The sequence below is a fragment of the Streptomyces sp. PTY087I2 genome, from assembly GCF_001687325.1.
GTDB lineage: Bacteria > Actinomycetota > Actinomycetes > Streptomycetales > Streptomycetaceae > Streptomyces.
Genome location: NZ_LZRD01000014.1, coordinates 57672 through 115342, shown reverse-complemented (window position 1 = coordinate 115342; position 57671 = coordinate 57672). Strand labels below are relative to the sequence as shown.

Below are 57671 nucleotides of genomic sequence, written 5' to 3'. Positions count from 1 at the left end.
GTACGGGGCCACATCCAGTCCCTCCGGCAGCGCGGCCAGCACTCCGGTCAACAGCTCGCCGCGCCCCGCGCCCACATCGACCAGCGCGACCGTTCCGGTGTCCAGCTCCCGGGCGATTCCGGTCAACAGCCGGGCCACCGCCGTCGCGAAGAGCGGCGAGGCGTGCACCGACGTACGGAAGTGGCCCGCAGGCCCCTCCGGGCTCCGCGCCGGGCTGCGATAAAAGCCCTCATCCCCGTACAGAGCGGCCTGAGCCGCCTCCCGCCAACCGCGCCACTCGTCCGTCACGTAGGCAAGTCTCCACCTTGGGGAGTACGGTCCCAGGACCCGGATCGACCCTCCGGTTGACCCGGGCACCGATCCCCTGTCCCTACGCTTAGTCACGTGCAGCGCCTCTACGACTTCATCCGCAGACACCCGACGGGCGTCGACGTCTTCTGGGCCGTCGTCCTCCTCGGGCTCTCCGGCATGTCGCTGTTCTCGGGCATGTACGACACCGGGCGCGAGGAGATCGTCGCGGTCCCGGTCGTGCTGGGGCTCTCCACCGTCGTGGCGCTGCGCCGCAAGGCCCCCGAGAAGATGCTGCTGCTCGCCATCCTGGTGGGCGTCGTGCAGCTGGTGTTCGGTGTCCGGCCGGGCATCGGGAACTTCGCGATGCTGGTGATCACCTACACGGTGGCCACGGTCGGCGAGCGCTGGGCGTCCCGGCTCGCCCTGGTGTGCAGCCTGAGCGCGGCGGCCCTGTCCCAGCTGCGGTGGGAGGCCGAGCCCGGGGGCTCCGTGCCCCAGGTGATCTTCGTGACGGTCATCATGACCGTGCCGTTCGTGCTGGCCTGGGTGCTGGGGGACTCGCTGCGGACCCGGCGCGCCTATTTCGACCAGCTGGAGGAGCGTGCCGCCCGGCTGGAGCGGGAACGCGAGGCGCAGTCCAAGGTCGCCGTCGCCGCCGAGCGGGCCCGGATCGCCCGGGAGCTGCACGACGTCGTCGCGCACAACGTGTCCGTGATGGTCGTCCAGGCCGACGGCGCCGCCTATGTCATGGACACCGCCCCCGACCAGGCCAAGCAGGCCCTGGAGACCATCTCCGGCACCGGCCGCCAGGCGCTCGCGGAGATGCGGCGGCTGCTCGGGGTGCTGCGGACGGGTGACGCCCCGGAGAGCGGGGAGTACGTCCCCCAGCCCGACGTCGAACAGATCGAGGACCTGGTCGCGCAGGTGCGGCAGACCGGCCTGGAGGTCGACTTCAAGGTCGAGGGTACCCCGCGTCCGCTGCCCAGCGGCGTGGAGCTGACCGCGTACCGCGTGGTGCAGGAGGCCCTGACGAACACCCGCAAGCACGGCGGCCCCGACGCCGGGGCCAGCGTCCGGCTGGTCTACTTCGACGACGGCCTCGGGCTGCTGATCGAGGACGACGGCCGGGGCGCGGCGCACGAGCTGTACGAGGACGGCGGCGCGGACGGCGCGGGGCACGGGATGATCGGGATGCGGGAGCGGGTCGGCATGGTCGGCGGCACCCTGGACGCGGGGCCCCGGCCCGGCGGCGGATTCCGGATCAGCGCGCTGCTGCCGCTGAAGCCCCCGGGCTGACGGACTCCCTCGACCACGCCCGCCCGATCGATTCGGACGCGCCCGACCGACCCGACCACGCCCGACCGATGCGACCCCGACCGACCCGACCCCGACCGACTGACCGATCCAGGACAGGACACGTTCCCATGACCATGGCGATCCGCGTGATGCTCGTCGACGACCAGGTGCTGCTGCGGACCGGCTTCCGGATGGTGCTCGCCGCCCAGCCGGACATGGAGGTCGTCGCCGAGGCCGGGGACGGGGCGGAGGCGATCGAGATGCTGCGGTCCACCGCCGTGGACGTGGTCCTGATGGACGTCCGCATGCCCCGGCTGGACGGCGTCGAGGCGACCCGCCGCATCTGCGCGCAGCAGGACCCGCCGAAGGTGCTCATCCTGACCACCTTCGACCTCGACGAGTACGCGTTCTCCGGGCTGAAGGCGGGAGCCAGCGGCTTCATGCTCAAGGACGTGCCGCCCGCCGAGCTGCTCGCCGCGATCCGTTCGGTGCACAGCGGCGACGCGGTCGTCGCCCCGTCCACCACCCGCCGGCTGCTCGACCGCTTCTCGCCGATGCTGCCCAGCGGCGAGAAGGAACCGAAGAACAAGCACATCGGCAAGCTCACCGAACGCGAACGCGAAGTCATGCTCCTGGTCGCCCAGGGCCTCTCCAACGGCGAGATCGCGGCCCGCCTGGTGCTCTCCGAGGCCACGGTCAAGACGCACGTCGGCCGCATCCTCACCAAGCTGAACCTCCGCGACCGGGTCCAGGTCGTCGTCCTCGCCTACGAGACGGGCCTGGTCCGGGCCGGCGGCGGCGCGGGCTGAGGCTCAGCGCAGGACGCCCTCCAGGAAGTCGCTGCCGAGCCGGGCGACAACCGTCAGGTCCAGCTGGTGCAGGACGTAGCGGCCCCGGCGGCGCGTGGTGACCAGGCCCGCCTTCTTGAGCACCGAGAGGTGGCGGGAGACCTCGGGCGCGGTGATGCTGTGCGACTCGGCGAGTTCACCGGTGGTGTACGGGGAGCGGGCCAGGTTGCGGCACAGCCGCATCCGCATGGGGTGGGCCAGGGCCTCCATCCGGCGCTGGAGCTGCTCCACGGAGGCGGGCGACGGCAGGTCGGGCAGATGGACCGGGTAGTGGATCACCGGGCGCCAGTGGTGGGCGTGCAGCACGGTCAGGTGCGGCCAGCCGAAGCTGGTGGGGACGAGGGTGAGCCCGAGGCCGACCTCCGGGGCGACGGCGGTGGTCCGGCCCTCGGTCAGCTTGTCGACGGTGATCCGGCCCGCGTCCTCGTCCAGCGTCACGGCGGCGGACACCGCCCCGATCGCGTCGGCGAGCCCCTTGCGGCGCAGCAGCTCCGTCTTGTGCCGGGCGTCGGCGACCAGCTGGACGGAGACCCGCCGCCAGGTGTCGGCGAAGAACGCCTGGTCGCAGTCCTCCAGGAGCCGCCTGATCCATCCGCGTACGGAGACGGGGTCGGCCAGCAGCCGCTTGGTGAACTCCACCTGGCGCGGGCCGCGCGCCGCCGCCATGTCCAGGACCCGGGCCCGCATCCCCGGGTCCGCCAGCGGTGACGGGGCGTCGGCCCCGTACATGCTGGAGCAGGTGAACTCGGTGGCCGCGGTGACGAACCGTTCGTCGTCGAGCCGGTCCAGGATGTCCAGGTCCTCCGCGAGGGTCGCCCCGGTCCTGCCGTCGCCGCCGCGGATGCCGGAGAACGGCAGGAAGATGTCGGCGAAGGTGTTCCGCCAGAGGAACTCCGCCTCCAGCAGCCGGTCCGCGAGATCGGGCTCCAGGCCCGCCGCGGTCGCGGTGGTCCAGCCGTGCAGCCCCGGATGGTGACCGGGCTCGGAGAGCGCATGCAGGGCGAGCCCCAGCTCGGCGAGGGGAGAAGTCGCGAAGACGACGTGGTCGGCGGGCAGTCCCGCGATGTCTATGTGCACGCTCACCCCTCCATAGTGGGGGTACGGTCCCGGGCCCGACGTTTCGATTGACGGGGCCCGTCAATCGACGCGCGGGCTCGCGGCGAGCTGCGCAGGCTGAAGTCATGGACGCCATCCAGCAGCACCTGCTCGACACGTACCGCGCGGCCCAGCGGTCGGAGCCCGCGCCGCCGCCCCCGGGCCGCCACGACCGCGCGGTCCTGAGAGCCCTGTACCGCCACTGGCTCACACACCCACCGACACCCCGCCCCGTCACTTCCAGCCCACCCGGCCCACCCAGCCCGTCCGGCGTTTGAGGACGGAACCGTGAAGCCGGGGGTCCCGCACTGGACAAGACCCCGGCATCTCCAGCCCGCCCGGCGCTTGAGGAAGGACCCGAGCTCACCCAGCCCGTCCGGCGCTTGAGGACGGAACCGTGGAGCCGGGGGTCCCGCACCGGACAGGCACCCGCATCTCCAGCCCGTCCGGCGCTTGAGGACGGAACCCCGAGGCCCGGGGCCCCGCACCGAACAGGCCCCCCGCCCGGGCAGCCCGAAGGCTCCGCCCCTACGCGAGCCCCCGCACCAACCCCACAAACCCCGCCACCGCACCCCGCACATCCCCCGCCGACCACTCCAGCCCCGCACCCCCCACCGTCACCTCCGTGAACGAGACCCCCGGCGGCAGCCCCGCCCCGCCCGTCCCCGCGAACCAGCGCCGGAACAGGGCCACCCCCGTCTCCTCCGCCTGCCGCACCGACGCCTCGTCCAGCACCTCCGTCCCGTACGGCAGCCAGACCTGGAACTGGTGCGTGTGCGGCGGCTCCGGATGCACCCGGAACCACGGCACCCCCGCCGCCGCGAACCCCTCCGCCAGCGCCCCCGCCACCACCTTCGCGTGGGCCACGTACGACGGCAGCCGCGGCAGCTCCCGCTCCAGGCCGATCAGCGCGGACAGCGCCGCCGGGAACTGCTGGAAGAGCTGGCCCCCGTACCGGTGACGCCACACCCGCGCCTCCTCCACCAGCGTCGAGGGCCCCGCCAGCACCGCCCCGGACAGCCCGTCCAGGGACTTGTAGAACGACACGTACACGCTGTCCGCGAGACCCGCGATCTCCGACAGCTCCCGCCCGAAGTGCGGGCCGCACTCCCACAGCCGCGCCCCGTCGAAGTGGACGACCGCGTCCCGCTCCCGGGCCGCCTCCACCACCGCCGTCAGCTCCGCCCAGGACGGCAGGACGAACCCCGCGTCCCGCAACGGCAGCTCCAGCATCAGCGTGCCGAACGGCTCCGGGAACTCCCGGATCTCCTCCGCGTCCGGCAGCCGGGGCGCCGACGTCGGATGCACCGTGCGCAGCCCGCTCACCACCCCCAGCGCCCCGCCCTCGTGCACCTCCGGGTGGGACAGCGGGTGCAGCGCCACCGTCGCGTTGCCCGTACGCCCCGCCCAGCACCGCAGCGCCACCTGCTGGGCCATCGTCCCGGTCGGGAAGAACGCCGCCGCCTCCATCCCCAGCACCTCGGCCGTCCGCCGCTCCAGATCGGCGACGACCCCGCCCCCGTACACATCGGTGCAGTCGGCCGGATCGTGTACGGACGGGGCGTCGGCGGCCAGCGCCGCCAGCCGTTCGCCCAGCGTGCCGTCCGCGCCCACCCGGGCCAGCACCCGTCGCGCGCCCCGCCACGCCATCAGCCTGCGCCGCCGCTGCTCCTGCTCATTCATGGTCGCCATGGGACGATCATCACCCGGACCTCCGGCGGCGCGCCCGCGCAATTCCGTCCCGCCCGGAAAGTTATCCACAGGCTGTGGGCAGGGGCAGGGCTTCCCCGAAACGCTGGCGTAGCATGCAGAGAAGTCGTCCGGTACCCCCCGCGGACTGGAACGGAAGGCCATCGCCGCGTGAACGCATCAGTTTCGAAGGAATCCCTCGACGCGAGGGACCGCCCCGCCCGTCTCACGGTCGGCGTCGTCGGCGCGGGCCGGGTCGGACCCGCCCTCGCCGCGTCGCTCCGGCTCGCCGGGCACCGCCCGGTCGCCGTCTCCGGCGTCTCCGACGCCTCCCGCCGCCGCGCCGCGACCCTCCTCCCCGATGTGCCCCTGGTGGAGCCCGCCGAGGTGCTGGCCCGCGCCGAGCTGGTGCTCCTGACCGTCCCCGACGACGTGCTGCCCACGCTGGTCGAGGGCCTCGCCGAGACCGGCGCCGTACGGCCGGGCCAGCTGCTCGTCCACACCTCCGGGCGGTACGGGGCGAAGGTGCTGGACCCCGCGCTGCGGGCCGGGGCGCTGCCACTCGCGCTGCACCCGGCGATGACGTTCACCGGCACCGCCGTCGACGTCCAGCGGCTCGCGGGCTGCTCCTTCGGCGTCACCGCCCCCGAGGAGCTGCGGCTCGCGGCCGAGGCCCTGGTCATCGAGATGGGCGGCGAACCCGAGTGGATCGCCGAGGACGCGCGCCCGCTCTACCACGCGGCCCTCGCCCTCGGGGCGAACCACCTGGTCACCCTGGTCGCCCAGTCGATGGAGCTGCTGACCAAGGCCGGGGTCGCCGCCCCCGACCGGATGCTCGGCCCGCTGCTCGGCGCCGCCCTGGACAACGCCCTGCGCTCCGGCGACGCCGCGCTGACCGGCCCGGTCGCCCGCGGGGACGCGGGCACGGTCGCCGCCCACATCGGCGAGCTGCGCACCTACGCCCCGCAGGCGGTCGCCGGATATGTCGCGATGGCCCGCGCCACGGCCGACCGGGCGCTCGCCCACGGCCTGCTCAAGGCCGAGCTGGCCGAGGACCTCCTCGTCGTCCTGGCCGACCAGGAGCGCCGCCCCGGCGGCCCCGGACCGGGGGAGACCCGATGACGCGCACCCTGCGCACCACCCTCCTGCGCACCGCCGCCGAGCTGGACGCGCTGCCCCGCCCCGCCGGCGCCGAGCGGGCCGTCGTCATGACGATGGGCGCCCTGCACGACGGCCACGCCACCTTGATCCGCGCGGCCCGGGAGGCGGCCGGACCGGACGGCCAGGTCGTGGTCACCGTCTTCGTGAACCCGCTCCAGTTCGGCGAGGCCGCCGACCTGGACCGCTACCCGCGCACCCTGGACGCCGACCTGGAGACCGCCGCCGCCGCGGGCGCCGACGCGGTCTTCGCCCCCGGCGTCGAGGAGGTCTACCCGGGCGGCGAGCCCCAGGTCCGGATCACCGCGGGCCCCATGGGCGAGCGCCTCGAAGGCGCGTCCCGCCCCGGCCACTTCGACGGGATGCTCACCGTCGTCGCCAAGCTCCTCCATCTCACCCGCCCCGACGAGGCGTTCTACGGGCAGAAGGACGCCCAGCAGCTCGCCCTCATCCGCCGTATGGTCCGGGACCTGAATTTCGGCGTCCGGATCGCCGGCGTCCCCACCGTCCGGGACGCGGACGGCCTCGCGCTCTCCAGCCGCAACCGCTTCCTCTCCCCGCCGGAGCGGCACACCGCCCTCGCCCTGCCCCGCGCCCTGTTCGCGGCCCAGGACCGGCTCGCCGCCCAGCAGGCCCTGCACGAGCGGGCCAAGGCCACCGCGCCCGGCGGCGACCGGGCCGCCGGGCTCAACAAGCTCGGCGAGGCCCGGGCCGCCGCCGACGCCCAGGCCGTGGCGCTGGCCCGGCCGAACGGGGCGCCCGCCGCCGTCCGCGCCGCCGCCCGGACGATCCTGGACGAGGCCGCCGCCCGGGACCGGGTCCCGCTCGTCCTGGACTACCTGGCCCTGGTGGACCCGGCGGACTTCACCGAGATCCCGGACGACCGCGAGAGCGGGGAGGCGATCCTCGCCGTCGCGGCCCGGGTCGGGAACACCCGCCTCATCGACAACATCCCCCTCACCTTCGGAGCCCTGACGTGACCGGAATACGGCTGACCGCCCCCGCCCCCGGCTGGGCCATCGACGCGGACGTCGTGGTGGTCGGCTCCGGCGTCGCCGGGCTCACCGCCGCCCTGCGCTGCGCCGCCGCCGGCCTGGACACCGTCGTCGTCACCAAGGCCCGGCTCGACGACGGCTCGACCCGCTGGGCCCAGGGCGGCATCGCCGCGGCGCTCGGCGAGGGCGACACCCCCGAGCAGCACCTCGACGACACCCTCGTCGCGGGCGCGGGCCTCTGCGACGAGGAGGCCGTGCGCACCCTGGTCACCGAGGGCCCCGACGCCGTACGCCGGCTGATCACCACCGGCGCCCACTTCGACACCACCGACAGCGGCGACATCGCGCTCACCCGCGAGGGCGGCCACCACCGCCGCCGCATCGCCCACGCGGGCGGCGACGCGACCGGCGCGGAGATCTCCCGCGCCCTGGTCGAGGCGGTCCGTGAAGCCGCCCTGCACACCATCGAGAACGCGCTCGTCCTGGACCTGCTCACGGACGCCGAAGGCCGTACGGCAGGGGTCTCGCTGCACGTCATGGGCGAGGGGCAGCACGACGGCGTCGGCGCGGTCCGGGCCCCCTCGGTCGTCCTCGCCACCGGCGGCATGGGCCAGGTCTTCTCCGCCACCACCAACCCCTCCGTCTCCACCGGCGACGGCGTCGCGCTCGCGCTGCGGGCCGGGGCGGAGGTCTCCGACCTGGAGTTCGTCCAGTTCCACCCGACCGTCCTCTTCCTCGGCGCGGACTCCGAGGGCCAGCAGCCGCTGGTCTCCGAAGCCGTACGGGGCGAGGGCGCGCATCTCGTCGACGCCGACGGTGTCCGCTTCATGCTCGGACAGCACGAGCTGGCCGAGCTGGCCCCGCGCGACATCGTCGCCAAGGGCATCACCCGCCGGATGCACGAGAAGGGCGCCGAGCACATGTATCTGGACGCCCGGCACTTCGGGGCGGCCATGTGGGAGCAGCGCTTCCCCACCATCCTGGCCGCCTGCCGGTCCCACGGCATCGACCCGGTGACCGAGCCGATCCCGGTCGCCCCGGCCGCGCACTACGCCTCCGGCGGCGTCCGCACCGACCTGCGGGGCCGTACGACGGTCCCCGGCCTGTACGCCTGCGGCGAGGTCGCCTGCACCGGAGTGCACGGGGCCAACCGGCTCGCGTCCAACTCCCTGCTGGAGGGCCTGGTCTTCGCCGAGCGCATCGCCGCCGACATCGCCGAGGTCCGCCCGCCCCGCACCGAACCGGCCGAGGCCCCCCGCGCCGCGGACGACCTCGCCCCGCTGCTGGCCCCCGAGGCCCGTACGGCGATCCAGCGCACGATGACCCGGGGCGCCGGAGTCCTGCGCTCCGCCGGCTCCCTGGCCGCCGCGGCCGAGGAGCTGGAGGCCCTGCACCGGGAGGCCGCCGCCGACGCGGAGGCGGACGGCGCCAAGGCGGTCGTCCCCGGGGTCGACGCCTGGGAGGTCACCAATCTGCTTCTGGTCTCCCGGGTCCTGGTCGCCGCCGCCCGGGACCGCGAGGAGACCCGCGGCTGCCACTGGCGCGAGGACCGGCCCGACCGCGACGACGCCCACGGCCGCCGCCACCTGGTCGTCCGCATCGCGCCCGACCGCACTCCGGTCGTCCACCGCACGGAGACCGCCGCATTCCCGCCCGTACGCCCGTCGGATTGAGCAGACTGCTGGAAGCACCCGCTCCGCCGCACCCGCGGAGCAGCACCGACAGCACCCGCAACAACACACGCACCACCGGCACCACCCGAAGCACCAGCCGTACCCGCACCACCCGCCACGCCCCCGAGGAGCCGACACCGTGAGCACGCCCGAAGAGAATCCGCGCCCCACTCCCGTGGACGTACCGCTGATCAGCGTCGGCGCGCCCGCATCGTCCGAGGCCCCGGAAGGCGGCTGCGGCGACGGCTGCGGCTGTGGTGACGGCTTCGACCCCGACGCCCTGGAGTGCGGCCTCGACCCCGCGCTCGCCCTGCTGCTGGCGGAGGCGGGGCTCGACCCCGTCCAGGTCGAGGACGTCGCGCATGTGGCGATCGAGGAGGACCTGGACGGCGGGGTGGACGTCACGACCGTGGCGACCGTCCCCGAGGACGCCGTGGTCACCGGTGACTTCACCGCCCGCGAGGCCGGCGTGGTCGCCGGGCTCCGGGTCGCCGAGGCGGTCCTGTCGATCGTCTGCACCGAGGAGTTCGAGGTCGAGCGGCACGTCGAGGACGGCGACCGGATCGTCCCCGGCCAGAAGCTGCTGACCGTCACCACCCGCACCCGGGACCTGCTGACCGGCGAGCGCAGCGCGCTGAACCTGCTCTGCCGCCTCTCCGGCATCGCGACCGCCACCCGTGCCTGGGCGGACGTGCTGGAGGGCTCCAAGGCGAAGGTCCGCGACACCCGCAAGACGACGGCGGGCCTGCGCGCGCTGGAGAAGTACGCGGTGCGCTGCGGCGGCGGCGTCAACCACCGGATGTCGCTCTCCGACGCGGCCCTGGTCAAGGACAACCACGTGATCGCGGCGGGCGGTGTCGCGGAGGCGTTCAAGCGCGTGCGCGCCGAGTTCCCCGAGCTGCCCATCGAGGTCGAGGTCGACACGATGGACCAGGTCCGTGAGGTGCTGGACGCGGGCGTCGACCTGATCCTGCTGGACAACTTCACCCCGGCCGAGACCGCCGAGGCGGTCGCCCTGGTCGACGGCCGGGCGATCCTGGAGTCCTCGGGCCGCCTCACCCTCGACTCGGCCCGCGCCTACGCGGACGCGGGCGTCGACTATCTCGCGGTCGGCGCGCTCACCCACTCCTCGCCGATCCTCGACATCGGCCTGGACTTCCGCGACGCGGACGCGTCCCCCGCCGCCGGGGACGACGCCTGATGCTGCTCACCATCGACGTCGGCAACACGCACACGGTCCTCGGCCTCTTCGACGGCGAGGAGATCGTCGAGCACTGGCGGATCTCCACCGACGCCCGCCGCACCGCGGACGAGCTGGCCGTCCTGCTCCAGGGCCTGATGGGCATGCACCCGCTGCTCGGCATGGAGCTGGGCGACGGCATCGAGGGCATCGCGATCTGCGCGACCGTCCCCTCGGTCCTGCACGAGCTGCGCGAGGTCACCCGCCGCTACTACGGCGACGTTCCCGCCGTGCTGGTCGAGCCCGGGGTCAAGACGGGTGTGCCGATCCTGATGGACAACCCCAAGGAGGTCGGCGCGGACCGCATCATCAACGCGGTCGCCGCCGTCGAGCTGTACGGGGGCCCGGCGATCGTCGTCGACTTCGGCACCGCCACCACCTTCGACGCGGTCTCCCCGCGCGGCGAGTACGCGGGCGGGGTGATCGCCCCCGGCATCGAGATCTCGGTCGAGGCGCTCGGCGTCCGGGGCGCCCAGCTCCGCAAGATCGAGCTGGCCCGGCCGCGCAGCGTGATCGGCAAGAACACCGTCGAGGCCATGCAGTCCGGCATCATCTACGGCTTCGCGGGCCAGGTCGACGGGGTGGTGGCCCGGATGAAGAAGGAGCTGGCGGCCGACCCGGACGACGTCACCGTCATCGCGACGGGCGGCCTTGCTCCGATGGTGTTGGGGGAGTCCTCGGCCATCGACGAGCACGAGCCGTGGCTGACGCTCATCGGGCTGCGCCTGGTCTACGAGCGGAACGTGTCCCGCGCCTAGGGGGGGGACCCCGGCGTACCTGCGGGAACGGCCGGGGCGGTGGCCCGGGGGACGGCTCCGGCGCGCCGCGCCACCGACGACCAGTTAAACGGATTTTGTCCATTTAGCACGTATTGTCGCGTCATGCCCACGCCCTACGGTTCACGAGGCGGCATGGCGTTCAGCGCGGACGAGCTGCGGGTGCTCCGACGTGCCCTCGCCATCGCCCTCCACCCCATGCCCCTGTCCGACGAGGACGTCCAGGACTGCCTGCGGCTCGCGGGCTCCGTGGACGAGGCGGTCGGCGAGGCGGGTCGGCTGCGAGCGTTCCTCCTCGCCGACCTCGCCCGCTACCGCAACGCCCTTCCCGGCTCCGCCACCGGCTATCTGGAGCTCCTCCAGGACGCCCTGGCGGCCGGCTACGACCCCCGCCCGGACGATCTGGCCGCCCTGCGGGCCCTGCGGGGCGGATCTCTCGCGGCGGCCCTCCTGGAGCGCTGCCAGGTGCTCGCCGAGCGTTCCGTACGGGCCAGGCTCGCCGGGCGCTCCGCCGGCGCCGCGGCCCCTGGCCCCCGCAGCCGGCTGCTCGCCCTGCCCGGCGGCCGCGCCGCCACCCGGGAGCCGGAACGGCCCAGCACCCCGGCCTCACCGGGCAAGCCGCAGAAGCCCGGCGACCGCCCCATGCCCAAGCCCTCCGAGGTCTTCCCGCCGCGCCGGCGGCCCGCACCGCCCCCGTCCGAGGAGCGGGCGGCCGGCTGACCCTCCGGCGCTCCCCGACGCGGCGTCCTCCACCGGGAGGTCGCCGCGTCGGGCCGTTCCGGGCTCGCTACTCTGGACGGCATGGACTACGTATCCGCGCTCGTGCCGCCCGTGGTGATGGCCGTCTTCTTCATCTCCCTGATCGTGATCATCGTCAAGAGCCAGGGTGGTCCGAACAAGACCAAGGAGGACGGCGCGGTGGACGCGGCGATCGCCCGCGCGGAATCCGCAAAGCAGACCGCTCGTCCGGAGAATGTCTGATCGCGGGAGCGGCCCCGCCCGCCCCGCGCCCTCCCGGCGTGTGTCCCCCGAGCGCACGGCTCTCACGAGCCGTGCGCTTTTTGCTGCGCAAAGAGCAGAACAATCGGGACATCTAGCACTAAAGTGATCGCGTGCCCCGTCAATTGGGAGACCTCGAAGACGCCGTGATGACGCGCGTCTGGCAATGGAACCGACCGGTCACGGTGCGGGAAGTCCTGGAGGACCTTCAGCAGGAACGGTCCATCGCCTACACGACCGTGATGACGGTAATGGACAATCTCCATCAGAAGGGCTGGGTCCGCAGGGAAGTCGACGGCCGCGCCTATCGATATACGGCCGTCTCCACCAGGGCCGCCTACTCGGCCGCACTGATGAACGAAGCCTGGTCACAGAGCGACAACCCCGCCGCAGCGCTTGTCGCGTTCTTCGGCATGATGTCCGCCGAGCAGCGCGAAGCGCTCCAGGACGCCGTTCGTATGGTTTCCCCCAATCCCACGGAAACCGCCCCCGGCCCGACCGCCGAATCCACCCCGGGCGACCAGGCGGAACCGACCGCCGACGCCGCCGGAGAAGACGACCCGACCGATGGCGCGACGCCGGAGAGCGGGCGATAGCGTCGGGGGCATGTCCTCAGAGCAGCCGCAAAGCGATCCGGATACCGAACTCCATACCGACCCGTCGGTAAATAAGCCCGCCATCACCGTCCGGCGGGCCAGGACGAGTGATGTCGGGGCGGTTCGCCGACTCCTCGACGGGTACGTGTCCGGGGGCATCCTGCTCGACAAAGCGACCGTCACCCTTTACGAGGACATCCAGGAGTTCTGGGTCGCGGAACGCGACGAGGACGCGACCGTCATCGGCTGCGGCGCACTTCATGTCATGTGGGAAGACCTGGCGGAAGTGCGGACCCTTGCCGTCGACCGCCGCATGAAGGGCGCGGGAGTCGGGCATCACGTGCTGGAGAAGCTCTTGCAGACCGCTCGATGGCTCGGTGTCCGCAGGGTTTTCTGTCTCACCTTCGAAGTGGACTTCTTCGCCAAGCACGGCTTCGTCGAGATCGGGGAGACGCCCGTCGACACCGATGTCTACAGTGAGCTGCTGCGTTCCTACGACGAGGGTGTCGCGGAGTTCCTCGGTCTCGAACGAGTGAAGCCGAACACCTTGGGCAACAGCCGGATGCTTCTGCACCTGTGATCTGTAGAAGGACCTGCATCCCTATGTCCGAATCGCGCATGTTTCCCGTCTTCCCGGGCTGCTGAACCTCTCCCGAGGGTTTGTGTTTTCCGGGGAAAAGCGGTTTCCTTTCCGCGTACTCCATTTTCGATGAAAGGAAATCCCGTGGCACAGAAGGTTCAGGTCCTTCTTGTCGATGACCTCGACGGTGTCGAGGCTGACGAGACCGTCACGTTCGCCCTCGACGGCAAGACGTACGAGATCGACCTCACCACGGCCAACGCGGACAAGCTTCGCGGCCTTCTCGAGCCCTACACCAAGGGTGGACGTCGCACCGGTGGCCGTGCCGCCACGGGCCGCGGCAAGGGCCGCGCCGCCGCCGGCGGTAACAAGGACACCGCGGAAATCCGCCGGTGGGCCCGGGAGAACGGCCACAATGTGAATGACCGCGGCCGCGTTCCCGCCGAGATCCGCGAGGCTTACGAGAAGGCCAACGGCTGACCGGCCGAACCCCTTGTCAGCACCCCCGTCGGCACGCCGGACCGGGCGTGTGACAACCGGACCCGATGGCATTCCGTGGCCGCCGCGTCCACCAGGCGTACGAGATCGGGGGCATCCCCACCGCTGCTCCCGAAGCCTGCGAGGGCCGGCAGTGCCAGCTCGGGCGCACGCCTCGGCTCTGGGGGCCGCAGCCAGACAGCGGCCCCCGTCGAGCCCTTCGCCGCGCCCCCCGGGAAGCCGGGGAGGGGCGGGGCCGTGATCCGGCCACCCGCGCCCACGGCGGTCAGGTCCGGCGCGAGCGGACCCCACTCCAGCCAGTCGAGCAGCCCCGGCAGCTCATCGGCGCCGCCCGCGGCGACCAGCAGCCCCATCCGCGTACCGGACAGCAGGACCGGGCCGGTGCGCACCCCGCGCCGCAGCACGGCGTGACCGGCCTCGGCGGGCAGCTCCAGCACATCGAAGGACTCCCCGGCGAGCAGCCGCAGCGGATCGTGCCCCGCGGTGGCCCAGCCCAGCTCCCGCGCGTACCGCCGGGCGAGAGCGGCGTCGGCGGAACCCGGAGCGGGATCGGGCGAGGACCGGGGCTGCGGGACGGTGCGGGTCATGTCCGATGAACCGCCGAACCGCCCGCGAAGTTACGCAACGTCCGCGCGCGATCACACCGTGTCCCCGCTGAGGGGGCGCTCGGGAGCGTGTCGCGGCGCAAGGATGTTCGCCCGTAGCGGAGGGAACCGGGGCGCGCCGCATGGACTGTCAGTGATTGCGGGTAAGACTTTCCTAGTGGGAAGGGGCGACACGCTGGCCGAGGCGTCTCACGTTCGCCATCGGCGTACTGGCGAAAGGGGTATCTGCCTGGCCTGCGGGAACATCGTCTCGCACCATCGGGTTGGAGCAGTTGTCAGCTGTTCGGCAGTAAGAATCCCCGCCCGGCGCGGGGTGATCCGGACGGATGTCGGCAGTTGGAATGAGCTGTCCCGTCCTGCGGGACTAGCATGCGGAAGGACTGGGAGGGGACCGACCCCTCACTGACCGACCGCTCTGAGGAGCGATTAACGATGTTCGAGAGGTTCACCGACCGCGCGCGGCGGGTTGTCGTCCTGGCTCAGGAAGAAGCCCGGATGCTCAACCACAACTACATCGGCACCGAGCACATCCTCCTGGGCCTGATCCACGAGGGTGAGGGTGTCGCCGCTAAGGCCCTGGAGAGCCTCGGGATTTCGCTCGAGGCGGTCCGCCAGCAGGTGGAGGAGATCATCGGGCAGGGGCAGCAGGCTCCGTCCGGGCACATCCCCTTCACCCCGCGAGCCAAGAAGGTCCTGGAGCTGTCGCTCCGCGAGGCCCTTCAGCTGGGCCACAACTACATCGGCACCGAGCACATCCTGCTCGGCCTGATCCGCGAGGGCGAGGGCGTCGCCGCCCAGGTCCTCGTGAAGCTGGGCGCCGACCTGAACCGGGTCCGGCAGCAGGTCATCCAGCTGCTTTCCGGGTACTCGGGCGGCAAGGAGACGGCGGCCGCGGGCGGCCCCGCCGAGGGCACGCCCTCCACGTCCCTGGTGCTCGACCAGTTCGGCCGGAATCTCACCCAGGCCGCTCGTGAGTCCAAGCTCGACCCGGTCATCGGGCGCGAGAAGGAGATCGAGCGGGTCATGCAGGTGCTGTCCCGCCGGACGAAGAACAACCCCGTCCTCATCGGCGAGCCCGGTGTCGGCAAGACCGCCGTCGTCGAGGGCCTGGCCCAGGCGATCGTCAAGGGCGAGGTGCCCGAGACCCTCAAGGACAAGCACCTCTACACCCTGGACCTCGGCGCCCTGGTCGCCGGTTCGCGGTACCGGGGTGACTTCGAGGAGCGCCTGAAGAAGGTCCTCAAGGAGATCCGCACCCGCGGCGACATCATCCTGTTCATCGACGAGCTCCACACGCTGGTCGGTGCGGGCGCCGCCGAGGGCGCGATCGACGCGGCGAGCATCCTCAAGCCCATGCTGGCGCGAGGCGAGCTCCAGACCATCGGCGCCACCACGCTCGACGAGTACCGCAAGCACCTGGAGAAGGACGCCGCTCTCGAGCGCCGCTTCCAGCCCATCCAGGTCGCGGAGCCGTCGCTGCCGCACACCATCGAGATCCTCAAGGGTCTGCGCGACCGTTACGAGGCCCACCACCGGGTCTCCATCACGGACGAGGCCCTCGTCCAGGCCGCGACCCTGGCCGACCGGTACATCTCGGACCGCTTCCTGCCGGACAAGGCGATCGACCTGATCGACGAGGCCGGTTCCCGGATGCGCATCCGCCGGATGACCGCGCCGCCGGACCTCCGCGAGTTCGACGAGAAGATCGCGGGTGTCCGCCGCGACAAGGAGTCGGCCATCGACTCCCAGGACTTCGAGAAGGCGGCTTCCCTCCGCGACAAGGAGAAGCAGCTGCTGGCGGCGAAGGCCAAGCGGGAGAAGGAGTGGAAGGCCGGCGACATGGACGTCGTCGCCGAGGTCGACGGCGAGCTGATCGCCGAAGTCCTGGCCACCGCCACCGGTATCCCGGTCTTCAAGCTGACGGAGGAGGAGTCCTCGCGTCTGCTGCGCATGGAGGACGAGCTCCACAAGCGCGTCATCGGCCAGAAGGACGCCATCAAGGCCCTCTCGCAGGCGATCCGCCGTACGCGAGCCGGTCTGAAGGACCCGAAGCGCCCCGGTGGCTCGTTCATCTTCGCCGGCCCGTCCGGTGTCGGTAAGACGGAGCTGTCCAAGACGCTCGCCGAATTCCTCTTCGGCGACGAGGACGCGCTGATCTCCCTCGACATGTCGGAGTTCAGCGAGAAGCACACGGTTTCCCGCCTCTTCGGTTCGCCCCCCGGTTACGTGGGCTACGAGGAGGGCGGCCAGCTCACCGAGAAGGTGCGCCGCAAGCCGTTCTCCGTCGTCCTCTTCGACGAGGTCGAGAAGGCCCACCCCGATATCTTCAATTCCCTGCTCCAGATTCTGGAGGACGGTCGCCTGACCGACTCCCAGGGCCGGGTCGTGGACTTCAAGAACACGGTCATCATCATGACGACCAACCTCGGGACCCGGGACATCTCCAAGGGCTTCAACCTGGGCTTCGCCGCCCAGGGCGACGTCAAGACCAACTACGAGCGCATGAAGGTCAAGGTCAACGAAGAGCTCAAGCAGCACTTCCGGCCGGAATTCCTCAACCGTGTCGACGACACGGTGGTCTTCCACCAGCTGACCGAGGAAGACATCATCCAGATCGTCGACCTCATGCTCGCCAAGGTCGACGAGCGTCTCAAGGACCGCGACATGGGCATCGAGCTCAGCGCCGAGGCCAAGACGCTGCTCGCGAAGAAGGGCTACGACCCCGTGATGGGCGCCCGGCCGCTGCGCCGGACGATCCAGCGGCAGATCGAGGACGTCCTCTCCGAGAAGATCCTCTTCGGCGAGCTGCGTCCCGGCCACATCGTGGTCGTGGGCACGGAGGGCGAGGGTGACGACAAGACGTTCACCTTCCGCGGCGAGGAGAAGTCGGCTCTGCCCGACGTCCCCCCGATCGAGCAGGCGGCAGGCGGCGCCGGCCCGAACCTGACGAAGGACGCGTGACGCGCAGGTAGCGCACGTGGCGCACAGCTGAGGGGCTGCCCCGGAACCGGTATCCGTACCGGTCCGGGGCAGCCCCTTTTCGGCGTCCTGCACGGTTCCCTCCGTCGAGCGTGAGGTGCTCGACGGAGGGAACCGGGCCCGCGGACTCGCAGTCTCGGCAGGTGACGGAGGTTCGGCGAGCCTATGGAGATCGGTGCGCCCGACCGTCCCCGCCCCGAGCTGTTGCCCCGCGTCCAGTAGCCCGCTCACCAGCGCGGCCAGCTCCCGCCGTCCGCAGTGCCCCGCCGCCGGCAGGAGTGCCCGGCCCGACTCCAGGACCCGGCCCGCCCAGCCCTCCGGGGCCGTATCAACCACCGGCCCCGCCGCACCGGACAGCTCCGCCGGGCCCGGGAACGCCATGCCGCGGGCCCGCAGTGTGCGCAGGGGCACCACAAAGGGGACCAGGTCGTTCAGCGGGGCCAGCGCGTCGCTCAAGGTGCGGGCCGAGGCGTGCGCGGCCAGCCACCACAGCAGCGTCGTCTTGTCCGCGCCCGCGTCGCCGCGGAGCAGCACCCGGGGCGGGCGGCGGGCCGTCCAGTTCGCAGACCAGCAGGTCGCGGAGCCGGCCCGCCACGGGTGGGACCGTCGCCGTGTACCGGTCCGCCTCCAGCCGCCGGTCGGGGCCGTACCGCTGGACGCGCGGGAAGCCGGTGATCTCGCAGCCGGGTGTCGCCTGGCGGGTGTCGATCACGCCGGACCGCACCGGCGGGACCGGGCGCACCTGCTCGACGGTGCCACGGTCACCGCTGCCCGGCTCCACCGTCGAAGCCCGCCGTGGAGCCGTCAGGCCTCGCGCCGTCACCAGGACCGCCACCGAACCCCGCCGTCGACCCGTCGCCCTCCGTCCCGATCTCCCACGCCTCGCCCGTCACGGCGTCGCGCGGGGTCAGGGGTGAATCGGCCGTCATTGGGGTCCCCCGGAGCGCGGTGCCGCTTTCCCGTCAGCGTAGTGAAGTAGCGGGCCGAAGGTCCCGAATCGGAAGGACTTAGGTCCCACCGGCGGTGACAAGGCGCACAGGCCGAAACAGGCCTACTACCCGGCACCGTAGAAGGGGCCGTGATCGGCCGCGGGACCTTCGGCCCGGCGTCGCCAGGCCCTTCCGAGGTTCTGGGCGATACGGCCGTTTCGCGGTGCCATGTCCGGAAAAGGGCCCATGGAACAGGCGTTAAACGCCTTTCGCGCGAGGGATTTCGTCGACCGCGCCGACCCCTCACGGAGGGACAACCTCGGTCAATTCCCCCCACCCTCTCTACGGCTTTTCTTCGTAGATGGGGTGTTTGAGCATCGGCCGGGGTGCGGGTTACCAAGGTTGAGCAAGCCCGGACAGCACGCCGGGTCCACTCACCTTCGGAGGACTTCCTCGTATGAAGCGCGCAACGAACCAGCACACCATCCGCCCGTCCGCCTTCCGCGTCCGTGGCGCCGTCCTGGCCGCCGGCCTGGGGGCGTCCGTGGTGCTGAGTGCCGGAACGGCGTTCGCCTCCAGCGGCTCCACCGCCGCTGCCCCCCTTGCCGCGGCCACCACGGCCGACTCGGTCGCCCAGCAGGCGGCCTCGCAGGCCAAGGCCGCGGACGCGGCCAAGAAGGCCACCGCGAAGAAGGCGTCCGACGCCAAGAAGAAGGCCGAGGACAAGAAGAAGGCCGCGAAGAAGAACGCCGCCTCCTGGAAGACCCCGGTCAAGAAGTACACGCTGACCGCCAGCTACGGCACCGGCGGCGCCCGCTGGGCCGCCAAGCACTCCGGCCAGGACTTCGCCGTGCCGATCGGCACCCCGGTCTCGGCCGTCCACACCGGCACCGTCGTGAAGGCCGGCCCGAACGGCGCCGGTGACGGCCCCGCGTACGGCAACGCCATCGTGATCAAGCACTCCAACGGCAAGTACTCGCAGTACGCGCACCTGTCGAAGGTCAACGTCAAGATCGGCCAGAAGGTCAAGACGGGCCAGAAGATCGCCCTGTCCGGCAACACCGGCAACTCCAGCGGCCCGCACCTGCACTTCGAGATCCGCACCACCCCGAACTACGGCTCGGCGCTGAACCCGGCCGCGTTCCTCCGCTCGGTGCACGTCTCCATCTGATCCGGCGCGGCGTAACCGCGCGGCCCCGGACCGGACAGCCGTAAGCGCCCGGCGTCAGCCGAGCCCCGCCACCCGGCCGGCCGCGCAGCACAACCGAAGAGCGTTCAGTGGACCCGTTACACCCCGGTACCCGGGGCGTGCGCCCGGGTCACCCGACCGACGGCGACGTCGAGGACAGCCTCACGGCTCACTCCTCGGGGTCGCCGTCGGCGTTCCCGAGGACCCGGGAGCCGTGCCGCTCAGTCCGACGGCTGCCGCTGGTCCGCCATCCGCAGCACCGGAAAGCTCCCCGTCACCGTCGGCGCGTGCTCCGGCAGCCACAGCACCGCGATCGCCCCGCCCGTGCCCTCTGCCGCACCCGAGGGCGCCGCGTTCCGGAACGTCAGCCGGGCCCCGAGCACCCGCGCCTGGCCCGCCGCGATCGTCAGACCAAGACCGTGCCCGTGCCCGGCCCGGTCCATGCTTCCGGTACGGAACCGGCTCGGCCCGTCCCGCAGCAGCTCCTCCGGGAACCCCGGACCGTGGTCGCGGACCCGGACCACCCGGCCCTCGACCGAGACCTCCACCGGGGTGGAGCCGTGCTTGGCGGCGTTCCCCAGGAGATTGCCGAGGATGCGCTCCAGCCGGCGCGGATCGGTGGAGACCCACGACTCATGGATCACCCGCACGGTCACATCGGGGTCCAGCAGCCCGATCCGCCGGCTGACGAACTCCCCGAGCGGCAGCTCCTGAAGCTCCGCCCGCTCCGAAGCGCTGTCCAGGCGGGCCACCTCAAGGACGTCCTCGACCAGCGTCCGCATCGCCTGGGCCCGGTCCCGTACCAGCTCGGTGGGGCGGCCCGGCGGCAGCAGCTCGGCCGCCGTGAGCAGCCCGGTCACCGGGGTACGCAGCTCATGGGCGATGTCCGCGGTGACCCGGCGCTCCGCCTCGATCCGCTCGTTCAGCGCGTCGGTCAGCGCGTCGACCGCCCGCGCCAGCTCGTCCGTCTCGTCGCGGACGACCCCGCCGACGGCCTCCCTGACCCGTACGTCCGTCTGCCCCTGGGCGACCCGGCCCGCCGCGGCCGCCGCCTTCCGCAGCCGGCGCGAGAGCTGGCCGCCGATGAGCACCCCGAGCGCGCAGCCGCCGAAGACCACCGAGACCGAGCCGATGATCAGGGCCCGGTCCAGATCGTTCATGATCGTGGCGGAGCGGTCCGCGAACCGGGTGTGCAGCGACAGCACGTTGCCGCCCGCCAGCGGCACCGCCGCCCAGACCTCGGGGGCCCCGTCGGCGCCCTGCTCGACATGGGTGGCCCGGCGGTTCTTGCGGACCTCGTCGCGCAGGCTCTGCGGGATCGCCGGGTCGTTGAGCTTCGCCCCGAACTTCGGGCCGCCCTTCTGCATGCTCGTCGCCTCGTAGAAGCGCTGGGCGCCCAGCAGCCGCTCCAGCTGCACCTCGCGGGCGTTCTCGATCATCGAGACGCGGGCCGCGTTGTGCACCACGAGGCTCAGCGCCACCGCGATGAGCGCGCCGACCGCCGCGATGGCGATGCTGATCTTCCAGCGGACACCGGTCCGCAGGGCCAGCCGCTTCATGGACCCACCACCGGCCGCTCCACCCGTGCCCGCCCCACCCCTGCCCGCTTCACCCGCTGCGCCCGTCTCATCGGCTGCGCCCGCCTCATCCGCGCAGCTTGTAGCCGAAGCCGCGGACCGTGTCGATCCGGTCCTGGCCGATCTTGGTGCGCAGCCGCTGGACATGGACGTCCACGACCCGGGTGTCCCCGCCCCAGCCGTAGTCCCAGACCCGCTCCAGGAGCCGGTCGCGGGACAGGACCGTGCCCGGCGCGGACGAGAACTCCAGCAGCAGCCGCATCTCGGTGGGCGTCAGCGCCACCTGCTCACCGGCGCGCCGCACCTCCATGCCGTCCGTGTCGACCTCCAGATCGCCGAAGACCAGCACCCCGCCGAGCGCCTCGTCCGCCGTCTCCGTACCGCCCGGATGCGCGCCGTCCGGTCCGGCCGCGTGGCCGAAGCGGCGCAGCACCGCCCGGATGCGGGCGACCAGGACCGCCCCGTCGAAGGGCTTGGTCACGTAGTCGTCGGCTCCGGCCTCCAGGCCGAGCACCACGTCGATCGAGTCGGCCCGCGCGGAGAGCATGATCACCGGTACGGTCGACTCGTCCCGGATGCGGCGGCACAGGCTCACCCCGTCCAGGCCCGGCACCATCACGTCGAGCAGGGCGATGTCCGGCCGGTCGGCGCGGAACGCCTCCAGACCGGAGAGCCCGTCGGGCATCGCGGTGACCGTGAAGCCGACCCGCTCCAGGGCGAGCTGGGTGGCCTCGCGGATCACGTCGTCGTCCTCGACGAAGAGGACGTGGGTCTCGGCCATGGGGCTGCGTCTCGCTTTCCGTTCCCGCCCGGTTCCACCGGCGCGGCGTCGTTCCCGTCCGGTGCCGGATTCCTGCCGGTGTCAGTTCCTGTCCGGCCGCGCCGGTTCGTCGGCCGGATCCGTCTCCAGCGGTTCCGCCTGTACGGGCAGCTCGCCGTCCGAGCCCTCGACGGCCCGGCTGAAGTCGTTGTGCACCCGGTCGTGCTCGGTGAAGCGGTCGCTCGCCCAACGGTAGGTGACCACCTCCGAGCCGGACGGGGACGCCAGCGGATCCTTCGAACCGTAGACCTGGGTCGTCACCACCAGATCGCCCCGGTCGATCGTCCCGTAGACGGCGGGGACCTCGGCCGTGAAGACGTTCTTGTACGAGCCGTCGTCGTCCGCCCGGTACACATACGTCCCGACGCTCACCGAGTCGGCGCAGCTCATCACGTTGACCACCACGTCGGCGGTCCGGCCGCCGGTCATCGACCCGTACGACGTGTCGATCGGGTAGGCCTTGCCCGCGCAGGGCCTGAGCCCCTCCCGGACCCGCTCGCCCACCTTGGGGTCGCTCTTCAGCAGCCGTACGGCGTCGACGCGCCGCACGGGCGGGGTCGTGCCGGACGGGCTGGGCCGCGGGGTGATCTGGGCGATCGGCTGACTGCCGGCGGGACCCTCGTCGCGGGTGCCGGTGCCGCCCGAGGAGCAGCCGACGCCGAACAGCCCGAAGGCGACGAGTCCGGCCAAGGCCGTGCCACTCGCCGCCGTACCGCCCCGGAATCTCCGGCTCCGGACCGGTCTCCCCGGCCCGTCGCCGTCCCCGAGGCCGCCACCCCCACCGCTGCTGCCACTCAGGCCGCGCACCGCTCCATCCCCCGCTCGTCGTGACGCCCGTTGCGCTGCGCCGGTGTGTGTGCCTTCGCCCCCGGCACCGACGTGAGCGGCGACCGCTGGGCGGGGACACGGGCGGAGGCGGCCGGCGCCACGCCCCGGTGGCCCCGGTGCTCCCGGGCGACCGCCTCGCGGCTGTCCAGCTCGCGGCTCTCCAGCTCCTGGCGCAGCCGCGCCAGGGCCCGGTGCAGCGTGCTCTTGACCGTACCGGCCGACATGCCGAGCGCCGCGGCCGTCTCCTCCGTGCTCATCTGCTCCCAGTGTCGCAGCACGACGACGCTGCGCTGCTTCGGAGCCAGAATCCCGAGGATGTCCATCAGCAGGGCGCGGTCGGCGCGCTGCTCGCTGCCGTCGTCGACGCTCGCGTCGGGCAGCTGCTCGGTCGGGACCTCTTCGAGCTTGCGCGCCCGCCACCACTCCGTACGGGTGTTGATCATGACGCGGCGCAGATAGGCGTCGGCCAGGGACTTGTCCGCGATGCCGTCCCAGCGGCCGTACGTGCGCACCAGGGCGGTCTGGAGCAGGTCCTGGGCGTCGACGGGGTCGGGGACCAGGCGGCGTGCGCTGCGCAGCAGCGCGTCCTGCCGTGTGCGTACGTAGTCCTCGAACGCGAGCACCTCGCCCTGCGCCATGACAACCGCCTCCGTCCCCGATCAATCCCCGTGGTCACTGCTGTCCCAGACGCTACGGAGGCGTTGTCACGGCGATGTGCGGAGCAGCCGTAGGCCGGTGCACGGCTGCCCATCGGTTGTGTAACAGTGCGGGGCCGGGGCCCGGGGACGGCGGCGGGATCAGGTCAGCGGCAGCCGGTACCGCCCGTCGGCCAGCGGCTCGACGAGCCCGTCCGCGACCAGCCCGTCCAGCGCCCGGGCCCGCTGCACCGGCTCCTCCCACACCGCGTCCAGGGCGGCCTGCGGTACGGGGTTGACCGCGTCCCGCAACACCGCCAGCAGCCGGCCGCGCACCTGGCGGTCGGTACCGGCGTACGTCTGTCCCTTGCGCGGCGGGCCTTCGTGCGCGGGCTTCCCGGCCAGCCGCCAGGCACACCGCGAGGCGATCGGGCACCGGTCGCAGTCCTCGTTGCGCGCGGTGCACACGAGGGCGCCCAGCTCCATCGTGGCCGCCGCCCACTTCGCCGCCCGCTCGTCCTCGTCGGGGAGCAGCGCCCGGGCGAGCTTGCGTTCGGCGGCCGTCGTCGCGTTCGGCGGGTACTGGACCCCGGTCGCGGCGCGGGCGAACACCCGGCGGACGTTCGTGTCGAGCACCGCGTGCCGCTGTCCGTACGCGAACGAGGCCACGGCCGCCGCCGTGTACTCGCCGATCCCGGGCAGCGCCAGCAGCTGGGCGTGCTCGCTCGGTACGTCACCGCCGTGCCGTTCCGTTATCGCCTGCGCGGCCCCGTGCAGCCGCAGCGCGCGGCGCGGGTAGCCGAGCCGGCCCCAGGCCCGGACCGCCTCACCGGGCGCCTCGGCGGCCAGGTCGGCGGGGCGGGGCCAGCGGGCGAGCCACTGTTCGTACACCGGGAGGACCCGGCTCACCGGGGTCTGCTGGAGCATGAACTCGCTGACCATCACGCCCCAGGCGCCCGCTTCGGGGCGGCGCCAGGGCAGATCGCGGGCGTGCTGCTCGAACCACCCGATGACGGGGGTGTGGAGGGAGGCGGCGGCGGGGGGCGTCTGGGGTGAGGGGGAAGTCATGGCAGTCATGGCACTGACGATCCTGGCACGGAAGGCGGGGCGGGTGTCACGCGCGCGGGGGTGTCGGCCCGCGCGGCGGGCCCAGGGGGTGACAACGCCACCCGTTCTGTCCCCTGTGACCCGGTCGCGGCCCTCTTCCCATGATGATGATCGGCAAAACTTGTGAGCGGAGCGGCGGGTGGGGCCGGACTCGGTCCGGATCTCTCGTAGAGTTCCGCCCGTGGGATCTATGCGCAATCCGGTCGGTCCGCTTCCCTCCAGCATCTACTGGCGACGAAGGGCGGTAGCGGGACTTCTGGTTGCGCTGCTCGCCGCGCTGATCGCCTGGGCGGTGACGTCCGGCGGCGGCGGTGGAGGCGGCAAGGACGACGCCAAGCCCGGCGGCTCCGCCCCGGTCGAGTCGATCACCCCCGGCCCGGGCAGCTCCGGCCCCGCGATCAGCCAACAGCCGGGCGGCCGCGACGAGTCGGACGACGAGGACGCCTCGGGCGGTTCGGGCGGCTCCGACGGCTCGGGTGAGTCCTCGGGCGGTTCGTCCGACGGCTCGTCAACAGGCGGTACGGATACGGGTTCTGGCGACTCGTCCGGTGCGGGCTCGGCCGGTTCGGGCGGTGGCGGCAGCGCGGGCCAGCAGGTCCCGGCGGGGTCCCCGCTCCCCGAGTGCAAGCCCGCGGCCGTGCAGTTGAGCCTGCGGACGAAGGTCAGTTACGGCCCCGACGACAAGCCGAAGTTCGAACTGATCGCCAAGAACACCTCGTCGACCACGTGCAAGGCGGACTTCGGGCCGAAGAACGCGGTGCTCACGGTGACGGAGGCGGGGGGCGAGGACGACGACCCGATCTGGTCCTCGAAGGACTGCCCGGCTTCGGCGGGCCCGCTGTTCCTGAAGGTGCCGGCGGGGGCGACGGTGATCCACACGGTGTCCTGGAACCGCACCCTGTCCGCGCCCGGGTGCGCGACGCCGCCGTCGGGGAAGGCGGGCCCGGGAACGTACCTCCTGGAGGCGAAGGCCCCCGGCGAGCCGGTCCAGCGAGCGTCGTTCGTCCTCGCCAAGGACTGATGGCCCGTGTCCCAGCCCGTCCGGCGACGCTTCCAGCCCGTCCGGCGCTTGAGGACGGAACCGTCGACGTGGTCGTGCGCTGAGCTCACGGGGTCGGGCGAGCCCATCTCCAGCCCGTCCGGCGATTGAGGACGGAACCGTTCACGCGGACGAGCGAGGCACCCATGGGTCCGGGCCGGCCCGTAAAGCCACCGCCCGCCGGGGAGCAGGGTTCCGTCCTCAATCGCCGGACGGGCTTGAGGCGGCCCGGGCCGGCCCGTATACGCACCGCCCGCCGGGCAGCAGGGTTCCGTCCTCAAACGCCGGACGGGCTTGATAGGTCAGACGTAGCGTTCCAGGATTGACGACTCTGCCAGGCGCGACAGGCCCTCGCGGACACTCCGGGCCCGGGCCTCGCCCACGCCGTCCACCGTCTGGAGATCATCCACGCTGGCGGCAAGAAGCTTCTGAAGACCACCGAAGTGCTCCACCAGCCGCTCAATGATCGCCCCCGGCAACCGCGGCACCTTCGCCAGCAGCCGGAAGCCCCGCGGCGACACCGCCGAGTCCAGCGTCTCCGGCGAGCCGCTGTAGCCCAGCGCCCGCGCCACCACCGGCAGCTCCAGCAGCTCCGTGTGGCTCAGGGAGTCCAGCTCCGTCAGCGCCTCCGCCACCGTGCGCGACCGTTTCGCCGTCGGCTCGGGGACGTAATCCCGGACGACCAGCTCCCGCTCCGGCTCGACACCCGCGATCAGCTCGTCCAGCTGGAGCGAGAGCAGCCGCCCGTCGGTGCCGAGCTCGACCACGTACTCCGCGATCTCCGTCGCGATCCGCCGCACCATCTCCAGCCGCTGCGCCACCGCCGTCACGTCCCGGACGGTGACCAGGTCCTCGATCTCCAGCGCGGACAGCGTGCCCGCGACCTCGTCGAGGCGGAGCTTGTACCGTTCCAGCGTGGCGAGCGCCTGATTCGCCCGGGACAGGATCGCGGAGGACTCCTCCAGGACCCGCCGCTCCCCGTCCACGTACAGCGCGATCAGCCGCATCGACTGGGAGACCGAGACGACGGGGAAGCCGCACGCCTTGGAGACCCGGTCCGCCGTGCGGTGCCGGGTGCCCGTCTCCTCCGTGGGGATCGACGCGTCCGGGACCAGCTGCACCCCGGCCCGCAGGATCTTGGTCATGTCCTTGTCGAGGATCAGCGCCCCGTCGAGCTTGCACAGCTCACGCAGGCGCGTCGCCGTGAACTCCACGTCCAGCACGAATCCGCCGGTGCACATCGACTCGACGGTCCGGTCCATGCCCAGCACGATCAGGCCACCGGTATTGCCGCGGAGAATGCGCTCCAGGCCGTCCCGCAGGGCCATACCGGGCGCGACCGCGCTCAGCGAGGCGCGCATCAGCGCCTCGTTACCGGTGCCTTGGCCGGACTTTCCGGGCGTCGTCGCCCGGTCGTTGGCTGCCACTGCACTCCTCCGGTCACAGGTTTGCGGTGCCCGTGCGTCCCCCATGCCGTGTCCACGGGCGGGCGAGACCAGGGCAAAGTCTACCGGCGCGCGTTGTCCTCCTGTGGTGCCTCCTGGCGAGAGCGGCGCGGGAGGACCCGCAGAGCGTCGCCCATGTCGGCGACTTCCGTGACCTTCATACCGGCCGGGACCCTCCCCGGGTCGGTCGGTACGAGGGCGTGCGTGAAGCCCAGACGGTGTGCCTCGGCCAGCCTTCTCTGCACCCCGGTGACCCTTCTGACCTCGCCCGCGAGCCCCACTTCGCCGATCGCGACCAGGTTCTTCGGGAGCGGGGTGTCGCTGGCCGCGCTGGCCAGCGCGAGCGCGACCGCCAGGTCCGCGGCGGGCTCCGTGAGCTTCACGCCGCCCACCGTCGCGCTGTAGATGTCGCGCTTGCCGAGCGCGCTGATCCGGCCCCGCTGCTCCAGCACGGCGAGCATCATCGAGACCCGGGAGGTCTCCAGACCGGAGGTCGTGCGCCGGGGCGAGGGGATCTGCGAGTCGACGGTGAGCGCCTGCACCTCGGCGACCAGCGGCCGCTTGCCCTCCAGCGTCACCGTGAGGCACGTGCCCGGGACCGCCACGTCGCGGCGGGTCAGGAAGAGGCCCGAGGGGTCGGCGAGACCGGTGATGCCCTCGTCGTGGAGCTCGAAGCAGCCGACCTCGTCGGTCGCCCCATAACGGTTCTTGACGCCGCGCACCAGCCGCAGCCGGGCGTGCCGGTCGCCCTCGAAGGACAGCACCACGTCCACCAGGTGCTCCAGCAGCCGGGGCCCGGCGATCGCGCCGTCCTTCGTCACATGGCCGACCAGCAGCGTGGCCATCCCGCGCTCCTTGGACGCCCGGATCAGTGCCCCGGCGACCTCCCGGACCTGGGCCATCCCGCCGGGCGCGCCGTCGATCTCGGGCGAGGCGACCGTCTGCACCGAGTCCAGGATCAGCAGCGACGGCTTCACCTCGTCCAGATGCGCGAGCACCGCCGACAGATCGGTCTCCGCCGCGAGGTAGAGGTGGTCGTTGATCGCCTTGATCCGGTCGGCCCGCAGCCGGACCTGGCTCGCGGACTCCTCGGCGGTCACATAGAGCGTGCGGTGGTCGTCGCTCGCTGCCTTGGCCGCCACGTCCAGCAGCAGCGTCGACTTGCCGACGCCCGGCTCACCGGCCAGCAGCACGACCGCGCCCGGCACGAGCCCGCCGCCCAGCACCCGGTCCAGCTCGCCGACGCCGGTGGACCGGGCCGTGGCCGTACGGCTGTCGACCTGGCCGATCGGCAGCGCGGCGGTGGAGACCCGGCCGGCGGCGGTCGTGCGCACGGCGGGCGCGCCGCCGAACTCCTCGACCGTCCCCCACGCCTGGCACTCGGGGCAACGGCCGAGCCATTTGGCGGTCGTCCAGCCGCATTCGGTGCAGCGGTAGGACGGCCGGTCCTTCGCGGATTTCGTACGGGCAGCCATGGCGTCACCGTATCGGTGGGGTACGACAACGCCGCCCGGGCGGTCGGCACGCACTGCCCCGCCGCGCGCAGGGGCGCACGGAAGCACTCCGGAGCACTACGGGCGGAATCCGTGATCTCTGTCCGCTTTCACAACTCTTTCGAGGGATACGTTCACCCGTAAGGATTAAAAGTACGCAAGGGGCACTTGAGGCGTGCGCTCCGTTGCCTACGGTCGCCGGGTGACGAGCAGCAGGCTGGAGACCCCGACACACACCACCGGCGCACACCGGGCGCACCGCCGAGGAACCGACGCCCCGGCACAGCGACCGCCCGCACGTTACGAGCCGTATCTCGACGGCCTCTTCACGTACTGCCTCTCCGTGCTCTGCGATCACGACGCGGCCGCCGAGGCGCTCGGCGCCGTCCTGGCGATCGCGGACCGGCAGGACGCCCGGGGCCCCACGGCCGAGGAGGAACGTACATCCTGGCTGTACGCCCTGGCCCGGTGGATCTGTCTGCGGGCGCTCACCGAGCGCGGGCGCGGCCGCCAGGCCCACCGCCGCCCCTCGGGGACGGTCAAGCCACCGCGTACGGCCAAGGCGTCCGAGACCGGCAGCGAGAACCGCAGTGCGACCGGGACCGCCAAAGGGGCGCGCGCCGCCCGGCGCACGCCGGAGCACACCGCCCCCGCGCAGACCTCGCCCGCCACCCCCGAGGACGCCACCACCCCCGCCCCCGCCGAGTCACCGGCCGCCGAGGCCCGCCGCCGGGAGCTCGCCACGCTCGCCTGGCCCGAGGCCGCGGGCACCACCCCGGAGCAGCGCGAAGCCCTCGAACTGGCCGTACGCCACCGGCTCCCCCCGCGCGCCGTCGCCGCCGTACTCGGGCTCGAACCCGCCACCGCCCGGGAGCTGCTGGCCGCCGCGGCCTGCGAGGTGGAGCGCACCCGCGCCGCCCTCGCCGTCGTCGAGGGCGGCGACTGCCCCACGGTCGCCCGGCTCACCGGCGACCACCAGGTGCTGCTCTCCGCCGCCCTGCGCCGCGAGCTCGTCCGGCACGTCGACGACTGCCCCCGCTGCCGCCGCGCCGCCGAACGGGCGGACGCGGCGGGACCCTGGCCCGGGGCGGCCCTGGCCCCGGTCGCGGCCCTGCCCCTCGTGGAGGCCCCCCGCCCCTCCGTCTACGTCGCGATGGCCCAGGCCCAGCGCTCGCGCGCCGCGGGCCCGCGCTTCGACCGGAGCGGATTTCCGCTCGACCCCAAGGACCAGGCGGCCCGCCGGGACCGGCTGCGCGCCCGGGTCGTGACGACCACGGTCGTCGCGACGGTGGTCGCCGCCCCCGTGATCGCCCTCTGGGCCGCGTACCGGGGAGCGCCGCAGACCGGCGAGGGCCACGACGGCACCTCGGTCACCGCCACGGAGGTGGACGGCGCCGGCGGTATGAGCGGTGACCCGTACTCCCCGTACGAGAACACCGGCCACGGCCGCCCCGGCGACCGTTTCGGCGCCCGCATCCCGGACGTCACCGCCGAGGTGGTCAGCACCGGCGGCGCGCAGCACGGCGACGCCCGGCTGACGGTGACGGCCCGGACCTCCGGGGCGGTCACGACGATCACGCTGACCGCGTCCGGCCGGGGGCCGGTCGGCTGGTCGGCGACGACGGACGCCCCGTGGCTGCGCCTCAGCCGTACGTCGGGCACGCTCGCGCCCGGGCAGTCCACGACGATCGCGGTCTCGGTGATCCGGGACGCGCAGCCGGGCGGGCCGTGGCGGGCCCGGATCTCGCTGACCCCCTCGGGCTCCGCCGTCCTCATCGACGGTCACGGGGTCGCCGCCCCGACCACGGGCGGCCCGCGCCCCACCCGCCCCGGCACGGAATCGCCCCGCCCCACGGACCCGGGCCCCACGGACCCCGGTCCGACCGATCCGGGCCCGACCGATCCCGGCCCCACCGATCCGGGCCCGACCGATCCCGGCCCCACCGACCCCGGGCCGGACCCGACCGACCCCACGGACCCGCCGGACCCGACCGATCCGCCCGACCCCACGGACCCGCCCGAACCGACGCCGGACCCGACCGACCCGAGCCCCACGGACCCGGCCCCGACGGACTGAGGAAGGACGACGGGGCGCGGGCGCCGGGCCTCAGCGCTTTTTCGAAGGCTTGGGCAGCGGCGGGTCCGCCGGATGCGGGGCCATCGGCAGCAGCGAGGACAGCCGCTCCTCGCACAGCTCGACCAGCCGGTCGTAGCCCTCCTTGCCCATCAGCTCGATCAGCTCCGGGCGGTAGGACACGTACACCGGGTCACCGGCCCCGTGCGCCGAGGTGGCCGAGGTGCACCACCAGTGCAGGTCGTGGCCGCCCGGGCCCCAGCCCCGGCGGTCGTACTCCCCGATCGTCACCTGGAGCACCCGGGTGTCGTCGGGCCGGTCGATCCAGTCGTACGTCCGCCGCACCGGCAGCTGCCAGCACACGTCCGGCTTGGTCTCCAGGGGCTCCTTGCCCTCCCGCAGCGCCAGGATGTGCAGCGAGCAGCCCGCCCCGGCGGGGAACCCCGGCCGGTTCTGGAAGATGCAGGAGCCCTCCCAGCGGCGGGTCTGCCGCTCGCCGTCCTCGTCGACGCCGACCCAGCCCGTCTCCGTACCGACGTCGTGGAACTGCCACAGCTCCGGCGTGAGCCGCGCCACGTGCTCCGCGACCCGCTTCTCGTCGTCCTCGTCGGAGAAGTGCGCGCCCAGCGTGCAGCAGCCGTCGTCGGCGCGGCCCGCCTGGATGCCCTGGCAGCCGCTGCCGAAGATGCAGGTCCAACGGGACGTCAGCCAGGTCAGATCGCAGCGGAAGACCTGTTCGTCGTCGGCCGGGTCGGGGAACTCCACCCAGGCCCGCGCGAAGTCGATGCCCTTCTCGTCGGCCGGGTCCGGTCCGTTCGCCTCCGGCTGTGACGCCTGCTTGTTCGACTTCGGCTTCTTCGTGGCTTTGTCCTGCTTAGCCTTTTTCGTCTTTGGCACGCGCCCAGAGTAAGTCGCGCGGCGCAGTAGCGTTCCCGTATGAGACTCGGAGTCCTCGACGTGGGATCGAACACGGTTCATCTGCTGGTGGTCGACGCCCACCCCGGCGCCCGCCCGCTGCCCGCGCACTCGCACAAGGCCGAGCTCCGGCTCGCCGAACTCCTCGACGGGACCGGCGCGATCGGCCCCCTGGGTATCGACCGGCTCGTGGCGACGATCGCCGGAGCCGTCCAGGCCGCCGAGGACAAGGGGTGCGAGGACGTGCTGCCGTTCGCCACCTCCGCGGTGCGCGAGGCCACCAACGCGGACGAGGTGCTGGAGCGCGTACGGGTCGAGACCGGCGTCGACCTCGCCGTCCTCAGCGGCGAGGAGGAGGCCCGGCTGACCTTCCTGGCCGCCCGCCGCTGGTTCGGCTGGTCGGCGGGGAAGCTGCTGGTCCTGGACATCGGCGGCGGCTCGCTGGAGATCGCCTTCGGTATCGACGAGGAACCCGACACCGCCGTCTCCCTGCCGCTCGGCGCGGGCCGCCTCACCGGCGCCTGGCTGCCGGACGACCCGGCCGGCCCCGAACAGGTCAGGGCGCTGCGCCGGCACGTACGGGCCAGTATCGCGCGGACGGTCGGCGAGTTCGCCCGGGCCGGCCGCCCCGACCACGTCGTCGCCACCTCCAAGACGTTCAAGCAGCTCGCCCGGATCGCCGGAGCCGCCCGCTCCACCGAGGGCCTGTACGTCCAGCGCTCGCTGAGCCGCAAGGCGCTGGAGGAGTGGGTCCCCAAGCTGGCCGCGATGACCGTCGAGGAGCGCGGCCGGCTCCCCGGAGTCTCCGAGGGCCGGGCCGCCCAGCTGCTCGCCGGGGCGCTGGTGGCCGAGGGGGCGATGGACCTGTTCGGCGTCGAGGAGCTGGAGATCTGCCCCTGGGCCCTGCGCGAGGGCGTCATCCTGCGCCGCCTGGACCACCTCCCGGTGGAACGGGCCGCCCTGCCCGGGTGAGGTGAGGCGAGCCGGTCGAGGTGAGGCGGGACCGTACGGGACGCGCCACTTCGGTGACGTACGGTCACGGGCCATGGCCCTGATCACTTTCGGCCAGGACCACTCGGAGTGGCGCATCACTGCCCGTACGCTGTCCAGGTGGCAGAACCAGTGGTGCGCATCCCCGATGCGAAGGTCGCCCTGTCGACGGCCTCGGTCTACCCCGAGTCCACGGCGACGGCCTTCGAGATCGCCGCGCGCCTGGGGTACGACGGCGTCGAGGTCATGGTCTGGACCGACCCCGTCAGCCAGGACATCGAGGCCCTGCGCCGGCTCTCCGACTACCACCGGGTGCCGATCCTGGCGGTCCACGCCCCCTGCCTCCTGATCACCCAGCGCGTCTGGTCCACCGACCCCTGGGTCAAGCTCCAGCGGGCGAAGGCGGCCGCCGAGAAGCTCGGCGCCTCCACCGTCGTGGTGCACCCCCCGTTCCGTTGGCAGCGCAACTACTCCCGCGACTTCGTGACCGGGATCTGGCGGATGGCCGGTGAGACGGACGTCCGGTTCGCCGTCGAGAACATGTACCCCTGGCGCTACCGGGACCGCGAGATGCTCGCGTACGCCCCCGACTGGGACGTCACCAACGACGACTACCGGCACTTCACGGTCGACCTCTCGCACACCGCGACCGCCCGCACCGAGGCGCTCGCCATGGTGGACCGGATGGGCGACCGGCTCGCCCACGTCCACCTCGCCGACGGCAAGGGCTCGGCGAAGGACGAGCACCTGGTGCCGGGCCGGGGCGACCAGCCGTGCGCGGAGCTGCTGGAGCGCCTGGCGCGTACGGGGTTCGACGGCCATGTCGTCATCGAGGTCAATACCCGGCGCGCGATGTCCTCCGCCGAACGCGAGGCCGATCTGGCGGAGGCGCTGGCGTTCACCCGCCTCCACCTGGCCACGTCCGCCGCCCCCGACCCGTCCCCGAAGATCCACCGCCCGTGACCGAGGGACGCGATCCGCTGCCCGTGACCGCGGAACCCGACCCGCTGCCCGTGACTCCGGAGCGCCCATGACCGACGACGCTCCCGCCCCGCGCCGCCGGGGCCGGCCCTCCCGCAAGGCCGCGGCCGAGGGCCCCGACGCCCGGACACGCATCCTGGAGGCGGCCCGTACGGAGTTCGCCGAACGCGGCTACGACAAGACGTCGATCCGGGGCATCGCCAAGGCCGCCGGGGTCGACGCGGCCCTCGTCCACCACTACTTCGGTACGAAGGACGAGGTCTTCGCGGCGGCCGTCGAGGTCACCTTCGAGCCCGCCCTGGTCATCCCCACCGTGCTCGGCGGCCCGCCGGAGCACCTGGGGGAGCGGCTGGCGCGCTTCTTCCTCTCCGTGTGGGAGGACCCCGGCACCCGGACGCCCCTGCTGGCGATCCTGCGCTCGGCGGTCACCCACGAGGCGGCCGCGACCGTCCTGCGCGACTTCGTGCTGCGCCGGCTGCTGGAGCGGATCGCGGCCGAGCTGGACGTACCGGACCCCACCTTCCGCGCCGAGCTGGCCGCCTCCCACATGCTGGGCATCGCGATGCTGCGGTACGTGGTCCGCGCCGAGCCGCTCGCCTCCGCCGACCCGGAGGAGATCGTCGCGATGGTGGCGCCCACGCTCCAGAGATACTTGGGCGAGGGCTGAAGCGGCGGGACGGGGTGACCACCCAGCGACCACCATGTCCCGCATTCCGGACCGCCTGTCCAGATCTTGGATTCGGGGCGTACGCTCGAAGACAGCCTTTTCTTTAACTGTCGGAGGCAGTCCACCTGCCGAAGGAGCGAGCGACGATGCCCCAGCTGAGGTCCCGCACGGTCACCCACGGACGCAACATGGCGGGCGCGCGCGCCCTTATGCGCGCGTCGGGCGTAGCGAGCGCGGACATCGGCAAGCCGATCATCGCCGTCGCCAACTCGTTCACCGAGTTCGTCCCCGGCCACACCCACCTCGCCCCGGTCGGCCGGATCGTCTCCGAGGCGATCCAGGCGGCGGGCGCGGTCCCGCGCGAGTTCAACACGATCGCCGTGGACGACGGCATCGCGATGGGCCACGGCGGCATGCTCTACAGCCTGCCCTCCCGCGACCTGATCGCGGACTCCGTGGAGTACATGGTCGAGGCGCACTGCGCGGACGCCCTGATCTGCATCTCCAACTGCGACAAGATCACCCCGGGCATGCTGAACGCCGCGATGCGCCTCAACATCCCGACGGTCTTCGTCTCCGGCGGCCCGATGGAGGCCGGCAAAGCCACCCTCGTCGACGGGACCGTGCGAAAACTCGACCTGGTCAACGCGATCAGCGACGCGGTCGATGAGTCGATCTCGGACGAGGACATCCTCCGTATCGAGGAGAACGCCTGCCCCACCTGCGGCAGCTGTTCCGGCATGTTCACCGCCAACTCCATGAACTGCCTGACCGAGGCCCTCGGCCTCTCCCTCCCCGGCAACGGCTCGGTCCTCGCCACCCACACCGCCCGCAAGGCGCTGTACGAGGAGGCCGGCCGCACGATCGTCGAGATCACCAAGCGGTACTACGAGCAGGACGATGCGACGGTCCTGCCGCGCTCCATCGGCACCCGCGCCGCGTTCGACAACGCGATGGCGCTGGACATCGCCATGGGCGGCTCGACCAACACGATCCTGCACCTGCTGGCCGCCGCGCAGGAGGCCGAGCTGGCCTACGACCTGGCCGACATCGACGCCGTCTCGCGCCGCGTCCCGTGCCTCGCCAAGGTCGCCCCGAACGTCGCCCCCGGCGGCACGTACTACATGGAGGACGTGCACCGCGCCGGCGGTATCCCCGCCCTCCTCGGCGAACTCCACCGCGGCGGTCTGCTCAACGAGGACGTGCACTCGGTGCACTCCGACACCCTCGCCGAGTGGCTGAAGACCTGGGACGTCCGCGGCGGCTCCCCGTCCGCCGAGGCCGTCGAGCTGTGGCACGCGGCCCCCGGCTGTGTCCGCTCGGCCACCGCCTTCTCGCAGTCCGAGCGGTGGGACACCCTCGACCTGGACGCGGCGGGCGGCTGCATCCGCGACGTCGAGCACGCCTACTCCAAGGACGGCGGCCTCGCCGTCCTCAAGGGCAACCTCGCTGAGGACGGCTGTGTCGTGAAGACCGCCGGCGTCGACGAGTCGATCTGGACCTTCGAGGGTCCGGCCGTCGTCTGCGAATCGCAGGACGAGGCCGTCGACAAGATCCTCCGCAAGGAGATCGAGCCGGGCGACGTCGTCGTCATCCGTTACGAGGGCCCGCGCGGCGGCCCCGGTATGCAGGAGATGCTCTACCCCACGTCCTTCCTCAAGGGCCGGGGTCTGGGCAAGGTCTGCGCCCTGGTCACCGACGGCCGCTTCTCCGGCGGCACGTCGGGCCTCTCCATCGGCCACGCCTCGCCCGAGGCGGCCTCCGGCGGCACGATCGCGCTCGTCGAGGACGGCGACCGCATCCGTATCGACATCCCGAACCGCTCGATCGAACTGCTCGTCGACGAGGCCGAACTGACGAGCCGCCGGGAGGCGCTGAACGGGGTGTACGCCCCGAAGAACCGCGACCGCAAGGTCTCGGCCGCGCTGCGCGCCTACGCGGCGATGGCGACGAGCGCGGACCGGGGAGCGGTCCGCGACATCTCGAAGCTCGGCTGACGCGGCTGCCGCCCGGGCAAAATTCAAGCCCCTCCGGCGATTGAGGAGCGGGGTCCGGGGCGGAGCCCCGGGAACCCGGCGGCGGACCGGCCTCACCAGCCGCTCCGGTGAGCATTCGGGCCTCTCCACCGGCACTTCCGGTGGAGAGGCCAACGCTTTCCGCGTCTCCGGGCAACCAATTCAAGCCCTCCGGCGATTGAGGAGCGCGGTCCGGGGCAGCGCCCCGGAAACCCGGACCGCCTCACCAGCCCCCCGGCTCCGCCCCGTCCACCGCGAACACCGACCCGTCCGGCGCCGTCCCCACCACCACCCGCCCCGCCACCACCGGCGCAGGCAGATCCGACGCATACGTCAGCTTCCCCCCGCTCAGCCGTGCCCGCGTCTGCCCCACCAGCGTCCCCCGCCCCGTATCCACCGCCAGCAACCGCCCGTCCGCCGCGGAGAAGTACAGGTGGCCGCCCTCCCCGAGCACCGGAGCGGACGCCCGCCCCACCCCGGTCTCCAGCCGCCACAGCTCCGCGTCCGTCTTCGCACCGCCGCCCGCCCCCGTGTCGACGGCCAGCAGCGACCCGCCCCGCCCCAGCAGATACGCGACATCCCCGGCCATCACCACCTGCGGCCCGTCCAACGTGAAGGGCAACGCGATACGCGTGGCGGCGACACCCGACGCGGGCGCGTACCGGACCAGCTCGGCCGTGTCCGAGTTCTCGTCCATCGCCGTCAGCACCAGCTCCCCCGCCCCGGCCGTGGACACCGGCGTCAGCACCCCGTCCAGCCGCCGCTGCCAAGCCGCCCGGCCGCTCCCCGCGTCCACCGCCGTCACGAGCGTCGACGCACCCGAGGGCGCGTGTTCGAAGGCGTAGGCGAGCCCGGACCCACCGTCGTACAGCGCGAAGTCCGGCCGGACATGCCCCGCCAGCCGCTTCTTCCAGCGGGACGCCCCGCTCGCCCCGTCCAGCGCCGTCACCGTCCCGTCGTCCGCGACGGCCAGCAGCGTGTCGCCCGCCGGGAACGCCGCCCCGGGGCTTGCCGACAGCGAGGTGTCCCGGACGGCGGTCCCCTTCACCGGGTCGAACGCGCGCAGCTTCCCGTCCGGACCGCCGGCCAGCACGACCGCGCCCGACACGATCGGAGCGTGGGCGGCACCGTCCGCGGAGGACCGGGCCGTCCAGACCACACGCCCGTCCGCCGGATCGATCCTGACTGTGCCGGTCCCGGCCACCGAGCAGTACAGCGCGCCTCCGGCCCCGGCCCCGGCACAGACGGGCGTGCCGCTCCCGGAGGCCCGCAGCTCGGTACGCCAAGGAGCGACGGCACCCCCGTCCTCAGGCCCGCCCTTGGGCCCGCCCGCCTCCGCTTCCGGCCCGGGCCGACTCCCCTCCGTACGGCCTCCGCCCCCGCCCCACACGGCGTACGCCCCCGCCCCCGCACCCGCCACCAGCAGAAGCACCGCCGCCGCCACGACCAGCCGGGCGCGCGGCAGCCACCGGCGGCGCACCGGCGGCGCGGCCCGCACATGCGTGTCCTCCTCCGAACCGTCCCGCTCCCCGTCCGGCACCGCCGCCGCGACCACCGCCCGCCGCCGCTGCGCCGGTACGAACGCCGCCGCCTCGTACGACGGGGGCCCCAGCGCCGCCATCACCTCGTCCGGCGTCGGCCGGTCGGCCGGGTCCTTCGCCAGGCACCGGGCGACCAGCGGGGCCAGCTCCTCGGGCACCCCGCCCAGATCCGGCTGATCGTGCACCACCTGGTACGCCACGATGTACGGGCTGTCCGAGTCGAACGGCCCCCGGCCCGTCGCCGCGTGGACGATCACGGCCCCCAGCGCGAACACGTCGACCGGCGGCCCCACCTCGCGCGGCCGCTGGAACTGCTCGGGAGCCATGTAGGGCGGCGACCCGATCAGCTTGCCGGTCTCGGTGCGCAGATCACTGTCGTACGGCCGTGAGATCCCGAAGTCGATGACCTTCGGGCCCCCGTCGGTCAGCAGCACGTTGCTCGGCTTGAGGTCGCGGTGGATCACGCCCGCCCGGTGGATGTCCCGCAGCGCCTCGGCCAGACCGGCGACCAGCCTGCGCAGCGCGGCGGGGGCCATCGGACCGTTCCGCTTCACCTGCTCGGCGAGCGTGGGCCCGGGGACGTAAAGGGTGGCCATCCACGGCCGTTCGGCCTCCGGATCGGCGTCGACGACGGGCGCGGTGAACGCCCCGCTCACCCGCCGCGCGGCCGCCACCTCCTGCCGGAACCGCGCCCTGAACTCGGGATCCGCCGCATACGGCGCGTGCACGACCTTCACCGCGAGCTGCATCCCCGAGGCCGAGCGCGCCAGATGCACGACCCCCATGCCGCCCGAGCCCAGACAGGCATCGAGTCGGTAGGCGCCGGCGTACTGCGGAAACTCCGCTTCCGGATGCGCTCCGGGCTCTCGCAGCGGCGGCATCGACCACCCCCGTGTGTTCACGCGCATGCGACGCACGGAGCCTAGTCGATGGTGCGTGCGAGAGGCACGGGGCTTGCTAGCCTGCGCGTCGTACGCACAGGTGCGTACGCGACATCTCAACGGGGGAGTCCCACATGGGCGTTGAAGAGCACACGCAGGACCAGGCGGCGGCCGAGGCGACGGCGACCGCGGAGAACGTGTCGGCGGCGGGGGAGATCGAGACCACCGCGTCCGGCACCCGCTACCCGATCGCCCCGGGCTACCGGGTCAACGTCCGCACCGGACCGGGCACCAGCTACCGCATCGTCCGGACCCTGCCGTACGGCCAGAAGATCCCGATCTACTGCCAGAAGCCGGGGGAGCGGGTCACCGGCCCGTACGGCACGTCGAACCTCTGGGACAACATCGCCAACGGCCAGTTCGTCTCGGACGCCTACGTCTACACGGGGCGTGACGGCTACATCGCACCGCGCTGCGACTGACGGCACCGCCCGGGGTACTGGGGGCGGCGGGGGATAATCGACCCCGTGAGCGAGAACAGCGCAGCCCCCGGCACCCCGCCCGGCACGGCCCCGGGGCCGCAGCCCGAGCCGATCCGCTTCTTCGGCACGACGTGGGTCGACCACGACGGCGGTTACGGGCTCCGCCGCGCCGGCGTCGCCGTCGGCTCCCTGGCCGCCGCCGTCGCCGCCTGCTTCGTCCTGCGCTTCGCCTACGAGGGGCTGGAGATCGCGGAGGTCGGCGGGTTCATCGGGATGCTGGTCATCGCGATGTTCTCGATCTGTAGCGCCATCGCGTTCCGCAAGACCTGGGAGAGCTTCGGCGCCCGCCCCGAGGACCCGTCCCGCGAGGACGCCCTGCGCGGCCTGAAGTCCATCGGCTTCATCGGCTCGCTCCTCGCCTACTTCGTCCGCTCGCTCACCGAGGCCCCGGGCGAGAAGCTGCGCCGCACCGAGTACGAGAAGGCCCGCGCCCAGTTCGAGAAGCGCCGCTCGACCCGCACCGGCAACCCGGCGGCCCGCAAGGCCTCCGCCCGCAAGCGCCCGAAGCGCGGCTGAGCCCCGGTCCAGAGGCGGGGGAGGCCCTGGACCGGGAGACAAGTGGGTCAGGCGCGCCCGCCGCCTTGTACGGCGTCCTGGCGCGCCTGCGCCTCGATGTGCCGCTTGGCGTCCTCCCAGGTGATGGGCAGCTGGGCCACCGGCACCTCCCAGAAGGTGAACGTCGACGAGCCCATCACGGAGCGCAGTCCGGTCATGACGCTCTTGTGAGGCTCTGTCCGCGCGTAGGTGTAGAGCGCGTCCTTGTCCTCCCAGGCGGAGAGTGTGTAGAAGACGCCCTTCAGCAGCTGGGCCTCCAGGGAGGCTCCGAGGGCTCCCGGCGCCTTGCGCACCTGGCCCCAGGCGGAAAGCGACTTCAGGAAGAAGCGCGGGGTGTGTTTGCGGGACTTCACCTCCAGGCGTGAAGCCATGACGAAGGCGGTGGTGTCGGGCCGGGCCGGGTTCGGCGTCGTCCAGGGAAGAGTCGGCACGGTATCCTCGCATCACAGTTGGTGAGTGGCGGTATCTATATTAGACAGTGGTACTGCCTAGTCGCCAGTGGGGAGCCGAATCCGCGTGAGAATTTCCGAGCTGAGCCGCCGCAGCGGTGTGGCCACCGCGACGATCAAGTACTACCTGCGGGAAGGGCTGCTGCCGCCGGGGCGCGCCACCGCCGCGACCCAGGCGGAGTACGGCGAGGTCCATGTACGCCGCCTGCGGCTGATCCGGGCTCTCATAGGAGTGCGGGGGCTGACCGTGAGCGCGGCCAAGGACGTCCTGGACGTCGTCAACGAGGGCAAGGCCGACACGCACGAGCTGCTGGGACTGGTCTTCGGTATCCGGCCGCCCGCCGAGGGCGACACCCCCGCCCGGGCGCCGGACGAGGCGCCGGGCGGGGGTGCCGGCGACGTCGACGCCCTGATCGCGGAGATGGGATGGACCGTCTCCGAGCACAACCCCGCCCGGGAGACCCTCACCCAGACCCTGCATACGCTCAACTCCCTCGGCATGGAATACAGCTGGCGCACGCTGCTGCCCTACGCGGCGCTGGCCGAGCAGACGGCCACGCTCGACCTGGACCAGCTCCAGGGGCCGGACGACCCGCTGGAGAAGGCGGAGCGAGCCGTCCTGCTGACCGTTCTGCTGGAGCCCGCGCTGCTGGCCCTGCGCCGGCTCGCGCAGGAGGCGGAGTCGACGGTCCGCCATCGCAGCTGACGCCCCGGCCGTGAGCTGCGGGCAGCCCCGAAGCGTCCGGCCCCATGGCAGCACGGCGGTGGGGTCCGGCGCCTGAGTGGCCGGTACTCACCTTCCTTCCGCCTGCCTCTCCGCTTTCCGGGGAACGGGCCGGGTGAGTCGCATGTGAAGTGAGTGGCAATCCCTCATGTTTCCCCGTGCGCGGAAATGGTCTTCTCGCGGGTGAATGCACACGGCGGACATCATCCACCGCATGTGGGGAGGCATGGGAATGCAGTTCAGGATTCTGGGCCCGCCCGATCTTTTCGATGAGGAGCGCCGCCTTCGAACGCCACTGACCAGCCCCAAACAGAAACGGCTGCTCGGAGCGCTGATCGCACGGCCGAATTCCTTCGTACCGAGGGAGGAGCTGATGCGAGAGATCTGGGGCGGGCAGGCGCCGAAACAGGCACGCAACGCCCTCAACGCCCATTTCTCGGGGCTGCGGAAGACCGTGGAAACGGCGGAGAGGGCGAGGGGCGGGCAGGCTCGTCTGGTCACCGGGGCCGACGGGCTCATGCTGCGGGTGTCCCCGGCGGAGACGGACAGCGGCCGCTTCTGCCTCGCCGTCTCCCGGGCCCAGGGCCGGTGCCGGACAGCTCCCGAGGAAGCGTACGGAATTCTGCGCAAGGCCCTCCCGCTGTGGCGCGGGGCCGTCCTGGAGGGCGAGGGCCCGCACGGGCCCCTCGGCGCGGCCCTCGCCGAACAGCTCCAGGACGTGCGACGGCGGGCGCTGGAACTCCTCTTCGACGCGGCCCTGAGCTCCCTCCGGCACGAGGACGTCCTGCCGGAACTGCGGCAGGCCACCGTCGCCCACCCGCTGTGCGAACGCTTCCACGACCAGCTGATGCTGGCCCTGTGCCGCTCCGGCCGGGGCGGGGAGGCGATCGGCGTCTACACCGAGGCCCGGCAGCGGCTCACCGCGGCCCACGGGCACACCCCGCTGCTGAGCGCCCGCCTCGAACAGATCGGCGCGCAGTCCCCCGAGCTGTCCGCCGCGGGGGCGGGGGCGCCCATCGCGCCCCTGCCGCTCCGATCGCCGGCCGGCCGCGAGGCGGCGCGCCCCCACCGGTTCGCGGTCCGGCACGTCGAGCGGGCGGACGGGCCGGCGGAACGCTCGGCCCTCGGGTTTCTGACCGACCTCCTCAGCGGCCGGGAGCTGTACACCGGCAGAGTGTGAGGTCGTAGAGAAACGTCCCGGAGAATCCTTCAAGGATTCTCCGGGACGTTTCGTACGACCCCTCGGCCGGGGCGGATCGGTCAGAGTTCGCTGATGATCCGGGCCGCTACATCCATTCCGGAGGAGTATCCGGCCTCGTGCGAACCTATCTGGTCCACGCCGTGGCGCTTGGCGTGGAAATAGGAACCGCACAGCTTCACGCGGGTGCCGTCATTGACGTCGTAGATGTCCTTCTGTAGTTCGCGGACCGCCACGTCGATGATGGGGTGGCTGTAGGGGAATTCGGCGATGACGGTCGCCGGGTCCACCTCGCCCGGGTAGTCGAGGGTGACGAAATAGTCCTTCTCGGCGGTGAATCCGTGCAGTTTGTTCATGTAATAGGCCACATAGGTCTTCGGCTGCCCGTCGACCTCGACCTTGCCGTAGTTCCACGCCTCCCAGCGTTCCCGGTCGGCCGGCACCACGGACGGGTCGGTGTGCAGGATGACCGACGAGCCGTTGTACGCCACCTTGGAGAGCACCGCGGTCTGCCGCTCGGTGGGGTTGTCCAGCATGGCGAGCGCCTCGTCGGCGTGCGCGCCGACGACCACGTAGTCGAACCGCTCGGACCCCTGCGCAGTGGTCACGGTGGCCCCGTCGCCGTCCTGGTGGATCGCGGTCACCGGCTCCCCGGACCGGATCTCCGGGCCGATCGCGGCCAGCGCCTTGCGCACATAGGAGATGGAACCGCCCCCGACCGTCCGCCAGTCCACCTCGCGGCCGCCGAGCCCGCCCTCGTCGTGCCCCATGAAGAACGCGATCGCGGTGCTGGCGGGCATCTGCCAGATCAGCTCGGCGGGAATCGACCACACCGCCGAGCACAGCAGGATCACGTACGAGTGGCGGAACGCCTGGCTGTAGCCGCCCCGGTCCAGGTACTCGCCGAGGGGGATGTCGGCCTTCTTGCGGACGAAGTCCTTGCGCCCCTCGGTGTGGAAACGCCGCGCCTCACGCCAGATGGTCAGGAACTCCTCGGAGTAACGGGCGGACACCTCCTCCTCGCTCATGTCGAGTTCCTTGGTCCCGTACTCCAGACCGCTGTTCCGGTCGAAGAAGTTGAAGGCGCCGCGGTGCTTGACGGTGTCGACGCCCAACTCCTCGAAGAACTCGCAGAGGTTGGTGTAGGCGGGGCGGTTGAACACGACGAAGGCGGTGTCGATGCCGAGGGTGCGGCCGTTCTCCACGACCTCGACCGTGTTGGCGTGACCGCCCAGGCGGTCCTCCCGCTCGAAGATCGTGATCCGGGCGCGGTCGCGCAGGTGGTACGCGGCCGAGAGTCCGGCGACACCGGCTCCGACGATAGCCACGCGGGGGCGGGTGGGCTGTGACATGGAAGTGTCCTTCGTGGTCGGTCTCAGACGGACGAGAGGTCCGCGTGCGAGAGGTCCAGGGGCGAGGGGCCCGCGTGCGGCAGGTCCAGGGGCGAGAGGGGGGCGAGGTCGATACGGCGGAGATCCTCCGGGTGGCCGTCCTCGGCGGCGACGGCCACGAGGTAGCCGGGTGCGGGGCGGAGCAGGTCGAACCACCAGCGGGCCGCGGCGTCCGGCGGCCGACGCCGATCGCGGTCGTGCACGCGGATCCGGCCGCTTCCGCGCGGTCCGAACGCGAAACCGCCCAGGTCCCGGGTCAGACCGGTGCCCAGAGCCTTGAGATAGGCCTCCTTGAGCACCCACAGCTCCCCGGCGACGGCGTTTCGCACACCGGGGGCCGAAGCGGCCAGCTCGGCCCGTTCGGCGGGGGCGAGCCGGGGCTCCAGCCAGGTCACCAGCCCGGCGGGTGCGGGGTCGGGGCCGACGTCGACCCCGCACCCCCGACCCCGGGTGACGACGCAGGCGATCAGCCCCTCGGTGTGCGAGAGGTTGAACCGCAGGCCCTCCCCGTCGGGGAGCGGCTCCGGCCGGCCGTGCTCGCCGGTCGTGAAACGCCAGTGCTCCAGGGGCCGGGGCACCCGTGCGCTGAGGGCGTAGCGGCACAGCAGCCGCGCTCCCAGATAGCGCCGCGCGGCCCCCGGGGTCAGCCGTCGGCCGAGAGCCGCCCGTTCTCCGGAGGTGAGCAGCCGGGTACCGCCGAGCGCGGCGGCGAAGCGGTCCACCGCGTGCTCGGGCAGCAGCCACAGGAAGGCGGGATCGGACGGCATGGCCGGCGCCCTTTCGGTTCTCAGCGGCGGGCGGCGGCGGGGACGCCGGACCGCTTGGCGAGCGCGAACTGCCAGTGCGAGAAGAGCTTGTCCTGCTGGTGCAGCCCGCGCAGCACCGCCATCACCTCGTCGATGTCGGTCTGATCCGTGATCTGCTCGACCGGGTGGACGTGGCGGCGCAGCCGCTCCAGCATCAGCAGCAGCAGCGCGCCGCTCGGCAGCGGGGCATCGGACGCCCCGTGCGAGTGGACGAAGGTGAGCACACAGGCCGCGACCGCGTGCAACAGGCAGTACTCCTTGGACAGTTCGAACAGTTCCGCCGAGTGCCCGTAGGCCCGTCCCAGCTCCGCCTTGAGCGCGGCGGCCCGGTCGGACAGCGCAGCCGTCCGGCCCAGCAGCTCCTCGGCCGCATCGGCCGCCCGCTCCAGCCGCTCCCGTTCGGGGCCCCCGGCCGCCGCGGCGATCTCCCGCAGCCGGCGCACGCCGTCGGGCGCGGCCAGGAGCGCGTCGTCCGCGCCCCGGCTGAACAGCTCCTGCTTCCACGGCTCGTACGGCGGAAGCTCCCGGTCCATGCCGAACAGCACCGCCGCGCGTTCGGCGGCCGCCGTCCGGGTCTCGGCCGGCGCTTCGCGGACCGTGTTCAGCAGCCCGTCGAGCTGCTGGCCGAGGTTACGGAGGTTCACCACGGTGTTTCCGTCGGCGATGTTGGCCACCAGCAGGTCGCGCAGCATCTTCTGGTACGGGCCGTAGTGCGGGTGGTCGCGGAGGAAGAACCGCGCCCCGAGAACGGTGTTCAGCTGGGACATGCTCTTCTCCAGCAGGGTCGGCACGAGGTACTTCACCACCGACGACCACACACTGATCTGCTCCGGCGCGGCCTGGAGGCAGCGCACCGCTCCCAGGCTCATCGCGTCGGCGACCATCAGGTCGGCGAACACCTCGGTCAGCTGCCGACGGCTGTAGGGCACGTCGCTGACCGCGGTACCGAAGATCACCCGCCCCTCGGTGAAGTCCAGGGTCAGCCGCAGTCCGGTGTCGACCGCCGAGAGCGGCAGGCTGCCGATCACGCTGCGCGCCACCTGCGTGGCCTTGAGCGCGATCTCCAGCCCCTGGCCCTCGGCCCCGAGCAGCGCGCTGTCCGGCACGAAGGCGCGGTCCAGGCGCACCCCGCTGAGGTCGAGAGCCCGCAGCCCGTGCAGCTTCTCGCTGGGCAGTTCCTCGACGGTCCCGGCCGCCAGCTGCCACTTGTCGACGATGAAGACGGAGTACGCACCGGGTCCGTTGCGGCGGCCGGTCCGCGCGTACACCACCATCGTGTCGGCGACGGTGGCGTTGCCGATCAGCCACTTCTCCCCGGTCAGTTCGTAGCCGCCGTCGACCTTGACGGCGGCCATCTCGTTGGCGATCAGGTCGCTGCCGTGGTCGCGCTCGGACAGCCCCCAGGACAGGCCTCCGCCCCGCTTCATCGCGGCGATGGCAGAGCTCTTCTGCTCCTCGGTGCCCGCGATCCACAGCGGCATGAAGCTGAGGTTGGTGATCACCAGGCAGGTGGCGGTCGTACAGTCCCGGCGGGCGACCAGGCGCATCAGGTTGAAGCCGGTCTCCACATTGCCGGCCCGGCCGCCCTGTTCCGCGGGCAGGGAGTACTCGTGTGTGCCCCAGCGGCGCAGCTGGCCGACGAAGCCGAAGGGGTACTCCTCGTGCTCGTCGTGGTCCATGATCCGGCGGAAGGACATCCGGCTGCCGTCGTCGGACGGGTCGCCGAGGTACTGCTCCAACTCCGCAGCCAGTGCGGTGAGATCAGCCTTGGACATGGGGCTCCTGTCGGGTCGGCGCCAGCGTGACGGGCAGGGCGGAGAAGAGCTGTCCGGACTCCCGCAGCGCCGCGACGGCGTCCAGGGCGGGGATCAGGGCGGCGCCGTGACGCCGGGGGTCCACGCCGTCGGCGCGGGCGAGGAGATAGCCGAGCACGGCGCCCAGCCAGCCCGTGGAGCCGGGCTTCGTGCCGTACAGCGAACGGTCCTGATTGGCGTGCCACAGGTGGACGCAGGCGGCGGCGGCGTGCAGCCACGCGTACCGCTCGGCCGCGTCCACCAGGGCGTTGGGATCGGCGTCGCGCTGCTGCGCGGCGCGCGTCAGCTCCCCGAGCCCGTCGGCGGCGGTGGCCAGGCGGCGCAGCAGCTCACCCGTCACGTCGTCCTCTTCCGCCACGCTCCCGGTCACCTCCGCGAGCACGGCCCCGAGCCCGGCGAGGACCGGGTCGGAGCCCCGGGCGAACATGTCGAGCCGGGACGGCTCGTACGCCGGAAGGTCCGCGCCGAGAGCGAAGACCGTGGTCAGGGCCTGGACGTCGGACGAGGCGCCGGCCACCGTCAGTGTCGGCAGCTGCCCCGCGTACGACCGCAGGTTGGCCAGGGTGCTGGAGTCGATGACCCGGACGACTCCCGAGTCCCGCTGGAGTTTCTGGAAGAGCCCGGAGCCGCGCTCCCCCTCCCGCAGCACCGAGCGGGTCGCGAGGACCGTGCCGCAGCGGCGGATCAGTTCGTCGCAGGACTCCGCCACCACATGCTTGGCGACCGGGGCCCAGACGCTGAACACCTCGGGCAGCACATGGACCCCACGGGCCGCGCTCGTCGCCACCACGTCCGCCGCCAGGAGGGCCGCCGAGGCGACAGCCAGCTCGCGCCGGGGGTGGGGGGAATCGGTGAGCAGGGTGCGGCCGACCTTGCGGGCGGCGGCGAAGTCCAGGGCGAGGCGCACCGCGCTGTCGGCTATGCCCAGGCTGCCGGCCATGCTCATCAGCCGTACCGCCTGCTGCGCCTTCACCGCCGCCTCGAGACCCTCGCCGGTCCTGCCGACGAGCGCGTCCTCCGGCACCCGCAGCCCGGTGAAGCGCATCCGGGCCAGATCGATGCCGCGCATCCCGCCGGTGCGCACGGCCGGAACCCGTTCCAGCTGTCCGGGCTCCACCGCCGCCACGTCCAGCAGCACGGCCGAGAAAGCGGCCGGCCCCCGGCCTCCGGTGCGGGCGACCACATAGACCGCCTCGCAGCGCATCCCCAGGCCGACCATCCACTTCTCGCCGTCCAGCACCCCGTCGGACAGCCGCACCTCGCCCGCCAGCAGATCGCTGCCGTGCTCCGCCTCGGTGAGCGCGAAGGCCACCGCGCCGCCGCCGCGCAGGATCTTGGCCGCCCGCTCCTGCTGCGCGGGCGAGCCGTGCAGCTGGAGGCAGGTCGCGGCGATGATGCTGAACATCGTGCCCGGCATGATGCTGACGTCCCGGCGGGCCGCACACCGCACCAGGGTGAGGCTGCGGTCGAACGACCGGAACGTGCCGCCCCACTCCGGCGGCAGGTAGGCCAGGTGGAACCCGGCGCCGACGAGCGCCTCGCACAGCGCGGTGGGGAACTCGTCGCCCTCGTCGCGGGCGACCGCGGCGGCGAAGCCGTACGGCAGGGTGTCGTCGCCGGGATCGCCGAGCAGCTCCTCGAGCCGCTCCGGAGTCAGCGCCGCGCTCATCGCAGACCTGCCGGGGTGCCGTCGGCCGGAGCCTCCAGCGGTACGGGACGGTAGTCGCCGACCCCTGCCGGAATCCGCACGCCGGCGTTGCGTAGCTGGGCGAGACGGGTGTGGAAGGCCGCGCCCAGCATCAGGTGGTGGGCCACGTCGGCCACGCGCCGGTTGCCCGGCGTCTTCAGATAGCTGCCGGTCACCCAGTCGTTGAAGCTTCCCATCGCCGGGCCGCACCAGACCTGGTAGTCCATCGTCCGGTCGGCGTCGCCGGTGACGGCCCAGCGCGAGGACATGCCCAGGTACCACCGGAAGACGAGCGCCATCCGCCGCTTGGGACTGCCCGCCGCGCGGGCGAGCTGCTCCGGGTCGCGTTTCTCGAAGTACCCCACGCACTCCTGCCAGACGTCCTCCAGCGGACGCCGGAAGACCTGCTGCTCCAGCTTGGCGCGTTCGGCGGCCGGGATCGCCTCGATGCTGTCGTGGGCCTGGTAGAGCTGGTAGAGCTTCTTGGCCCGCATCGGGAAGAGCGTGCCCTTCTTCAGGACCTGGAGCTCCACTCCCATCTCGAACATGTCGGCCGCGGGGGCCATGTCGCAGTCGGCGATCCCCGCCTCCGCGAGCATCGCCTTGGAGGCGGTGGACGCCCCCGACTCCAGGCACGACTGGTTCACCGAACCGGTCACCACGTACGCGGCTCCCATGGCGAAGGCGGCGGAGACCGCGACGGGAGTGCCGAGCCCGCCTCCCGCGCCCACCCGGATCGGCACCGTGTAGCGGTGCTCGCGCTGCACGGTGTCGCGCAGCCGCAGGATCGTCGGCAGCAGTGCGGGCAGCGGACGGCGGTCGGTGTGGCCGCCGGAGTCGGCCTCCACGGTGATGTCGTCGGCCAGCGGCACATGGTGGGCGAGCGAGGCCTGCTCCTGGGTGATCAGCCCCTGCTCCAGCAGGGAGGTGACCAGGGTCGCGGGCGCGGGACGCATGAAACGCTCGGCGGTCTCGGTCCGGGAGATCTTGGCGATCACCCGGTTGTCGGCGACGACGGAGCCGTCCGGTTCCCGGCGGAGTCCGGCCAGCCGGTAGCGGACCACGTGCGGGGTGAGGTTGAGATAGGCGGACGCCTCGACGCAGCGCACGCCGTGGCGCAGGAAGAGCTCCACGGCCTCCCGCTCCAGCCGGTCCTCACTGGGGCTGTGGATGAGGTTGACCGCGTACGGCAGGCCGGGGATCTCGACGGCGAACCTGCCGAGCGCCTTCTCGATCGTCCCGGGCAGCAGGCCGGCTGCCCCGTAGGAGGCGAGGAACCCCTCCCGGGCGAGGGAGACGACCATGTCGGCCGAGGCGATGCCGCCCGCCATGGCGCCGGCCATGTACGGGCTGCGCACTCCGTGGGCGGCGAGGAAGGCGGCCGACCCCAGCCGCTGCGGCGGCAGCGGCTGGACGGCGGTGAGCAGCGGCCATCCGGTGGCGTCGGCGCCGGAGACCACGGAGCCGCCGGAGACGGCGCCGATTCCTTGCGGGGTGACGACGATGAAACAGGGCTGGTCCAGGTCGGCGAGGGCGTTGTAGATCCCCGCCGCGTCCGTGCTGGGGTACCGCTCTCCGGACCACCGGAGAGGAGTGTCGTGAAGTGGCATGGCGAACGAAGCTCCTAGGAGGTGTCTTGTCGATCGGGCCGGATCAGGGAGCGCTGGTCGGGCCGTCAGGCGTCGGCGGAACGGACCTCGATGGCCACATCGGTGAGTTCGTAGATGCGCAGGCCCGGCTTCGACAGGTCCGCGTCGGCGATGACGAGCAGCCGGCCGTCCTCGCGGCGGATCTCCTTGATGTGCACGTCGAACCGGAGTTCCCGGTCGTCGCGGAGAATCTGGCCGCGGTACTTCCAGGCCGTCTCGACCCCGGTGGCCATCGCGAAGCGGGGCCGCTCGATGCCCTCGGCGAGCTTCTCCTCCAGCACGAAGAGCCGCATCGCCTGGAGGATCGCCTCGACGCCGAGCGATCCGGGCATCACCGGGTCACGGTGGAAGTGGCAGTCGAAGTACCACTCGTCCGGCCGGATCATGCGGTGACCGTGCAGATAGCCCTGGCCGTGCCGGCCGCCGTCGGCGACCAGGTCGACCCGGTCCACCAGGGCGAACCGGCCCCCGGCCAGGTGCAGATGGCCGCCGGTGGGGTCGGTGTAGGCGGGTGCGTCGGCGCCGAGCTCGATGCGGCGGACGCGGTCGGCGGACGGCTTCTGAGCCTCGATCCAGGGGGCGACGTACTTCCCGGCGTCCAGGCCCACCTGATTGGCCAGGGCGGCGTCGCTGAAGTAGCCGAAGAGCGACTCCCCGACGTAGAACACCTCGCCGTCCGCGGAGAGTTCGTAACTGAAGTTCTGGAGCACCGCGCCGGAGACCGCGCTCGTCATGAGGAGCTTGGAGTGGTGGCGGATGGTCTTGCCGCGCAGATCGACGTCCTTGACCAGGGTCGCCCGGCCGTCGAGGTTACGGATCGCGTACTGCTCCTCGGGCGACTCCAGTGTTGCGCCGAGGTAGTAGCCGAGGAAGATCGCGGCCTGGAGCGAGCTCTCCATGTAGACCGCGTTCGGCATGTGCGGGTGGGCGTTCTCCTCGTAGTACCAGGCGTCCTCCGGGGAGTCGTACTCGGTGACCATCTCCGAGCCGGGGCTGCGCAGATCGCCGCGGGTGCCCTTGAGGGACATCACCCGGTCGACGAACTGGAAGTCGCCGTTCGGGATGTACGGGGCACGGCTGTCGCGGTAGACCTCGAACTCCGGGCCCATCGCGACGTCCAGCAGCCCCTTGGCCGCGTGGGCCAGGTGCATCTCGTTGATCATCGCGGCCTCGCCGTCGCGGTTGCGGCGGCCGAGGAACTGCGGGACGCCGCCGATCTCGGGACGGTAGGGCGTGCCCTCCTTCTCCCGGACCTGGAGACCGAGCCCCTTCATCCGGATGACCGGCAGGTCGCCCAGGTAGATGAGCACGTCGGCGATGACCGTGGCCCGGGGCAGGAGCGTGAGCTCCATGACCTCGACCTCGTACCGGATCTCCTGGTGCGCCTGGGTGATCTGGCCGCGTACCTGCACCTCGATCGGTACGTCGGTGACGCACTGGAACCGCGCGTCCGGCAGCGTGAGGTGCATGCCCTGGTGCATCAGGTAGATCTGGAGCAGCTGCACCGCACCCTCGGCCACCAGCGAGCCGGCGAGCACATGGTCGTCCGGGAAGTGGCAGGTGAAGTACCAGGCGTCCGGCTCCAGGCGTTTGACGGCGCTGAGGGTGCCGAGGCCGCGCGGGCCGCCCTTGCGGTCGATGACCACCTCGTCGATCATCCGCAGCTTGGCGTCGGGCAGCCGGATCGCCGGATTGACGCCCGCGTCCTGGGCGTGGTCCGGGCCGAATACGTCGCCGGGGCGGCCCTGGGACAGAACCTCCAGGTCCTCGGGGGTGAGGTGGTTCTTGTCGGTGTACGCGAGAGGCTTGAAGTAGCCCTTGGGCAGGGCCGCGCGGGCCGCCTTCTCCTTGTCGGTCATCACGACGCCGAGCGGGGTGGCGAGTTCTTCCTTGCTGAAGAACCCGGCGCAGGCGTCGTGCAGTTCGAGGATCAGCTCACCGTCGGCGTAGCACCGGTAGCTGAAGAAGAAGAGCGTCGTGTCGCCCTGGTGCACGAAGCGGTCGATGGAGATGTCGTACCGCAGGGTCTGGCCGGTCCGGGGCAGGTTCCCGCGGAAGATCAGGGTGCTGTCCAGGAGGCGGTAGACCCGCTCGCCCTTGTTGCGGAAGTCGATGCCCAGATAGCTGACGAGCAGCAGGTCGCACTGGCCCGCCTCGACGGTGACGGCCGGCGGCACACCGCCGTCCACGGCGTACCAGGCGTCCTCGGGAACGTCGTACTCGGTGGTGATCGTGGCGGGCTTGAACTCGCCGGTGACGCCGTCGAGCGCGGTGACGCGGGAGACGAAGTGGTAAGGCGGGGCGGGCAGCCTGACCCGCTTGTCGTACCCGTCGACGACGCCGAACTCGGGCCCGAAGACCTTGGCCACGGAACCGACCGCGAACTCCAGCAGATCGGCCTCGTCCCAGATCACGCCCTCCTTGACCTCGCGCTGCCCGGCCGCGGGCTCCGGAGGGCCGGCGGGGGCAGGGGCGGGGGCGGCCGGGGGCAGCGCGGCCGTGGGAGCCGCCGCGGGGAGGGGCGCCGGAAGGACCGGCGACGGGGCCGGGACAGCGGGGGCCGTGGCGTCGCCGTCCAGCAGCGACTCGATCCGGGAGAGCGTCGCGCCCTGGAGGATGCGCTGAGTCTCCATCACGACGGAGTGCGTGGCGACCATCTGCCGGCGGATGTCCCGCACCAGGTCGGCGGCGGGAGCGGGCGAACCGTCGGCCCCGGTGGCCGGGGCGGCCGGCGCGGCCGCCTCGGGGCGTGCCGGGACGGGCGAGGGAGGCGGGGCGTCGGCCCCGCCGGGGGCCGACGGGGCGGTGCCCTCGTGCGGTGCGGGCGCCCAGGGGAGGAAGGAGATCGGGTCGCCGTCGAAGGTGATGACCTCCGCGTCGGCGAGAGTCGGATCGGCAGGCATGGCGGAGTCCTCCGGCGGTACGGACGGTACGGGGGCGGACGGGGCGGTGGGGCGGGGCGTGCCGGGACCCGCGGTGGCCCGGCCGTCGGGGTCTCCCCCCGTGGCAGCGGTGCCGGGGGCCGCCGGGCCGGAGCCCGGAGCGGCGGCGGGTGAGGCGGACGCCGCCGAGGCGGCGAGCGCGGCGGCGGGGACGGCTGGGACGGCGTCCGCGGCCGCACCCGCGGACGCCGTCGCGGCGATGCTCCGGGCCACGCGTGCCGGGACCGGGTCACCGCCGCCCACACGGAAGCGATGGGCTCGGGCGTTCTGCGTGGCGGTCGACGGCGATTCCAGCAGCGCCGACAGGTCCAGGTGCAGGCCGTTGCCGATCAGCCGGGCCACGAGCCGGGCGACCGACCTGGCGGTGGAGACGCCGCGCCGGTCCACGGGAACCGCGGCGTGCGGGGCGTCCCCCAGCGTGTCGTGGATCCAGCGCGAGCAGGTCGCGCCGGGTCCGACCTCGATGAAGTAGCGGAACCCCCGGTCGTGAGCGTCGCGTACCAGCCGGGCGAAGTCGATCGTCGACCGCAGGGTCCAGGCGATACGACGGGCGATCTCCTCCCGCTCCAGGACCGGCAGAGCCTCGTAGTCGTACGCGCTGAACAGCTCCAGGTCGCCGAACGAGCCCGTGGGGTAGTCGTTCAGCCCCGCGAGACCGTCCAGTTCGGCGTCCACGACCGGGCAGTGCATGACGACGTTGACAGGCGAGCGCGCCGCGGGGCAGCCGAGCTCCTTCACGAGCGCGCGGCACTGGTCCGGGTCGCCCGCGACGACCAGTTCGGCCGGGGTGTTGATGTGGGTGAGGTGGACCCGGTCGTAGCGGGGCAGTACCGCACGCACCGAGTCGGCGTCGGTGAGCAGCACATGGCTGGCCCACAACGACGCGTCGGGGACGGAGTCCGGCAGCTTCCACAGCTCGCGCACGGTGCGGCGGGGCCCGCACAGCCGGTCCTTGAAGATCGGCGTGTCGCTGATCAGGTCGTCGCGGCGGCCGCCGGTCTGCCAGCCGCCGGTCGCGAAGAGCATGCTCGACTCGCCGAGGCTGTAGCCGAACGCGCCGTGCGGCCGGACGCCGAGCACCTCGCGCACCAGATCCGTGTACAGGATGGCGAAGTTGGTGCCGGTGGCGAGCATGAAGGGCACGTCCTCGCCGAGACCGGCCTCCAGCCCCATCAGCTCGCGGCGGCCCAGGGCGACCTGGCTGCGGGGGTAGAGCGAGGTGGCGCGCAGCTGGCGCTCGGGCTGCGTCGCATCCTCCTCGAACCGGTCCAGCAGGCCGGGGAAGGCGCGGAAGAAGTCCTGGCCCAGCCCCGGGTAGGAGTTGAACGCACCCGGGTAGACCAGGGCGACCTTGCCGTCGGGGCCGATGGGCCGTGCCGTGAAGTAGCTGCCTGCCGGGGTGGCCCATTCGCCGCCGTCGGCGTGCACACCGGCGAGATCGCGTGCGGCGAGTCTGAGCTGGGCCAGCAGTTCGTCACGGTCCTGGCCGACGAGTACCACCCGCAGCCCGCCGTCCGTCAGCTCGCGGGCGGCCTGCCGGGCGAGCGCGTACGGGTCGGTCTCGGCCACCAGCTCCGTATGCCGTTCGACCGCGCCGAGCAGCGCCTCGAGCGAGTTCGCCGACAGCGGCAGTACGACGGGCCCGCCGGCCCGCCGCCAGTCGGCCGGGACGACCCGGCCACGCGTGGCGTCGGCGGAGAGCACGAGGTGCCCGTGCGCACCGGATGCGCCGAGGAAGTCGACGGCGGCGTACCTGCGCGCCCCCTTGTTCCGGCGCAGCCATGGCTGCGACTCCGTGGGGACGAACAGCGCGGACGCGCCGAAGGGCTCGGCGAGTTCGGCGGCGGGACGGGTCCAGCCGCTGGTGCCGGGGAGATACCCGTGGTGCAGGCACAGGACGGCCCGGATGAGCCCGGCCATGGTGGCCGCGCACCCGGCGTCGCCGATGACGGCCTTGGCGCTGCCGAGGGCCACTCCGTCGCCGCCGGCCGGATAGACGCTGGCCAGGGCGGCGATCTCGGCCCGGTCCTGGGCGCCGGTGCCGCCCGCGTGCGCCTCCAGATAGCCGATGTCGCCCGCGGTGACGCCCGCGGCGGCGAGGGCCTCCTGGGCCGCCGCCGCGAGCGTCGCCGCGTCAGCTTCCGGCACCACGCCGTCCACCGGGGCGGCATGGCGGATGGCGACCGCGTCGAGCCGGGCGTAGGCGGGACGTTCCCGCTCGTCCGGCCGGGTGACGACGACCGCGCCCGCGCCCTCGCCGATGCGCCGGCCGCGGGAGCCTTCGCCGAAGGTCAGCCCGGCCTCGCCCACCACGTCCGGGCGGAGCAGCAGGTTCTCCGCCGAGCCCGCCAGGTCGACCGCTCCGACGAGGACCGCCTCGATGCTGGGGTCGAGCAGCAGCAGCCGGGCGACCTCCAGGGCCTCGGCGGTACCCGAGCCGTCGGAGGAGACGGTGAAGGAGGGGCCGGTGAGGTTCCAGAGGGAGGAGATACGGCTGGCCATGATGTTGCCGATGAAGCTCAGCACCTCGTTGGCGACGATGGGGTCCACGACCGCGTCCCGGCCGGCCGCGCTCATGGCGGCGAGCTGTTCCTCGTCCACCGCGACCCCGGCCCGGGCGAACTCCTCGCGGACGAAGGCGCCCAGATTGCGGCGGGTGAGCCGCAGGTGGGTCATCGGCTCGATCTCCATCCCGATCACCACCGCGATGCGCCGGGGGTCGGGCGCGCTCCGCCCCTCAGCCGTGGCACGGCTGAACCCCGCGTCCCGCAGGGCCTCGTCGGCGACCTTCGTGACCAGGGCGTGCTGGAGGTTGTACGTGCGCAGGTCGGCCGGGGGGATCTTGAGGTCGACGGGGTCGATGCCGAGGCCGTCGACGAACGCGCCGTTCGGCACCATGCCGGGGGAGACTCCGGTGGCAGCCTCCAGCGAACCCCCGCGCGTCTGGTCCAGGCCGCGCCAGCGGCGCTCGGGCAGTGGGACGAGGGCGCCGGCCCCTTGGTGAACCGCCTCCTCGAAGGCGTCGAGGGAGTCGAGCGGGCCGAAGTGCGCGCCGAGGCCCACGATGTCGAGCGCGGGCACATCGGCCGGGGCCGGGTCCTCGGGTGCCGCGGCGGCGGTGTCCGCCGCCGAGAGCACCACGTGGGCGTTGGTCCCGCCGAAGCCGAACGCGGACACCGCACCCCGGCGGGGGCCCTCGCCCTCGGGCCAGGCGCGGCCGGTGCGGACGAGGGACTCCTCGCCGACCCGTCCGTCCTTCGAGGTGACGGGACTGCTCACACCGATGGTCGGCGGGATGTGGCCGTTGCCCATGGACAGCACGACCTTGAGAAGGCTGCTGAGCCCCGCCACGGTGAGCAGATGGCCGATGTTGCCCTTCACCGAGCCGATCAGCGGCACACTGCCCGCTCCGCCGAAGAACTCGGCGACGGAGTCCACCTCGGTGGCGTCCCCGATGGGGGTTCCGGTCGCGTGGCACTCCAGGTAGTCCACGGTGGCCGGGTCGACACCGGCGGCGGCGTAGGCCTGCTCGTACGACTGGAGCTGTCCGCCTCCCTGCGGGACGAGCAGATGGCGGCCACTGCCGTCGTTCGTCAGCCCGATGCCGTCCACGACGGCGTGGACGCGGTCCCCGTCGCGTACCGCGTCGGACAGCCGCTTCACCGCGACCATCCCGGCGCCCTGGCCGGTGAGGATGCCTCCGGACCGGCTGTCGAAGGGCTGGCTGAAGCCGTCGCGGGGGTAGGCCTGGAGGTCGGAGAACGACAGATGGATCAGGGTGGGGTCGGGCGCGCAGACGCCGCCGGCCAGCACCAGATCGGCCTGGCCGGCGGCGAGATGGTCGCATGCCAGCTTGAGCGCGTACAGCGCGGAGGAGCAGGCGGCATCCAAGGCGTAGCGGGGGCCGCCCAGTCCGAGCGCGCTCGCGGCGACCGAGGCCGGTGAGCCGCTCACCCGGAGGTTCTCGGGGTGCAGCCGGGACGGGTCGATCCGCCGGCTCTCGTCGGCGAGCGCGCCGAGCGCCGGGTACCCGGCCTGGCGCAGGCCCTCGAGGACCGATTCCTGGACCAGGGGGACGCTGACGTCCGCGGAGGCCGGGGTGGGGAAGGAGTAGTTGCCCAGGATCAGACCGGTGCGGTCCAGGACGCCGGGGCGGTCCAGCTGCCCGCTGTCGCGCAGCGCCTCCCGGGCCACGTGCAGGGACCAGTGGAAGATCCGGTCGAGCCCGGAGAGGCGGTCGGGGTCGAGGAGGTAGCCCTCCGGGTCGAAGGCGAATTCGGTGACGAAGCCGCCGCGCGTGCAGTAGACGGAGTGCTGTGGATCCGCGTCCCTGGCGTCGAGGCCGGGACCGAAGATCTGCTCGCCCCCTTCACCGCGGTTGTCCGTCCCGGTGCGGAGGTTCTGCCAGAACTCGGCAGGGGATTCCGCCCCTGGGAACAGGCAGGAGAGGCCAACGATGGCGTACTTGCTCATGAGAGCTTTACGGTCCCTTCTGAGGGGCGGGGCCGGCCCGGACGGCGCGGGAGGCGCCGTCCGGGCCGACCCGATCGCTTGCGTCGGGTACGAAGGGGGAATCAGCCGCTGATGAACTTGGCCGCCAACTGCGGTGCGGAGACCACGGACACGTCCTCGAGCCGGGTGATCACCTCTCCGCCCGGGGTGCACGCGGTGATGGTGAGCGAGGCGCCGGTGCCCCGGGGGGCGGAGCCGGGCTCGACCACGACCAGGAAGGGCTCACCGTCGGGCAGCGCGCGGTGCAGATCCGCGCGGCCCACGGACAGGGGCAGGCCGGCGGTGCCGCGGAAGATCCGGACCCAGACCAGGCCCGCCTGGAGCAGCAGGTCCGCCGTGCCGGGCGCGAACCGGCTGCCCGCGAACGCCCCTCCCGCCGTGCGGTGTTCGGTCAGCTCGCACTCCAGCACCAGTCGCTGGGTGCTCTCGTCCTCGGCGAGGACCCGGCGCACTCCGCGCAGCGAGGGTCCGTGGAAGAGGGTGCCGTCGCCGTAGAGGGCGTCGGCGGGCCGGCCGCCGCCGGGCGCCGGCAGGGCGCCGGGGGAGACCGGGGCGAGCGTGGCCCGGAAGTCGAGCACCGCTCCGTAGTGCGGACGGACGGCGCCCCGGCCGTCCACGGACCGGACGGCTCCGCGCACCACGTCGTCGTCGACGGCCAGTTCGAGGTCGACCGCCTCGGGCTGGGAGCCGTCGAAGACGATGCCCTTGTGCACGGAGAAGTCCCTCACCTGGCGGATCTCGGCGCCGTGCACCCGCTCCGCCGCGCCGATCATCCAGCCGAGGGCGACGACGGCCGGGAGCACCGGCGCGTCACCGATGACGTGGTCGGCGATGATCGGCTCGTTCTCCAGAGCGGCCAGCGGCCGCTCCACGCGGGTGACGGCGGCGACGGTCCGTTCGGGGGCCGAGAGGGGGGACGTCGGGCCGAGGACCGTGACCACGTCACCGGCCCGGTCGG

General features: G+C 72.6%; 47 protein-coding genes and 1 pseudogene (2 of these 48 cut by a window edge). 25 read left to right on the top strand and 23 right to left on the bottom strand.

The window, feature by feature from the left end; all coding sequences use genetic code 11:
• Positions 1-288 carry the beginning of an SAM-dependent methyltransferase gene (locus tag A3Q37_RS17335; RefSeq protein WP_065485394.1) on the bottom strand. 726 nt of this gene lie to the left of the window's left edge, so the window shows 288 of its 1014 coding nt (coding positions 1-288); its start codon is at positions 286-288; its stop codon lies beyond the left edge, outside the window.
• 96 nt (positions 289-384) lie between these two features.
• Here A3Q37_RS17335 and A3Q37_RS17330 point away from each other — a divergent pair, with 96 nt between their 5' ends.
• Together A3Q37_RS17330 and A3Q37_RS17325 are read left to right on the top strand one after the other, a co-directional pair.
• Positions 385-1587, top strand: a complete 1203-nt coding sequence (locus A3Q37_RS17330; protein ID WP_065485392.1) for a sensor histidine kinase — start codon at positions 385-387, stop codon at positions 1585-1587.
• Positions 1588-1721: 134 nt separating this feature from the next.
• Positions 1722-2396 carry a response regulator transcription factor gene (locus A3Q37_RS17325; protein ID WP_032789129.1) on the top strand — a complete coding sequence of 225 codons (675 nt, stop codon included), beginning with the start codon at positions 1722-1724 and terminating at the stop codon, positions 2394-2396.
• Positions 2397-2399: 3 nt separating this feature from the next.
• On the opposite strand, the gene A3Q37_RS17320 is transcribed toward A3Q37_RS17325, so the two are convergent.
• Positions 2400-3512, bottom strand: a complete 1113-nt coding sequence (locus A3Q37_RS17320) for a DUF5937 family protein (protein ID WP_065485390.1) — start codon at positions 3510-3512, stop codon at positions 2400-2402.
• Between the two features lie 104 nt (positions 3513-3616).
• On the opposite strand from A3Q37_RS17320, the gene A3Q37_RS37840 reads away from it, so the two are divergent.
• Positions 3617-3808: a hypothetical protein gene (locus A3Q37_RS37840; protein ID WP_079137843.1), complete on the top strand. Its 192-nt coding sequence runs from the start codon at positions 3617-3619 to the stop codon at positions 3806-3808.
• Positions 3809-4058: 250 nt separating this feature from the next.
• Here A3Q37_RS37840 and A3Q37_RS17315 read toward each other — a convergent pair whose 3' ends face one another.
• Complete coding sequence (locus tag A3Q37_RS17315) at positions 4059-5222, bottom strand: low specificity L-threonine aldolase (RefSeq protein ID WP_065485388.1); 1164 nt, start codon at positions 5220-5222, stop codon at positions 4059-4061.
• Positions 5223-5390: 168 nt separating this feature from the next.
• On the opposite strand from A3Q37_RS17315, the gene A3Q37_RS17310 reads away from it, so the two are divergent.
• The 10 genes from A3Q37_RS17310 to A3Q37_RS17265 all read left to right on the top strand — a co-directional run bounded on the left by A3Q37_RS17310 (position 5391) and on the right by A3Q37_RS17265 (position 13716).
• The gene (locus A3Q37_RS17310) at positions 5391-6341 is read left to right on the top strand and encodes a Rossmann-like and DUF2520 domain-containing protein (RefSeq protein ID WP_065485386.1); all 951 of its coding nucleotides are present in this window, start codon (positions 5391-5393) and stop codon (positions 6339-6341) included.
• The gene (panC, locus tag A3Q37_RS17305) at positions 6338-7357 is read left to right on the top strand and encodes a pantoate--beta-alanine ligase (protein WP_065485384.1); all 1020 of its coding nucleotides are present in this window, start codon (positions 6338-6340) and stop codon (positions 7355-7357) included. The genes A3Q37_RS17310 and panC overlap by 4 nt, the downstream gene beginning before the upstream one ends.
• Complete coding sequence (locus A3Q37_RS17300; RefSeq protein WP_065485382.1) at positions 7354-9045, top strand: L-aspartate oxidase; 1692 nt, start codon at positions 7354-7356, stop codon at positions 9043-9045. Before panC ends, A3Q37_RS17300 begins: the two co-directional genes overlap by 4 nt.
• Before the next feature lie 139 nt (positions 9046-9184).
• Positions 9185-10246, top strand: a complete 1062-nt coding sequence (gene nadC, locus A3Q37_RS17295) for a carboxylating nicotinate-nucleotide diphosphorylase (protein ID WP_065485379.1) — start codon at positions 9185-9187, stop codon at positions 10244-10246.
• Positions 10246-11043 (top strand): type III pantothenate kinase, encoded by a 798-nt coding sequence (locus A3Q37_RS17290; protein ID WP_030581719.1) that lies wholly within the window; start codon positions 10246-10248, stop codon positions 11041-11043. Before nadC ends, A3Q37_RS17290 begins: the two co-directional genes overlap by 1 nt.
• Before the next feature lie 153 nt (positions 11044-11196).
• Positions 11197-11781: a hypothetical protein gene (locus A3Q37_RS17285; RefSeq protein ID WP_065485376.1), complete on the top strand. Its 585-nt coding sequence runs from the start codon at positions 11197-11199 to the stop codon at positions 11779-11781.
• Between the two features lie 81 nt (positions 11782-11862).
• Positions 11863-12042, top strand: coding sequence for a hypothetical protein (locus A3Q37_RS17280; RefSeq protein WP_065485372.1), 180 nt, complete (start codon positions 11863-11865; stop codon positions 12040-12042).
• A gap of 131 nt (positions 12043-12173) precedes the next feature.
• A complete protein-coding gene (locus tag A3Q37_RS17275; protein ID WP_079137842.1) occupies positions 12174-12656 on the top strand; it encodes a BlaI/MecI/CopY family transcriptional regulator in 483 nt (160 codons plus the stop codon).
• A gap of 10 nt (positions 12657-12666) precedes the next feature.
• Positions 12667-13236, top strand: coding sequence for an amino-acid N-acetyltransferase (locus A3Q37_RS17270; protein WP_065485550.1), 570 nt, complete (start codon positions 12667-12669; stop codon positions 13234-13236).
• Positions 13237-13380: 144 nt separating this feature from the next.
• Positions 13381-13716, top strand: coding sequence for an Lsr2 family protein (locus A3Q37_RS17265; protein ID WP_006125504.1), 336 nt, complete (start codon positions 13381-13383; stop codon positions 13714-13716).
• Here the strand turns inward: A3Q37_RS17265 and A3Q37_RS17260 are convergent.
• Complete coding sequence (locus A3Q37_RS17260; protein ID WP_065485367.1) at positions 13695-14321, bottom strand: SCO3374 family protein; 627 nt, start codon at positions 14319-14321, stop codon at positions 13695-13697. The two genes, A3Q37_RS17265 and A3Q37_RS17260, sit on opposite strands and share 22 nt — an antisense overlap.
• Before the next feature lie 450 nt (positions 14322-14771).
• On the opposite strand from A3Q37_RS17260, the gene A3Q37_RS17255 reads away from it, so the two are divergent.
• Positions 14772-17300 carry an ATP-dependent Clp protease ATP-binding subunit gene (locus A3Q37_RS17255; protein WP_065485363.1) on the top strand — a complete coding sequence of 843 codons (2529 nt, stop codon included), beginning with the start codon at positions 14772-14774 and terminating at the stop codon, positions 17298-17300.
• A 291-nt stretch (positions 17301-17591) separates the two neighbouring features.
• On the opposite strand, the pseudogene A3Q37_RS37835 reads toward A3Q37_RS17255, so the two are convergent.
• Both A3Q37_RS37835 and A3Q37_RS37260 read right to left on the bottom strand, forming a co-directional pair.
• Positions 17592-18066: pseudogene (locus A3Q37_RS37835) on the bottom strand (ATP-binding protein); the annotation flags it as partial.
• 13 nt (positions 18067-18079) lie between these two features.
• On the bottom strand, positions 18080-18247 hold the full coding sequence (locus tag A3Q37_RS37260) for a hypothetical protein (protein WP_176711436.1): 168 nt from the start codon (positions 18245-18247) through the stop codon (positions 18080-18082).
• Positions 18248-18704: 457 nt separating this feature from the next.
• On the opposite strand from A3Q37_RS37260, the gene A3Q37_RS17250 reads away from it, so the two are divergent.
• Positions 18705-19418, top strand: a complete 714-nt coding sequence (locus A3Q37_RS17250; protein ID WP_065485361.1) for a M23 family metallopeptidase — start codon at positions 18705-18707, stop codon at positions 19416-19418.
• Between the two features lie 239 nt (positions 19419-19657).
• On the opposite strand, the gene cseC is transcribed toward A3Q37_RS17250, so the two are convergent.
• From cseC to A3Q37_RS17225, 5 genes are all read right to left on the bottom strand, one after another.
• Positions 19658-20995 carry a two-component system sensor histidine kinase CseC gene (gene cseC / locus A3Q37_RS17245; RefSeq protein WP_065485359.1) on the bottom strand — a complete coding sequence of 446 codons (1338 nt, stop codon included), beginning with the start codon at positions 20993-20995 and terminating at the stop codon, positions 19658-19660.
• Between the two features lie 85 nt (positions 20996-21080).
• Positions 21081-21794 (bottom strand): two-component system response regulator CseB, encoded by a 714-nt coding sequence (gene cseB, locus A3Q37_RS17240; RefSeq protein ID WP_065485357.1) that lies wholly within the window; start codon positions 21792-21794, stop codon positions 21081-21083.
• Positions 21795-21875: 81 nt separating this feature from the next.
• Entirely contained in the window at positions 21876-22523 is a 648-nt protein-coding gene (locus A3Q37_RS17235; protein ID WP_079137841.1) for a hypothetical protein, read from the bottom strand.
• A 104-nt stretch (positions 22524-22627) separates the two neighbouring features.
• Positions 22628-23299 carry a SigE family RNA polymerase sigma factor gene (locus A3Q37_RS17230; RefSeq protein WP_065485351.1) on the bottom strand — a complete coding sequence of 224 codons (672 nt, stop codon included), beginning with the start codon at positions 23297-23299 and terminating at the stop codon, positions 22628-22630.
• 159 nt (positions 23300-23458) lie between these two features.
• On the bottom strand, positions 23459-24373 hold the full coding sequence (locus tag A3Q37_RS17225; RefSeq protein WP_065485349.1) for an A/G-specific adenine glycosylase: 915 nt from the start codon (positions 24371-24373) through the stop codon (positions 23459-23461).
• A 220-nt stretch (positions 24374-24593) separates the two neighbouring features.
• On the opposite strand from A3Q37_RS17225, the gene A3Q37_RS17220 reads away from it, so the two are divergent.
• Positions 24594-25424, top strand: a complete 831-nt coding sequence (locus A3Q37_RS17220; RefSeq protein WP_176711442.1) for a hypothetical protein — start codon at positions 24594-24596, stop codon at positions 25422-25424.
• 320 nt (positions 25425-25744) lie between these two features.
• Here A3Q37_RS17220 and disA read toward each other — a convergent pair whose 3' ends face one another.
• Positions 25745-26869 (bottom strand): DNA integrity scanning diadenylate cyclase DisA, encoded by a 1125-nt coding sequence (gene disA / locus A3Q37_RS17215; RefSeq protein ID WP_006125491.1) that lies wholly within the window; start codon positions 26867-26869, stop codon positions 25745-25747.
• A gap of 80 nt (positions 26870-26949) precedes the next feature.
• Positions 26950-28362, bottom strand: a complete 1413-nt coding sequence (gene radA / locus A3Q37_RS17210) for a DNA repair protein RadA (RefSeq protein ID WP_065485347.1) — start codon at positions 28360-28362, stop codon at positions 26950-26952.
• 220 nt (positions 28363-28582) lie between these two features.
• Here radA and A3Q37_RS17205 point away from each other — a divergent pair, with 220 nt between their 5' ends.
• The gene (locus tag A3Q37_RS17205; RefSeq protein WP_065485345.1) at positions 28583-30457 is read left to right on the top strand and encodes a BACON domain-containing protein; all 1875 of its coding nucleotides are present in this window, start codon (positions 28583-28585) and stop codon (positions 30455-30457) included.
• 30 nt (positions 30458-30487) lie between these two features.
• Here the strand turns inward: A3Q37_RS17205 and A3Q37_RS17200 are convergent, their stop codons facing one another.
• A complete protein-coding gene (locus A3Q37_RS17200) occupies positions 30488-31351 on the bottom strand; it encodes a hypothetical protein (protein ID WP_065485343.1) in 864 nt (287 codons plus the stop codon).
• 39 nt (positions 31352-31390) lie between these two features.
• Here A3Q37_RS17200 and A3Q37_RS17195 point away from each other — a divergent pair, with 39 nt between their 5' ends.
• The 4 genes from A3Q37_RS17195 (at position 31391) to ilvD (ending at position 36004) form a co-directional block, all read left to right on the top strand.
• A complete protein-coding gene (locus tag A3Q37_RS17195; protein WP_065485341.1) occupies positions 31391-32341 on the top strand; it encodes a Ppx/GppA phosphatase family protein in 951 nt (316 codons plus the stop codon).
• 150 nt (positions 32342-32491) lie between these two features.
• Positions 32492-33322 carry a sugar phosphate isomerase/epimerase gene (locus A3Q37_RS17190; protein WP_065485339.1) on the top strand — a complete coding sequence of 277 codons (831 nt, stop codon included), beginning with the start codon at positions 32492-32494 and terminating at the stop codon, positions 33320-33322.
• A gap of 67 nt (positions 33323-33389) precedes the next feature.
• Entirely contained in the window at positions 33390-34007 is a 618-nt protein-coding gene (locus A3Q37_RS17185; RefSeq protein ID WP_065485337.1) for a TetR/AcrR family transcriptional regulator, read from the top strand.
• Between the two features lie 146 nt (positions 34008-34153).
• The gene (gene ilvD, locus A3Q37_RS17180) at positions 34154-36004 is read left to right on the top strand and encodes a dihydroxy-acid dehydratase (protein WP_065485335.1); all 1851 of its coding nucleotides are present in this window, start codon (positions 34154-34156) and stop codon (positions 36002-36004) included.
• 241 nt (positions 36005-36245) lie between these two features.
• On the opposite strand, the gene A3Q37_RS17175 is transcribed toward ilvD, so the two are convergent.
• Positions 36246-38444, bottom strand: a complete 2199-nt coding sequence (locus A3Q37_RS17175; RefSeq protein WP_065485333.1) for a protein kinase domain-containing protein — start codon at positions 38442-38444, stop codon at positions 36246-36248.
• Positions 38445-38578: 134 nt separating this feature from the next.
• On the opposite strand from A3Q37_RS17175, the gene A3Q37_RS17170 reads away from it, so the two are divergent.
• Positions 38579-38926: an SH3 domain-containing protein gene (locus tag A3Q37_RS17170; protein ID WP_065485331.1), complete on the top strand. Its 348-nt coding sequence runs from the start codon at positions 38579-38581 to the stop codon at positions 38924-38926.
• A 45-nt stretch (positions 38927-38971) separates the two neighbouring features.
• The gene (locus A3Q37_RS17165) at positions 38972-39502 is read left to right on the top strand and encodes a hypothetical protein (protein ID WP_065485329.1); all 531 of its coding nucleotides are present in this window, start codon (positions 38972-38974) and stop codon (positions 39500-39502) included.
• Positions 39503-39549: 47 nt separating this feature from the next.
• Here the strand turns inward: A3Q37_RS17165 and A3Q37_RS17160 are convergent, their stop codons facing one another.
• Entirely contained in the window at positions 39550-39972 is a 423-nt protein-coding gene (locus A3Q37_RS17160; protein WP_065485327.1) for a DUF3291 domain-containing protein, read from the bottom strand.
• Between the two features lie 85 nt (positions 39973-40057).
• Between A3Q37_RS17160 and A3Q37_RS17155 the strand changes: the two genes are divergently transcribed.
• The gene (locus A3Q37_RS17155; RefSeq protein WP_065485324.1) at positions 40058-40696 is read left to right on the top strand and encodes a MerR family transcriptional regulator; all 639 of its coding nucleotides are present in this window, start codon (positions 40058-40060) and stop codon (positions 40694-40696) included.
• 205 nt (positions 40697-40901) lie between these two features.
• Entirely contained in the window at positions 40902-41894 is a 993-nt protein-coding gene (locus tag A3Q37_RS17150) for an AfsR/SARP family transcriptional regulator (protein WP_065485322.1), read from the top strand.
• An 80-nt stretch (positions 41895-41974) separates the two neighbouring features.
• On the opposite strand, the gene A3Q37_RS17145 is transcribed toward A3Q37_RS17150, so the two are convergent.
• The 7 genes from A3Q37_RS17145 to A3Q37_RS17115 form a co-directional block, all read right to left on the bottom strand.
• Entirely contained in the window at positions 41975-43264 is a 1290-nt protein-coding gene (locus A3Q37_RS17145) for an NAD(P)/FAD-dependent oxidoreductase (RefSeq protein ID WP_065485320.1), read from the bottom strand.
• 23 nt (positions 43265-43287) lie between these two features.
• Positions 43288-44070: a 4'-phosphopantetheinyl transferase superfamily protein gene (locus A3Q37_RS17140; protein ID WP_065485318.1), complete on the bottom strand. Its 783-nt coding sequence runs from the start codon at positions 44068-44070 to the stop codon at positions 43288-43290.
• 20 nt (positions 44071-44090) lie between these two features.
• On the bottom strand, positions 44091-45884 hold the full coding sequence (locus tag A3Q37_RS17135) for an acyl-CoA dehydrogenase family protein (protein ID WP_065485316.1): 1794 nt from the start codon (positions 45882-45884) through the stop codon (positions 44091-44093).
• On the bottom strand, positions 45871-47592 hold the full coding sequence (locus A3Q37_RS17130) for an acyl-CoA dehydrogenase family protein (protein WP_065485313.1): 1722 nt from the start codon (positions 47590-47592) through the stop codon (positions 45871-45873). The genes A3Q37_RS17135 and A3Q37_RS17130 overlap by 14 nt, the downstream gene beginning before the upstream one ends.
• The gene (locus tag A3Q37_RS17125; protein ID WP_065485311.1) at positions 47589-49220 is read right to left on the bottom strand and encodes a PfaD family polyunsaturated fatty acid/polyketide biosynthesis protein; all 1632 of its coding nucleotides are present in this window, start codon (positions 49218-49220) and stop codon (positions 47589-47591) included. The genes A3Q37_RS17130 and A3Q37_RS17125 overlap by 4 nt, the downstream gene beginning before the upstream one ends.
• Before the next feature lie 65 nt (positions 49221-49285).
• Positions 49286-56674 carry a beta-ketoacyl synthase N-terminal-like domain-containing protein gene (locus A3Q37_RS17120; protein WP_065485309.1) on the bottom strand — a complete coding sequence of 2463 codons (7389 nt, stop codon included), beginning with the start codon at positions 56672-56674 and terminating at the stop codon, positions 49286-49288.
• Positions 56675-56775: 101 nt separating this feature from the next.
• Positions 56776-57671, bottom strand: the final stretch of a protein-coding gene (locus A3Q37_RS17115) for a type I polyketide synthase (protein WP_065485307.1). Its footprint extends 5626 nt past the window's final position; the window shows 896 of its 6522 coding nt (coding positions 5627-6522); the start codon falls outside the window, past its right edge — the gene reads right to left on this strand; it ends in the stop codon at positions 56776-56778.

Coding starts and splice junctions, on each gene's coding strand:
- A3Q37_RS17170 (WP_065485331.1), top strand. CDS start 38,579: ATGGGCGTTGAAGAGCACACGCAGGACCAGGCGGCGGCCGAGGCGACG.
- A3Q37_RS17175 (WP_065485333.1), bottom strand. CDS start 38,444: ATGCCGCCGCTGCGAGAGCCCGGAGCGCATCCGGAAGCGGAGTTTCCG.
- A3Q37_RS17150 (WP_065485322.1), top strand. CDS start 40,902: ATGCACACGGCGGACATCATCCACCGCATGTGGGGAGGCATGGGAATG.
- cseC (WP_065485359.1), bottom strand. CDS start 20,995: ATGAAGCGGCTGGCCCTGCGGACCGGTGTCCGCTGGAAGATCAGCATC.
- A3Q37_RS17250 (WP_065485361.1), top strand. CDS start 18,705: ATGAAGCGCGCAACGAACCAGCACACCATCCGCCCGTCCGCCTTCCGC.
- A3Q37_RS17270 (WP_065485550.1), top strand. CDS start 12,667: ATGTCCTCAGAGCAGCCGCAAAGCGATCCGGATACCGAACTCCATACC.
- A3Q37_RS17195 (WP_065485341.1), top strand. CDS start 31,391: ATGAGACTCGGAGTCCTCGACGTGGGATCGAACACGGTTCATCTGCTG.
- A3Q37_RS17325 (WP_032789129.1), top strand. CDS start 1,722: ATGGCGATCCGCGTGATGCTCGTCGACGACCAGGTGCTGCTGCGGACC.
- A3Q37_RS17120 (WP_065485309.1), bottom strand. CDS start 56,674: ATGAGCAAGTACGCCATCGTTGGCCTCTCCTGCCTGTTCCCAGGGGCG.
- A3Q37_RS17145 (WP_065485320.1), bottom strand. CDS start 43,264: ATGTCACAGCCCACCCGCCCCCGCGTGGCTATCGTCGGAGCCGGTGTC.
- A3Q37_RS17290 (WP_030581719.1), top strand. CDS start 10,246: ATGCTGCTCACCATCGACGTCGGCAACACGCACACGGTCCTCGGCCTC.
- A3Q37_RS17220 (WP_176711442.1), top strand. CDS start 24,594: ATGCGCAATCCGGTCGGTCCGCTTCCCTCCAGCATCTACTGGCGACGA.
- A3Q37_RS17140 (WP_065485318.1), bottom strand. CDS start 44,070: ATGCCGTCCGATCCCGCCTTCCTGTGGCTGCTGCCCGAGCACGCGGTG.
- panC (WP_065485384.1), top strand. CDS start 6,338: ATGACGCGCACCCTGCGCACCACCCTCCTGCGCACCGCCGCCGAGCTG.
- A3Q37_RS17255 (WP_065485363.1), top strand. CDS start 14,772: ATGTTCGAGAGGTTCACCGACCGCGCGCGGCGGGTTGTCGTCCTGGCT.
- radA (WP_065485347.1), bottom strand. CDS start 28,362: ATGGCTGCCCGTACGAAATCCGCGAAGGACCGGCCGTCCTACCGCTGC.
- A3Q37_RS17315 (WP_065485388.1), bottom strand. CDS start 5,222: ATGGCGACCATGAATGAGCAGGAGCAGCGGCGGCGCAGGCTGATGGCG.
- A3Q37_RS17280 (WP_065485372.1), top strand. CDS start 11,863: ATGGACTACGTATCCGCGCTCGTGCCGCCCGTGGTGATGGCCGTCTTC.
- A3Q37_RS17225 (WP_065485349.1), bottom strand. CDS start 24,373: ATGACTGCCATGACTTCCCCCTCACCCCAGACGCCCCCCGCCGCCGCC.
- A3Q37_RS17185 (WP_065485337.1), top strand. CDS start 33,390: ATGACCGACGACGCTCCCGCCCCGCGCCGCCGGGGCCGGCCCTCCCGC.
- A3Q37_RS17285 (WP_065485376.1), top strand. CDS start 11,197: ATGGCGTTCAGCGCGGACGAGCTGCGGGTGCTCCGACGTGCCCTCGCC.
- A3Q37_RS17260 (WP_065485367.1), bottom strand. CDS start 14,321: ATGACCCGCACCGTCCCGCAGCCCCGGTCCTCGCCCGATCCCGCTCCG.
- ilvD (WP_065485335.1), top strand. CDS start 34,154: ATGCCCCAGCTGAGGTCCCGCACGGTCACCCACGGACGCAACATGGCG.
- cseB (WP_065485357.1), bottom strand. CDS start 21,794: ATGGCCGAGACCCACGTCCTCTTCGTCGAGGACGACGACGTGATCCGC.
- A3Q37_RS37840 (WP_079137843.1), top strand. CDS start 3,617: ATGGACGCCATCCAGCAGCACCTGCTCGACACGTACCGCGCGGCCCAG.
- A3Q37_RS37260 (WP_176711436.1), bottom strand. CDS start 18,247: ATGACGGCCGATTCACCCCTGACCCCGCGCGACGCCGTGACGGGCGAG.
- A3Q37_RS17125 (WP_065485311.1), bottom strand. CDS start 49,220: ATGCCACTTCACGACACTCCTCTCCGGTGGTCCGGAGAGCGGTACCCC.
- A3Q37_RS17130 (WP_065485313.1), bottom strand. CDS start 47,592: ATGAGCGCGGCGCTGACTCCGGAGCGGCTCGAGGAGCTGCTCGGCGAT.
- A3Q37_RS17230 (WP_065485351.1), bottom strand. CDS start 23,299: ATGGCGCAGGGCGAGGTGCTCGCGTTCGAGGACTACGTACGCACACGG.
- A3Q37_RS17135 (WP_065485316.1), bottom strand. CDS start 45,884: ATGTCCAAGGCTGATCTCACCGCACTGGCTGCGGAGTTGGAGCAGTAC.